The organism is Rhodoblastus sphagnicola (assembly GCF_002937075.1).
GTDB classification, from domain to species: Bacteria; Pseudomonadota; Alphaproteobacteria; order Rhizobiales; family Beijerinckiaceae; genus Rhodoblastus; species Rhodoblastus sphagnicola.
This window is the reverse complement of the sequence record NZ_NHSJ01000018.1, coordinates 1-56509: the sequence shown is the minus strand read 5'-3', so window position 1 is coordinate 56509 and position 56509 is coordinate 1. Positions and strand designations below refer to the sequence as shown.

Sequence of the window (56509 nt, the reverse complement as noted above, 5' to 3'; positions counted from 1 at the left end):
ATTGGGGCGTGAAGCCGCAGCGGCTGGCGACGTTGACGACCAGAATAACTTTGCCGGCGTAATCGCGCAGGGTGCGAGTTTCGCCATCGATGGCGCGCAGGGGAATGTCGAGAAGATCGGTCATGACGCCATTATGCCAGAAGCCGCGGCGAAAATCACGCAGCGCCTTCCGTTAATTCGGAGTAATCGGGGGACCGACAAGCATGGCGGCGAAGCGCCCGAGCGCGGCCCAGGGATGGCGGCCCACGGATCGTGTCCCAGCCGCGCTTCGTTGGGCGTCAGGTGTTCGTCGCCGCGATCCATTTTGTCGCCTGGGGCGCCTCGTAGGCCCGCAACGCGGTCAACAATGGACTCACCTCCGGTTCGACGATCAACATGTTCCGGTGAACGGGCTTCAGAAAAGCTTCGTCGGCGATGTGGTCGAGGAATGACGCCAGGCCGTCATAGAAGCCGTTGACGTTCAACAGCGCGCATGGCTTGCCGTGATACCCGAGTTGCGCCCAGGTCCATATTTCAAAAAGTTCTTCGAGCGTGCCGATGCCGCCGGGCAATGCGATGAAGCCGTCCGACAATTCGGCCATCAGGGCCTTGCGTTGGTGCATCGTGTCGACGATTCGGAGATCGGCGAGCTGGGTATGCGCGACCTCCTTTTCGACGAGCGCGCGCGGGATGACGCCGATGACTTCGCCCCCGCGGGACTGCACGGCGTTTGCGATGATCCCCATCAAGCCGACCGAAGCGCCTCCGTAAACGACACCGATCCCGGCCTCGACAAGCGCATGGCCGAGCCGCTCCGCCGCCTCGGCGTAAACCGGAAGCCTTCCCGAACTGGAGCCGGAGAATATGCAGTATCTCAAAGTCATTGCTCCTCGATCAGTGAGCGAATTTGTTTGTCATCGTGATTGGATCTCCCTGGGGCGCCGGGGCGCATCCGGCGACTGACCATCCTCGCCTCTTGTCAGAGTGAACGCGACAAGCAGCGGAATATCTGGCCCTCGCTTGAAGAGCTTTTCTGGCGGAGCCCCCTGAAAATCGCGAGGACGCCACTCGCGGCATGCGGCGATCGCCAGACCGGCCTGCGCCGCCGCATTGATGTAGTCGGAGAAGCGATGCGGAAAGGTCGGCATCCGCACGATGGCGTCGCCGTCGCGGAAATGGGCGCTGACATCGCCAAGCGACAGGAAGGGATGGATTTCGATCACCGCGATCGCTCCAGTCGCCTTGATAAGACGCCGCGCCTCCCGCAGAGGGGAAACCAACTCGGCGACGTGTTCGAGAGACAGCGAAAAAAGCGCCAGATCGGCGACGCCATCGGCAAGCGGCAATGGCTGCGTCATATCCTGCTGAAACAGGATGAATGCGGGATCGCGCGCGCGCGCCTTCTCCAGCATGCCCGGCGAAACATCGCATCCGATCAGCCTTTCGGCGCCATCCTGCTTCAGTCTGGCGAGATTCCGGCCGGTGCCGCAGCCGAATTCCACGACGACCTTGGCCTCGATCGCCTTGGACAAAAACCCGACCAACTGACTGGCGCCGAAGACCATCGGATTGTCATAGGAATCATAGAAGGGCGCCCAACGGTCATAAGCTTCCGCGACCGGGAGATGGATGTGTCCGTCATTCATTTCGCATCGTCTCCGGATGGGCGCCGTTATCCGAGAGACGCGGGCGCCGCGTCTTTCGGCGGGCCTTGCGCGCCGCCAGACAAAATGCGGGCGCGATGACGGAAGGGCGCGAGCGGCGCATGGCCTCGGGAAATGCCGGGAAAATCGACAGCAGGGAGCCGGGATTGCTTTGCCTGGGCCATCGTGGCGCAGCGGCTATGAAATTGAGCGCTCTTCGATCGGACACACCACACCCCCCGCGACAAACCGTTTCGCTTTCGGGGCAAGTAGTTTTCCGGACACGCCGTTCAGCTCCGCCAGAGCGGCTTTTTTTTAGCATTCGCGCGATTGTCCCGTCAACGCGAGCGATGAACGGGCTTGTCGATCCGACGCGCGTCGGCGGGGGGGGCGAGCCCCCGCCGCCGCGCGTCAGGAAACCTTCCCCGATCAGGAAATTTTGGCGGAAATGATCGTGTCGGGGTCGCGCACCGGCTCGCCGCGCTTGATCTTGTCGACATTCTCCATGCCTTCGATCACTTCGCCCCAGACGGTATATTGCTTGTCGAGGAAGCGGGCGTTGTCGAAGCAGATGAAGAACTGCGAATTGGCCGAATCCGGCGACTGGGCGCGGGCCATCGAGGCCGTGCCGCGCACATGCGGCGCCGCGTTGAATTCCTGCTTCAGGTTGGGATATTTCGAGCCGCCCGTGCCCGTGCCATGCGGGCAGCCGGTTTGGGCCATGAAGCCGTCGATCACGCGGTGAAACACGACGCCGTCATAAAAACCCTCGCCCACCAGCTTCTTGATGTGGGCGACATGGTTCGGCGCCAGATCGGGGCGCATGCGGATCACCACCACGCCCTTGGAGGTTTCGAGCGTCATCAGATTGCCTTCGTCGGACATATGTTTTCCTTTTCTAGAGTAGCCCCTCACCCTGAGGAGGCCGCGACAGCGGCCGTCTCGAAGGGCGAGGGCGGTTCACGGATTTGACGTCTGGTGTCACTTCACGTCAGCGGCGACCTTCAAGCTGACGATTTTGTCCGGATTGGCCGGCGGCTCGCCGCGCTTGATCTTGTCGACGAATTCCATGCCGGAAATCACCTCGCCCCATACGGTATACTGGCCGTTGAGGAAGGATGCCGGCGCAAAGCAGATGAAGAACTGCGAATTCGCTGAGTTCGGCGAGGCCGAGCGCGCCATGCCCAGCGTGCCCCGCTTGAACGGCTCCGACGAGAATTCGGCGGCGATGTTCGGCAGGTCGGACCCGCCCGCGCCCGTGCCGGTGGGATCGCCGGTCTGGGCCATGAAGCCCTCGATCACGCGATGGAACACGATGCCGTCGTAAAAACCGCGCCGCGCCAGGGTCTTGATCTGCTCGACGTGTTTGGGCGCGAGATCCGGGCGCAGCCGGATCACCACGCGGCCGTCCTTGAGTTGCAGATAGAGCAGGTTTTCCGGGTCGTCCGCCGCGCGGGCCGGGCCGACGGCGGCGAACGCGCCGGCCAGCAGGGCGAGACCGCGCGAAAAGCGGCGGCGATCGACTGAATCCTTCATTTCTCTTCCTTTCCAGGGAGTTACGCGCGGGCCTTGCGGCGCAGGGCCTCCACCACCGGCGCCGGCGCGAAGGCGGTGACATCCCCGCCCATCAACGCCACCTGACGCACCAAAGTGGCGGTGATGTGACGCACGTTCAAGCCGGCCGGGAGGAACACGGTCTGAATCGCCGGCGCCATCACGCCGTTCATGCCGGCCATGGACATTTCATAATCGAGATCGGTGCCGTCGCGCAGGCCGCGAATGATGACGCTGGCGCCATGTTCGCGCGCCGCTTCGACGGCGAGGCCGGCGAAGGTGGACACCGCCAGCTCGCAATTTTTCGCCAGCGCATCCTCGGCGCAGACTTGCCTGAGCAGGTCGGCGCGCTCCTCGACGGTGAAGAGGGGCGACTTGCCCGGATGCGTGCCGATGGCGACGACCAGCCGGTCGCACAGGCCCATGGCCGCGCGAATGACGTCGATATGTCCGTTGGTGACGGGGTCGAACGAACCCGAATAGAGCGCGACGCGGATCATGTCGCATGGTTAGCGGAGGCGGCGCGTCCGCGCAATGCCGGCGCGCGAGTTTCGCGCGCCGTTTACCTGTCGTCAGTGGTTTCTGTCGTCGCCCCGGCGATAGACATCGCCGACCACCAGGCCCGAATAAAGGCTTGGCGCGCCATCGTCGCCCAACAAAGCGGCGATTATCTTCCTGAGTATGTTCATTTCAACCCTCCCGAATTCAAACGAACAGATCAGGATAAGTCGAATTGTCGGGATTAACAATCAGCGCCTTGGCCAATCACCAAAAGTTGCATCGCCAGGACATCCCGCCGCGCCAGGACCTTCCGCCGCGCCAGGACATCCCGCCGCGTCAGGACATCTCGCCGCGTCAGGACATCTCGCCGCGTCAGGACATCTCGCTGCGTCAGGACATCTCGCTGCGTCAGGACATCTCGCCGCGTCAGGACCTTCCGCCGCGCCAGGACATCCCGCTGCGCCAGGACATCCCGCCGCCCCTCAATCGTCGCTCGCCGGCTTTCCGCTCACTTGCACCACGCGTAGATTGTTGGTCGTTCCCGCTTGCCCGAAGGGGATGCCGAACACGACGACAATGAAGTCTCCCGGCTCCGCGAATTGCTCGTCGCGCGCCGTCTTGGTCGCATGCGCGATCATTTCGTCGTAGCCATGCACCGCTTGCGAGTGGAAGCCCCGCACGCCCCACAGCAACCTCAGGCGCCGGGAAATCGCGATATTCGGCGTGATCGCCAGGATCGGCAGCACCGGCCGTTTGCGCGCGATGCGCGCGGCGGTGGTCCCCGAGGAGGTGAAGGCGACGATCACCGGCGCCCCGATGGCTTCGGCGAGATCGGCGGCGGCGGCGGCGACGGCGTGGGGCGGCGTCTCCTCCGTGGCCGGCTGGGTCGCATGCACGATCGAATGGTAGAGCTTGTGGCCCTCGGTGGCGCGGATGATGCTGTCCATCATTCTCACGGTCTCCACGGGATAATCGCCGGCCGCCGATTCCGCCGACAGCATCACCGCGTCGGCGCCGTCATAGATCGCCGTCGCCACGTCGGAAGCTTCGGCGCGGGTGGGCGCGGGCGAGGACACCATGGAATCGAGCATTTGCGTGGCGACGATCACCGGCTTCACCGCCAGCCGCGCGGCGCGCACCAGTTCCTTCTGGCGCCCCGGCACGTCCTGGTGCGGGATTTCGACGCCGAGATCGCCGCGCGCCACCATGATGGCGTCGGAAATGCGCAGGATGTCGTCGATATGATCGAGCGCCTGGGGCTTCTCGATCTTGGCGATGAGGCCCGCCCGGTCGCCGATCAGGGCCTTGGCCTCGATCACGTCGGACGGTTTCTGCACGAAGGAGAGCGCGACCCAGTCCACTCCGAGCGCGAGGCCGAAGGCGAGATCGGCGCGATCCTTCGGCGTCAGCGGCGACAAGGTGAGCAGGGTGTCGGGAAGATTGACGCCCTTGCGGTTGGAAATGATCCCGCCATAAATCACCTCGGCGTCGATGGCGTCGTGGTCGATGCGCGTGACGCGCACGCGCACGCGGCCATCGTCGATCAGCAAATCCTGTCCGGGCAGGACGGCGGCGAAAATCTCCGGATGGTGCAGCGGGATCGACATGGCATCGCCGGCATGGCCTTCGGGCACGAACCGGATCTTTTCGCCGGCGGCGACGCTGATCTTGCCATCCCTGATCGTTCCAACCCGGATTTTCGGTCCCTGAAGATCCTGGAGAATGCCGATCGGCGCCCCCAGTTCGACCTCCAGCGCGCGGATGGCGGCATGAACCTTGGCGTGGTCCTCATGCGACCCATGGCTGAAATTGAGCCGGAATGTATCGACCCCGGCGACGAACAATTTTTTCAACATGTCGGGCGATGAACTCGCGGGACCGACGGTGGCGACAATCTTGGCTCGGCGGTGACGACGCATCATGTTTCCTTTTTCTTGCTTACGCAGAATCGACTCTAGACGATCGCTGTGACGCGGATGTGGTCATGAGCCGACAGGAAGGCCAGGGCGTCAAGTCGCGTCGCGCGCGACGGCGGCCCCGATCTCAACGCCGGCGCGCGTTGACGAAACTGTTCGCGGCCGCCTCGCTTGCCGCGTTCTGGCGCTGGCGCCGCGTCGATTTCGCGGCGTCGCCCAAGTCGGGCGTCTCCGGCGGAACGCCAAAATGGTTAAGCATTTGTTAACTCAAGTATATTATTGTGATAAGCGTGACAGGATTGGAACCTCGATGCTTTCGAACGAGCGAAGCCTGCGGATTGTCCATGTCTTCAGGGCGCCGGTCGGCGGCCTGTTTCGGCATGTGATGGATTTGGCGGGCGAACAAGCGTCTCGTGGCCACGAGGTCGGCCTGATCGTCGATTCCCTTGCCGGCGGCGAAAAAGCGGAGAGACAGTTGGCGGCGATCGCGCCGCGCATGAAGCTTGGCGTCGTTCGGTTGCCCATGCATCGTGAGCCGCGTCTCGGCGATGTGTTCATCTTCGCGCGAATTTATGCGCGGATTCGGCGCCTGCGTCCGGACATCGTGCATGCGCACGGCGCAAAAGGCGGCCTTTATGCGCGGCTGACCGGCTTCCTGCCCCTGCCGAAGCGCCCGGCGCGCATCTATACCCCGCATGGCGGCAGCTTTCATCAGGTCGCCGGACATCGGATGTACATGCTGGCCGAGCGCCTGCTCGAACGCACGACCGATCTTTTGCAGTTCGAAAGCGAATATATGGCGAAAAAATACGCCAGCGAGATCGGGCCGGGCGCGGCGCTCGTGAACGTGGCCAGGAACGGCATCGGCCCCAGGGATTTTGTCAGGGTGACGCCGTCGCCCGACGCGGCCGAATTTGTCTATGTGGGCGAGTTGGCGGTTCGCAAGGGCGTCGATACCTTGATCGAAGCGCTCGCCATCATCCATTCGGGCGGGCGGTTTGCGCCGCGACTGGTCATTGTCGGGGCCGGCCCGGAACGCGACGTCCTCGCAGCCATCGTCGACAAATCCGGCATGGCTGGCTCTATCACCCTGGCCGGACCGCGCCCCGCGCAGGAAGCCTTCGCGCTGGGCCGCATTGTCGTGTCGCCGAGCCGCGTCGAATCCCTTCCCTATATCATCCTCGAGGCGATCGCTTGCGGCAGGCCCCTCATCGCCACCGCCGTGGGCGGCGCGGGTGAAATTTTCGGCCCTTACCGCGACAGGCTGATTGCGCCCGCCGACCCGGCGGTTCTGGCCGCCGCCATGGTGGCCGCCTTGCAAGAGAACGATACGGTCCAACAAGAAGTCTGTTCGGCGCTGACGCAGCATGTCAAAGAGAATTTTCAAATCGCGTCCATGGTCGATTCGATCATGGCGGGATATTATCGCGCGCTGGCGCGCAGCGAACCGCAAGCTTTGCAAATGGCGCCGCGCGCGCCATGACCGACAATGTTTTCAACGCGCGGCAGCCCAAAGCGGGGAGAATTGTCTCTTTCCCTCGGCTGGATGAAAGCCTTTTCTGGTTGACGGTCGCCAGCGGGTCGGTGGTTTTCATCGAACCCGCGCCCTATGACGTGCTCATCCTCATCACGATTTTTGCTTGGGCTTTACGCGGATTTTCAATTCATCGGACCGTCCTGCCGCTGGTCGTCTTGGTGTCGGCATGGACGTTGGGCGGGTTCATCGCGCTCATCCCCTATTGGAACGAACCCGATCCCGTCGGGTATATGTTCAGCACCCTATATCTTGCAACGACCTGTCTTTTTTTCGCGATCTTCTTGTGCGAGCGCACGACCCGACGCCTTGAACTGCTGTTCAACGCCTATGTCGTCAGTTGCGTTTTCGCCGGCGCCGTCGCCGTCCTGGCCTGGATCGCCAATTTTGGCGGGGGAGACCTCGATAGCGCCGAGCGCGCCACGGCGTTCTTCAAGGATCCGAACGTTCTCGGCTCCTACATGGTCATTGGTTTCCTCGTTCTCACGCAGCGACTGCTGCTTGGCCGCGCGAAACGTTTGTGGATCGAACTGCCAAGCCTCGGACTCGTCGCGGCGGGCTTGTTCCTGTCCTTCTCGCGCGGGTCCTGGGGCGCCGCGGCTTTCGCTCTGGCGATGATGGTCGGCTTCCTGATCGTGACGGCCGACAGCAAGCGCATGCGTTTTCGCGTCGCCGCAAGTGCGGCTGGCGTGCTGCTGATGGTGATCGTCGGCGTCGGCGCCGCCCTGTCCGTCGATAGCTTGCGGACGTCTTTTTCCGAGCGGGTTTCCCTGGGACACGATTACGACGAAGGCCCGGACGGTCGCTTCGGCCGCCAGATCCGCGCCATTCCCATGCTGCTGGACCGGCCGAACGGCTTCGGTCCGCTGCGCTTTCGCCTGACATTCGGTCTCGAACCGCATAATTCCTATGTCAATTCCTTCGCTTCCAACGGATGGCTGGGGGGCTTCAGTTTCATCGCGCTTGCGCTGACCACCGGGTTCGTCGGCTTCCGCCTCTGCGGGCGTTCCCATCCGTATCAGCGACAGGCCCAGGTGCTGTTTCCAGCGACGTTTGTCTATTTCCTTCAAGCCATGCAGATCGATATCGACCACTGGCGCATGTTCTATCTGTCGGTTGGCTCTGTTTGGGGGCTCGAGGCGGCGCGATTGCGCTGGCTCGCAACGGCCCGCCCGAACGCGCGCGCCGAGCCCCTTGCAACGCATTCCGCCGAAACGTCTGGAAATGTGGACGACCGCGATTGACCGGCTTGTCGATCGGCGCGGCCACAAATCCGGGCGCGGCGCACGCATGAGGGCGCCGATATCGGCGCGATTGTTGCGCTGCGTCGCGTCGTTACAGGAACCACGTCCATGCCCGCTCCGTCGTCCTCCGTCGTGATTTTCGGCTCGGCCCGACCCGTCACCTGCGCGGTGATGGACGCTTCGCACCGGCTTCGCGACGCGATCAACGCAAACAGGCCGGGCTTCGCCGCCATTCAACTCATCGAGCCCGAGCATCCGCTTGCTTTCGTCGGCGCGATCGTCAAGGTCTTGCGCGAGGGTCGGATCGCGCATTTTCAACTGCCGATAGAAGGCTGGGGCAACAGCCTCGCGCCAGGATGGGCGCTGATGGCGGCGCGGTTGGCGACGCCAAAGGGGCGCATCGCCATCACCTTGCATGAATGGACCTCGCTCAATCCGTTGCGCTACCTGTCGATCATCCCGGACATACTGGCGTCGGACGGATTCATCTTCGTCTCGCGGCAACAGCGCGAAGCCTTTCTGGGCGCGCCGCTGGTCGGAACCGCGAAGAAACAGGCCGCGCCCGTCATCCCGATCGGGCCGAACATCATGCCCGTCGGCCTCGACCCGGACCGCGTCGCGCAAGAACGCGTCAAGACACATGGCGACGGAGCCGCGCGGGCGGAAATCGTCATCGGATTTTTCGGCGTTCTCTACGCCAGCAAGCGGCCGGATCTGCTGTTGCGGGTCGTCGCGGTCCTCCAGCAACGCGGCGTCAAAGCGCGATTGCTGGTTTGCGGCGATTTTCTCTGGGACAAGCCAAAGGACCGGGAGGCCTTCTTCGTCTTGGCGCGCCAGCTCAAAGTCGCGGAATGGCTCGATTTCCGGGGTCGGATCGACGACGAGGCCGAACTGATGGCGACGCTTTCCGCCGCGGACGTGATTCTGTTGCCTTTCACCGATGGCGTCAGCGCCCGCCGAGGCAGCTTTCAAGCCGTCAGCCAACTTGCCGTTCCGCTCGTCTCGACCCATCCCGAGCGTCAGGACGAATTCGATTTTTCGCCATCCCTCAAGTCGAAGATCGACAATCCGGCGACCGTGCTCTGTCCAATCGACGCGGCGCCTGACGTTTTCGCCGATGCGGTTCTAACCGCTTTCGCCCATCGGGAGGACGCGGTCGGCGTCTCCCTCGCCAAATCATGGGACGAAGCGGCGCGCGCGCATCTCGATTTCTATGACAGGCTCGGCGCCGGGAAAGTTTGAGATCGCAAGCGCGTCAAAGGCGTGCGCGCATGTTGCGGCGGTCGCGGGTTTCAACGGCCTTTGGAGCGTGCAGCTCACGCTTTGGTTACGCTTGCGATCTACAATTTGGCGGCGCGAGGATGCGGCCATCACAGGGATGGGACCGGCAAGACTGCTCGATCGTGACCTGAAAAGCGGATCGGTTCAACTTCATGACAATGAGCCACGGCTATAAAGCGCGCTTGGCCAATACACTTTTGCGTATGCTGCCCTTGGCGGCGAAGCTGTTGCTTACGCTGTACATGGGAAAATATTTGTCTCTTGCCGAGATGGGCGTGTACGGCCTGGTGTTCGGCGCGGTCTCCGTCCTCAGGGTCGTGCTTTGCCAGGGCTTCGACTATGTTGTGACGCGCGACATTGTCGGCGCGACGCCACTGACGGCTCTGCACAAGATGCGCGATCAGGCTGTGCTGTATTCGCTCAACTACGGCGTCTTGATTGTCTTGGCGATTATCTGCATCAGCACGGGCGCGATCCCGGTGTCGCCCAAGCTCATCGTGCTCACGGTTCTGCTGACAATCCTGGAGGGCTATGCGAGCGCGTTGTATGACAACGCAAATTCCATGAACCAGCAACTCACGGCCAATTTCATACTTTTTATTCGCACGGGCCTGTGGGTGTTTCCTGTCGTGCTTCTCGGCTGGATCGATCAATCCTGGCGCACAGCGGAGGTTGTGCTGTGCGCCTGGTTGATTGGCGCAACGGGATCCTTGGCACTGAACCTCCTGCTGTGGCGGGCGATGCCGTGGGGGCAGGCCTTGCGGATGCCCGTGGACTGGGACTGGATTCGGCGCGAACTCAAGAAATGCTTGCCGATCTGGCTGGGCGGGATGGGCGCCACGGCCGGCTTGTTTGTCGATCGTTTCCTGGTTGAACGTTTCCTCACGCTCGACGACGTCGGCGTTCTGACCTTCTTCTTTTCTTTCTCCAATGCGCTGGGAAACCTGATGCAGAGCGGCGTTCTTTCCTTCGCCTATCCGCGTCTGATCGCCATTCATCGCGAAGGCGACAATGAAATGTTTCGGCGTGAGGCGCGGCAGGCGATCCAGCAAATGGCCTTGGGTGGCGGGGGCATGGCGCTGCTTTTCGCCATCGCGGTTCCGATCCTTGGCGTCTATACCGGGCGGCCCGCGATCATGGAAAGCGCCGCGACCCTTTGGCTGATGCTGCTTGGCGTATGGATTCGCTTGAACTCGGAAACGCTCAATTTCGTGCTTTACGCGCGGCGTCGGGACCGCGCGATCTGGCAGGGCAATCTGTTGTTCCTGATCCCGGCGATCGGGGGCAATGCGGCGCTCATCCCGCTGCTCGGCTTGCCTGGCGTGGGCTGGGCGTCCGTTCTCGCCGCCGTCTTTATTTTCATCTGGCGCTGGTGGCGCATCCATGAAGACCAGCAGCAAAGAATTTTCTTCCATGCCGGCTAGAGCGTTTTCAAGCGAAGTGGAGTCCAGGCTGCTCCCGCCACAAATTCAAAGCCTTGAACGATCCACCGCGAACCCGCGCTCAAGTCTTGCTTCCCGTATGAGTTGGAAACAGAAAACGCCCGCCAGTGCATCCGTGGCGAGCGTTGAGTTTGCTTTGGGCTTGGGAGGAAACGAGAGCCCAGCGCCAGGATAAACGGACCAGGCTTGCGCGGGCCTCGCGCGCCAGACGCCCTCCCGCTCAGGCGATGGCGGCGCGCGATGCGCGACGCGGCGCGGCGGCCCCGGCCGGCTTGTGCCTGTCGATGCGGCCCCGGCTCAGCGCCGCCGCCTTGAAATGGTCGAAGGCCTCGCGGATGCCGCCGACCGCCAGGTCGAGATCGTCGAGCGCGCGTTCGCGATTTTTGAGGTCAGAGGCTTCGGCGAGCCGCAGCCGGTCGAAGGCCACCGCCAGAGAATTGGTCGCCGCCGCCAGTTGCGGGCCAAGCGCGGGGAAATACAGGCCGACCAGAATGTTCAATTCGGACACGTTCTCGTTGAGCGCCGCCATTTCATCGTTGGCGCGCGGGAAAGTCTTGTTCTGGGTCATGTCGTAGCGCGTGCGAAAGAACGACAGTCCATCGACATAGGTCTTTTCCGCCCGCCGGTAGAGTTCCTCCGACTTCTGGCTGCGCAGCCACAATCTTTCACGCGAAATCGAAATCAGATAGGTGACGATCGCCGAACTGCCGACGACGCTCAAGATCAGCAGTCCATACAGATACGCGTTCATGACAGGTCTCCGCTCACGCTCTTGGACATGCTGGCGTTACCTCAGATAATTAAATCTTAATTACACAATTAATGCGGGATTATGGGTAGTAAAAAATATGTTAATCAAGTCATAATAGGCATGACTTTCGTAAGAGGATGTTTCGATCCGGCACGAAAGCCCGCCTGTCCGGGCATCGCGGAAAAAAACGTGGTAAATGCGCGGGTTGCGCAATCTTTGGTTGCGCTCTGTTTGCGGCCCCCGTCTAGAAGAAAGCCGGCGTCGAATCCGGCGACGAGGCAATGGCGGGGATGGCTCTGGCGCCGCTCGCGGCGGGACTCGCCCTTGCGCGGGACGCCGGAGGCCTATATCGCCGTCGCCGGCCTCGCGGCGCTTGCCCTGGCGTTCCATCAGATTTCCCGGCGCAACCAGCGCGTCAAGCAGGCCGAGGCCGAGGGCGAGACGCGGCTGGTTTCGGCGCTCAACGGCGTCAGCCAATGTTTTGGCCTGTTCGGGCAGGGGCAGATCTGCCTGTCCGGCAATTCCGGGTTCCTGAGACTGTTCAAGCTCACGCCCGAAAAGGCGCGCGGTCGCTTGCTGTCGGACCTGATGTCGAACACGCTCGCCCTGCCGCTCAAGGACCGGGACGAGATCGCGAAACGGCTGGGCCTGACGACGGCCGCGCGGAAGAAGAAGGCGCGTCAAAACCTCTGCGTCGAACTCGCCGGCGGCTGCCTGATGGAATTCGTGTTCGCGCCGACGCCCGATGGCTTTTCTTTTCGGGCCGAGGACGCCACCAAACGCCGCGCCGAGGAACTCCAGGTCGAGCGCATGGCGCGCACCGACGACGTCACCGGCATGGCCAATCGCGCCGCCTTTCGCGAATTGCTGGAACGGGCGAGCGCGTCGGCGTCGGAAAGTCCCTTCGCCATTTTCATGATCGACCTCGACCGCTTCAAGCAGGTCAACGACACCATGGGCCACGCCGCCGGCGACAAACTGCTCGGGCGCATGGCGAAGCGCCTCGCCGACCTTGTCGGCGAAGGCGAGGAAGTGGCGCGCCGCGGCGGTGACGAATTCGTCGTGCTCATCCGCACGAATCGCGCCGCCGCCGCCCTGTTCGCCGCCCGCATCGTCGAGGCCCTGTGGGCGAGCCTTATCAGATCGAGGGCGCCAAGCTGGTGGTCGGCGCCTCGGTGGGCGTGGCGTTGGCGCCGGAAGAGTCCGGCGACGCCTCGCACCTGATGCGGGCCGCCGACATGGCGCTCTACGCCGCCAAGGACGACGGGCGCGGCGGCGGGCGTTTCTTCTCGAGCGAAATGTCGGAGCACGCCAGCCGGCGCCAGCAGATCGAGCAGGACCTGCGCGTCGGCATCTCCCGCGACGAGCTTGAAGTCTACTATCAGCCGATCATCAGCTTTTCCAAGTGGCGCATCTGCTGCTGCGAGGCGCTGGTGCGCTGGCGCCATCCCACCCGGCTCGAGGCCGAAATTACCGAATCCGCGCTGATGAGCGACGCCGACGACGTGCTGAGCAGGCTCGACGAATTGCGCAAGATGGGCGTGCGGGTGGCGCTGGATGAATTCGGCGCCGGCTATTCGTCGCTCGCCTATCTCAGCCGATTCCGGCCCGACAAGGTCAAGATCGACCAGTCCTTTGTCCGCGACATGGGCAAGAACGGGGTCGCGCTGGCGATCATCAAGGCGGTGCGCGCGCTCGCCCGCGAGCTGAATATCGACATGCTGGTGGAGGGCGTCGAAACCCAGGAGCAGTTGGAGATCCTCCGCGCCAACGGAGCGGATGAGGCGCAGGCATTTTTGTTCAGTAAGCCGCGTCCGGCCAAAGAGATCGTCCGCATTGTCTCCGACCCCGCGCAATTGCCGCGCGCGCGAAAACTCAACAATCTGGCCGACGCGGCGTGGACGCTGCCGTTCGAGCGGGTCGATCCCAATGTCGCGCCGAACACGGAGGCGCTCAACTGAGAAAGGCCAAGACCTCGCGCTCGAAATCCTCGGGCGCTTCGAGGTGCGGCACATGGCCGACGCCGGCGAATTCGACATGGCGCAGCGCGGGATGCGCCTTCGCCATGTCGCGCGCCGCCTGGAACAGCGGCGGGATTTTCTTCCTGGCGTCGGGCGTGGCGTAGCCGATCAGCGGCGTCGATTGGTCCTGATCGCCCGCCATCAGCAGGGTTTTGGGCTTGAGCGTCGCAAAAAGCCTTCGCGCCGGCTCGTTGTAGATCATCAGATAGGTGAGGGCGACGACGCGAAGATAGCGCGGGTAGTCGCCCGACAGAGCGAGGCGCAGCCGCGCGGTGACGAAGGGCTCGTAGCGCGCCGCCGGCAACTTTACGAAATAGCGCGCGACAAAGGCGCGATAGCCGGCCTCGTCCGTGGCGGCCTCGGCCTGTTCCAGCGTCGCGACCGTCTGCGGCGCAATGTGGTCGCGATAATCGACCATGCCGATCGGGTCTTCCAGGATCAGCTTGTTGACCCGCGCCGGATGCTTGGCGGCGAGGTGAACGGCGAGCATGCCGCCGGTCGAATGGCCGATGAGGTCAAACGTCCGCAAGCCCAGAAAATCCGCCAGCGCCAGCGTGTTGGCGACGAGATCGGCGAAGGAATAGGTGCGGATCGGCTTGGAAGACTTGTTGAAGCCGATCTGGTCGGGAACGATCACGCGAAAGCCGGCGCGGCGCAGAAAGGCGATGGTTTCGGTCCAATAGGAGCTGTCGAAATTCTTGCCGTGCAGCAGCAGGACCGCGCGGTTTTTCGCGAAACCCACGGCGGCGGGGAAATCCATATAGGCCATGCGCGTGGGTTCGCCGTGGTCGAGCGCCAGGAACTTGACCGGGCCGGGGTAGGGCCAGCCCTCAAAACATATGCCGAGCGGTTCGAGCGTCTTTTCCTTTTCTGACGCGGTCTCGGATGCGGCGCGGACGGGCGCGGCGGCGAGCAGGGGCGTGGCGGCGGCGCCCGCGAGAAACGCGCGGCGCGAGGCGTGGGAGGGTGCGTTTTGTTGCATCGGTCAGGCCACTTTGGGTTTCATGAACAAAGTGACGCCGTGGACGCCTTCCGTCTCCCCTTGCGGGAGAAGGTGGCGCGAAGCGTCGGATGAGGGGGCGCCTGCGGCAACACGCGTCTGAATCCTGGCCCGACAACCCCTCGTCCGTCTCGCGGCTTCGCCGCGAGCGGCCTTCTCCCGCACGGGGAGAAGGGAACAGCGGCGCATTCGGCGACGCTAGAACGGCGTTTCGTCGCTGTCCTCGATCTTTTTCTTCGCCGCCGGCTTTTTGGCCGCGGCCTTTTTCGTCGCGGGCTTCTTTTCGTCCGCGTCCGTCTCCGCCGCGTCCGCCGCTTTCTTGGCGGCGGGCTTCTTGGCGGCCGGCTTTTTGGCCGCCGCTTTTTTCGCCGGTTTTTTCGGAGCCTTGGCGCCGCCGCTGGCGATGCGGTCCTCGATCAGCCGGATCGCCTCTTCCAGCGAAACCGTTTCCAGCGTCATCGACTTGGACAGGGTGGCGTTGACCTTGTTCCACGACACATAGGCGCCGAACCGGCCCGGACGCACCGCGATCGGGCCGCCATCAGGATGTTCGCCCAGCACGCGCCCGTCGGAGGGCGCGCCGGCCGCCCTGGCGTCCACGATTTTTATCGCCTCTTCCAGCGTCAGGCTTTGCAGGTCGGTCCCCTTGGGCAGGGTGGCGTTGACCTTGCCCCAGGCCAGATATGGCCCGAACCGGCCGGCCTTGAGCGAAATGGCGCCGCCTTGCGGGTGATCGCCAAACGACTTCATCTCGCCGCCGCCGGAACCGCCGCGTCCGCCGCCGGCTTCCTTGGTCATGATCAGGTCGATGGCGCGATTGCCGCCGATCTCCAGGATATCCTCGTCCTTGGCCAGATTGGCGTAGGTCTTCTTGTGCTGGACATAGGAGCCGTAGCGGCCGATGCCGGCGAGAATCGGCTCGCCGCTCTCGGGATGCCTCGCCACCTCGCGCGGCAGCGACAGCAGCGCCAGCGCCTTTTCCAGCGTGACGTCATCGGCTTTCAAAGTCGCGGGCAGGGAGGAGCGCTTCGGCTTGTCCTCCTTGCTCGCGGGTTCGCCTTCCTGGATATAGGCGCCGAACCGGCCGGCGCGCAGAGTGATCTCCACGCCGGTCTCCGGGTTCTCGCCCAAAACGGTCACGCCGGGGCGCGAACCCTCGGCCTGCTCGCCGCGATCCGACAGGGTGCGGGTGAACTTGCATTCGGGATAGTTGGAGCAGCCGATGAAGGCGCCGAACTTGCCCAGTTTCAGCGACAATTGCCCGGCGGCGCAGGCGGGACAGCCGCGCGGATTGCCGCCGTCCTCCTTGGCCGGAAAGATGTGCGGTCCCAGCAGATCGTTGAGGTTATCCAGAATCTCGGTGGTGCGAAGCTCCATCGCGCCGCCGATGGCGATGGAAAAATCGCCCCAGAAGTCGCGTAAAACCTGCTTCCAGTCGGCTTCCGCGTTGGAAATACGGTCGAGCTGGCCTTCGAGATCGGCGGTGAAGTCATAGCCGACATAGCGGCCGAAGAAGCCTTCCAGGAAAGCCGTGACCAGCCGGCCCTTGTCCTCGGCGATCAGCCGCTTCTTTTCGAGGCGCACGTAATCGCGCTCGCGCAACACGGCCAGCGTCGAGGCATAGGTCGAGGGGCGGCCGATGCTGAGTTCTTCCATGCGCTTGACCAGGGTCGCCTCGGTATAGCGCGGCGGCGGCTCGGTGAAATGCTGGGTGGCGTCGATCTTGTCCCTGGCGCAGACCTCGCCCTGGTTCATTGGCGGCAGGCGGCCGGACTCCTCGTCGTCCTCGTCGTCCTTGCCTTCCTGATAAAGTTTTAGAAATCCGTCGAACCGCACCACCTGCCCGGTGGCGCGCAAATCCAACGTGCGCTCGCCAGGATTCTTGGCCGCGACGCCCTCGCTTCCGCTTCGGACTATGCCCTCGATATCGACGGTGGTGCGTTCGAGTTGCGCCGATTCCATCTGGCTGGCGATCATGCGCGTCCAGATCAACTCGTAGAGCTTGGCCTGATCGGGCTGCAAATGATGCGCGACATGCTTGGGCAGGCGCGACAGGTCGGTCGGGCGGATCGCCTCATGGGCCTCCTGCGCGTTCTTGGCCTTGACCGTATATTTGCGCGGAGCTTCCGGAACGTAACGGTCGCCGAATTCCTTGGCGATCACGCTGCGCGCGGAGATGACGGCTTCCGGCGCGACATCGACGCCGTCCGTTCGCATGTAAGTGATGAGGCCGACGGTCTCGCCGCCGATATCGATGCCCTCATAAAGCTTTTGCGCCGTCCGCATGGTCGATTCCGGGGCCATGCCGAGCTTGCGCGACGCCTCCTGCTGCAAGGTGGAGGTGGTGAACGGCGCGGACGGATTGCGCCGGGCCGGCTTGGCCTCGACCGATTTCACCGTGAACGACGCCGTCTCCAGCGCGGCCTTGAAGGCCTCGGCCTCCGCGCCCGCGCCAATGTCGAGCCGGGCGATCTTCTTGCCATCGGCGCCGACCAGACGCGCGATGAACGGCGCGTCCTGCGCCGTGCGCAGATGGGCGATCAGCGACCAATATTCGCGCGCGACGAATTTCTCGATTTCCAGCTCGCGGTCGCAGACGAGGCGCAGGGCGACGGATTGCACGCGGCCCGCGCTTTTCGCGCCCGGAAGTTTTCGCCACAACACCGGGGACAGATTGAAGCCGACCAGATAATCCAGCGCGCGGCGGGCGAGATAGGCGTCAACCAGGGCCGCGTCGATCTCGCGCGGATGCTTCATCGCTTCGAGGATCGAATCCTTGGTGATGGCGTTGAACACCACCCGCTGGACGACCTTGTCCTTCAAAACCTTCTTGTTGCGCAGAATCTCCAGCACGTGCCAGGAAATGGCCTCGCCCTCGCGATCCGGATCGGTTGCGAGCACGACGCGGTCGGCGTTTTTCACCAGCGCGGCTATGTCGGACAGGCGTTTTGACGCCTTGGCGTCGGTCTCCCACAGCATCTTGAAATCGTTGTCGGGATCGACCGAGCCGTCCTTGGCCGGCAGGTCGCGGACATGGCCGAACGAGGCGACGACCTCGAAATTGTTGCCGAGATATTTGTTGATCGTCTTGGCCTTGGCCGGCGATTCGACGATGACGACGTCCATGTGTGTTCCGGTTTTCGGGGTTTTTGCGCGGCGTGAACAGCGGCGGAACATGGGGGAGAGCCGCGGAACTGTCAAATGGGCATTAACCCCTAGCCCAAAATTTGCTCAGGCCTGTCGTGCGCTTTGCGTTGCGGCCCCGCCGCGCTTGCGCAGTTTCCGCCTCTCCACTACACCCTAGCCTCATGAGTCCGGCCACCACATTTTCGCAACGTCACCTTCTCGGCATCGAGGGCCTCAACCGGCTCGAAATCCTCCATCTGCTCGATCTGGCGGAGGAGGCGGTCGCGGTGTCGCGGCAGGTGGAGAAGCGCAAGTCGGTCTTGAAGGGCCGCACGCTGATCAACCTGTTCTTCGAGAATTCGACCCGCACGCAAAGCTCGTTCGAACTGGCGGGCAAGCGCCTGGGCGCCGATGTGATGAACATGTCGGTGGCGACCTCTTCCGTGAACAAGGGCGAAACCCTGATCGACACGGCGATGACGCTCAACGCCATGCACCCCGACATTATCGTGGTGCGCCATGCCCAGGCCGGCGCGGCGCATCTGCTGGCGCGCAAGGTCGATTGCTCCGTGGTCAACGCCGGCGACGGGGCGCATGAGCATCCCACGCAAGCCCTGCTCGACGCCCTCACCATCCGCCGCAACAAGGGCCGCATCGAGAATCTGAACGTGGCGATCTGCGGCGACGTGCTGCATTCGCGCGTCGCCCGCTCCAACATCATCCTGCTGTCGGCGCTCGGCGCCCGCGTGCGCGTGGTCGGGCCGTCCACCCTGATGCCGACCGGCATCGCCAATCTCGGCGTCGAGGTTTTCACCACCATGCGCGAGGGTTTGCGCGACGCGGACATTGTGATGATGCTGCGCCTGCAACGCGAGCGCATGTCCGGCGCCTTCATCCCGTCCACCCGCGAATATTTCCACTTCTTCGGGCTGGACGCCGAAAAGCTCGCCTATGCCAGGCCGGATGCGCTGGTGATGCACCCCGGCCCGATGAATCGCGGCGTGGAGATCGATTCCTCGGTCGCCGACGGCGACCAGAGCCTGATTCGCGAACAGGTCGAAATGGGCGTGGCTGTCCGCATGGCCGTGCTGGAGGCTTTGGCGCGGAGCTTGCCGAACGGGTGAGGCGATTAAGGCGACGCTACGAAATAAACGCGCCAGTTCATACGCCACAATCTTTGCTCGAAGGGGCCACGGCTCTCCGGGGCGTCTTCCTTCTCCCCTTGCGGGAGAAGGTGGCCCCGAAGGGGCCGGATGAGGGGTTCGTCTCAAAATTACAAGATGTTGGCCGGTGATGGGCGCCCCCTCATCCGTCTCGCCGCCTGGCGGCGGCGATCCACCTTCTCCCGCAAGGGGAGAAGGCAGACAACCGTTCGGGGCCAGAGTCGCGAAGACGTTGATTCAGTTATTTCGCCGCCTCGCCTAAGGCGCGATGAACGCGCCGAACGCGCGCGGGCTGGCCGCCACGGGAATTTTCGCCGTGACCGCAAGCGTGCGCGCGTCGATTCGCGCGAGCACATCGTCCATCCAGCAGGCGACATAAATGTCGCCGTCCGGCGCGGCCCGCGCGCCCTCGGGATAGCCGCAGGCGTCGATCGTTTTCAACTCCGCATAGGTCGCGCCGTCGAACACGGTCACGCTGTCGTCGTGCTGGTTGGTGACGAAAATCTTTCCGCCGTCGCGCGTCACGGCGACCGAATAGGGAAAGCTGCGCGCCTTCAGCCGCCGCGTCTCGCGCCGCGCCGTCGGATCGATCACCGAGACATCGCCCGATTGCACATTGGCGACCAGCACGCGCGGGCCGTTGGCGTCGTAGGTCACGCCAAACGGCGCCTTGCCGACGGCAAGGGTGGCGACGGTCTTGAGCGTGGCGAGATCGACCACGCAGACCGAATCGCTTTCGCGATTGGCGACATAGAGAAATTTGCCCTGTGGGTCGCTCGCCATGCCCGCCGGCGACTGGCCGACTGTTATGGCGCCGGTCTGCTTCAGCGTCTTGGCGTCGAACACATGGACCTGATCGCCATACCAATCGGCCACGAAAATCCTTTCGCCCGCCGGGTCGAGCGCGAGTCCGAGCGGGCCGGCGCCGGCCAAAACCTCCGCCACCACGCGATGCCCGCCTTGCGCGTCGCGTTCGATCACGGAAAAGGAATGGCCTTCGGGATTGGTGGCGTAAATGCGCAAGCCGCCGGGCGCGACGGCGACCCCGGCGGGCTTTTTGCCGACCTTCACCGTCTCGACCACGCGCGCCAAAGCCAGATCGACGACCGCAATCGCGTCGGCGCCCTGAGCGGTGATGTAGGCGAGCGGTTCGGCGCAAGCGGAGGCAGCAACGAGCAACCCGCCACAGAGCGCGCCAAGGATAGCCCCGTGGGCCGCCATCGCCCTTCGAGACGCCCGCTGGCGCGGGCTCCTCAGGGTGAGGGCGAATGCCGAAAACCAAAGAGTAGCCCTCACCCTGAGGAGGCGCGAAAGCGCCGTCTCGAAGGGCGAGGGCGGCCCCATCACGGCGCCGTTTCGACCACCTTCTTCAAATTGTCCAGCCCGGCGCGATAAACCCCGCGCACCGCCTTCACCGAGTTTTCGTCGTTGAGGTCTTCCGGCGGATCGTTGAGCATGTAGCCGCGATAGAACGCCCCCTTCCATTCCACCGTCGAACCGCCCTTGCCATTGTCGGATACGCTGAGCGTCGAGGTGTAATTGTTCACCGGCAGAACTTTGGGATCGACCTTGGGAATCTCGTATTTGTAGCTGTGGGCGCCCGCGTCATACTTGTCGAGCACCTCGTCGAAACTTGGATCGCCCGGCGCCTTCAGCACCAGATGCCGTGTCGAGCCGATGTCATTGCCCTTGTCGGCGACGCTGGACGCGATCACGGGATGCCATTTCGACAGCGCGTCGAAATTCCCGATCACAGCCCAGACTTTTTCCACGGGCTTGTCGATCTCCACGCTCTCGACGAGTTTCTGGCGCGTCGGTCCGTGGGCCGTCGCCGCTCCCGACGCCATCGCCACAACGGCCGCAGCCAAAGCCAAAGCACGCATGCATTCCTCCCTTGCTTATGATTGGAGAGGATCATGTCAGAGGCGGCGCCGCGCGGAAAGCGGGCTATGGCATTTCTAAGACTGGATCTCTTTCATGTTTCTTAGAAACATGAAAGAGATCCAGAGTCTTGTTTTAACGCATTTTCTTAACGCGAACCGGTGTCCGCTTCGCTTGAAAATGCTCTACCGCGCGGGCGCCGGTTCGGCGGGCGCGGGCGGGGTGGGTTGCGGCGCCGGCTGCTGAAGTTTTTGCGCGCGCTCCGCCTGCCTGCGCTGTTCGTCTTCCTTGCGCTGCCGCTCGACCTCGGCTTTGCGCTGCCGGTCCTGCTCGCGCTGTTGGGCGATGCGCGCCTGTTCGCGCTCCAGCGCCTTCATCGCTGCGGCATTGACGAAACCGGAGGCGTCGAGCTTGCGCTCCGGCGCCGACCACGGTCCGGACCACGTCAGTTCGGCGCGCCGGCCGGGCAGGGCGGAGGTGAGCGCGAAGCTCAAATCCTTCAAGTCGTAGCTGAAAGTGACGGAATCGCGCGTCGCGTTCAATTCGCCCTTGCCAAGCCGCAGCGGCGTCTCGCCGTCGCCGACACGCAGATCGCCCTTGGCCAGAGCCTGATCCAGATCGCGGGATGTGTCCCTGGCGCTAAAACTGGCTTCATTGGCGGCCTGGGCGGCCAGAACCTGATCCGGCGCGTCCGGCGCGGCGCCGGCGACGGTCAGATCGGTGATTTTCGCCGATCCCGTCCCGGACAGCGCGCTCACCAGCGCGGCCATGCTGGCGCCGGAGCCGGCGAATTTGAGCCGCCCGCCGACTTTCGCCGAAAAAGCGGGATTTTTCAGCGCGACGCCGTCGCCGAACATTTCGCCCGACAGCGTCGCCTGTCCGGCCTGCCGGCGCAGATCGAAGCCGCCGCGCAGGACGCCGCCGAACGCGGGCGCCTCGATTTTCGCGACGCTGAGCGCATTGGGGGCGAGGCTCAGGTCGAATTTCGCGGGGCCGCCGAACGGCGCGACCTCGGCCGCGTGGATGGTGAGTTTTACGCGGGGCGGGTCGATCATGACCGGCGCGAATGACAGGCTCGGCCAGATCTCGTCTCTTTTGGCGGGCGCGAGGTCGCCGAGCGTCAAGGCGAGGAAGGCGGGCGCTGAGAATTTGTCGATGTCGAGTTCGCCGCTCACCCCTTGCGCCGAAAGCGTCAGAGCGCCGCTGAAACGGGCGTCGCCGCGCTCGCCGACGATTTTGCGCAACAGAATCTGGCTGTCGCGCGTCTCGATCCGGCCCTCGATCTTGCCGACGCCGGTCGGGCCGCCGATCAGGTTGGCGGGATCGCCCGAAAGCGAAAACGTCCCTTCCAGCGCGCCCGCGCGCGGCAGCGTTCCGTTCAACGCCCCATTGATCTTGCCGAGAGTGGCCTTGCCCGTGATGTCGCGGCGCGCGCCCCCTTGCGTCTTCAGCGAAATCTGTCCGGGGCCGAGCTTTTGCGGCGACAACACCGATGGCGCGCCCAATTGCGTCAGCAGGTCGAAAGCCTCGGGCGCGGAAATGTCCAGCGCGATGCCGCTCTTGTCGTCCAGCGCGACGGAAAATTTCGTCGCGGCGGCCTGACCCTCGAAGGCATAGCCGCCATCCGCCCTGGCGACAAAATTCGCCGGCGAGAGCAGTCGGGCGCGCGAGGCCAGCAGCCGCGTGGCGTCGCCGGGCGCCAGCCGCGCCAGCAGGGCGGCGAGATCGGCGAGATCATTGGCCTTCACCCGCGCCTCGCCCTTGGGCGCCACAAAGGCGTGCAAAGGACTGTCCTGCCATTCGCCGGAGGCGGAGACATCGGCGCCGGCGAGATTTTTCGCTTCGAATTGTTCGAGATGCGCCAAACCGTTTTCGCGCAGCAGGCGCAGGTTCAGTCTGCCGTCGGCCTTGCCAATGGTCTGCGCGTCCACCGTGAGGTCGAGATCGGACTCCAGTCCGAGCGTGGCGAAAAAATCCGGCGCCGTGGCGGGGTCCAGAGCGGTTCCCGCCAGTTTCGCCGTCAGTTTTCCGCGCGCCTCCTTGCTGGGCGCGGTCCAGGCGAGATCGCCGGTGAATTTGGCGCGGTCGAGCGCGATATGTCCGTTGGAGAGAGCAAGCGTCCCTTGGGAAACGCTGAACGTCCCGCCCGCTGCGACCTGCCGGAACGGCAGGACCGGCGCGCCGGCGCTGGCGGCGAAAGTGGCGTAATCGCCGGTGGAGACCTCGCTACTGCCGCGCCAGACATTCTTGGCGTCAAGCGCGGCGGCGAGGTCGAGGCGCGAACCGCCGGCGCCCTCCGCGGAAATCTTCAGGGGACCGCCGGCATCGCGGGCGAGTTTGACGCCGGTCCAGTCGCCGCGCCAGCTCGCGGCGTCGATTTGCAGGCGCAACGCGGTCGGCGCGGGCCTCTCCACGGCGCGCAGCACCGCGCCCGCGAAAACATCCCCCCAGGGGCCGGCGAGCAGCGGCGTCGAGCCATTGACAGAGACGGCGCCCGAGGCGACGCCATATTCGGCGGAGCCGGCGAATTTCGCGCCCTCCGGCCCTTCGCCCAGATGCAGCGTCGCCTTGTCGAGCTTCACGATTTCGGGACGCGCCGCGACATCGCCCTCCGCGCGCCAGCCGGCCTTCGCCAGCGCGCCCTCCGCCACGGCCTTGCCGGCGAAGGATGGCGCGCCTGAGAGGTCGAGCGCGCCATCAAGCGACAAATGGCCGAGGTCGTCGTTCAGCTTGAGTTTCAAAGGCAGGCGATCGCCGTTGAAAACGTCGCTGCTCAGCGAATAGCCGATCGTCCGCCCCTGTGCGCGAAACGTTCCGCGCCCGTCATAGGGGCCGTCGAGATTTGAGATCCGGCCGGCGAGATCGACGTGTTCGAGCGTCAACAGCGGTTTTTGCGCGTGGAACACGCTGATGCGGCCGTCGTGCAGGGTCAGGTTTTCGAAATGGGCCGAGGCGCCCGGCCGGCGCAAGAGGTCGGCGTTAACCTCCAGCGCGAAATGGGTCAGTTCGGCGCTGGTAAAGGTCAGCAGGCCTTGCAGCAGCGCGGGCAGCGACAGCTCGAACTCGGCCTTCTCCGCCTTGAGCGTCCCCAGCGGGCCTTTCAGCGAAATGTTCCGCGCGGAAAAATAGGGGGTGGGGAGCACGCGGAAGTCGATCGGGCCGTCAAGCCTGGCCTCCGCGCCGGTGGCGCGCGATATTTCCTCGGCGAAACGCGCGCGATGCGCGTCGAAATCCACCACATAGGGCGCCCCGAGGAGCGCCGTCAGCACGAGGATCAGACCGATGCCAAGATAGGTGAGCACATCACGCATGAAATCACGAACTCTTTTGCTCCACGAAGGAGTCAAGCACCAGTTTGCGCCCAGCCTTATCAAAATCGATCGTCAATTTCGAGCCGTCTACTCCCGCAACGGAACCGGGACCGAATTTAAGGTGAAAAACGCGGTCGCCCGGCGCGAACGAACCGCCCGGCGAGGTCTTGCCCAAAACCTCGCCCTCGATGGTGAGCGGCCCGCGCCCGCCGGAGTCTTGCGCGCCTTTTGCCCCGTGCGCTTGCGCCCGCTTCCAGCCCGGCGTGTCGTAGCGCGAGCCGAACGAATCGATATTGGCGAAACGCGATTGCGCATAGGCGCCATAGCCCGAGCCGCTGCCCCGGCTTTCCGTCACCAGCACATGGTCGGCGGGCAGGTCGTCGAGAAAGCGCGAGGGGGTGGTGGTCTGCCACAGGCCGTGGATGCGGCGATTTGTCGCGAAATAGATTTTCGCCCGACGCCTTGCCCGCGTCACGCCGACATAGGCGAGGCGGCGCTCCTCCTCCAGCCCGGCGCGGCCGTTCTCGTCGAGGCTGCGCTGGTGGGGAAACAGGCCTTCCTCCCAGCCGGGCAGGAACACGCTCTCGAATTCCAGCCCCTTGGCGCCGTGCAGCGTCATGATCGACACGCGTTCGCCGCCGTCGGCGTTGTCCACGTCCATCACCAGCGAGACATGTTCGAGGAAGGAGCCGAGATCGGGGAATTCCTCCATGGAGCGGACGAGTTCCTTCAAATTCTCCAGCCGGCCCTCGGCTTCCACGCTCTTTTCCTGCTTCCAGAAGTCGGTATAGCCGGATTCCTCCAGAATCTGCTCGGCCAGTTCATGATGCGGTTTCTGGCCGATCTCGCCGGCCCAGCGCTCGAAATCCTTCAAAAGCGCGCGCAACGTCGAACGTTGCTTGGGTTTCACTTCCTCGGTCTCGACCAGAATGCGCGCGGCCTGCATCAGCGGAATGTGCTGGAGGCGGGCGAAATCGTGCAGGATTTGCAGGCTGGCGTCGCCGAGGCCGCGCTTGGGCGTGTTGACGATGCGCTCGAAGGCGAGATCGTCGGCCGGTTGCGCCGTGCAGCGCAGATAAGCCAGCGCATCGCGGATTTCCAGCCGCTCGTAAAAGCGCGGGCCGCCAATCACCTTGTAGGGCAGGCCCAAAGTGATGAAGCGTTCTTCAAACTCGCGCATCTGGAACGAGGCGCGCACCAGAATGGCCACTTCATCCAGCGAATGGCCCTTGTGCTGCAATTGCTCGATCTCTTCGCCGACGACGCGGGCCTCCTCCTCGGAATCCCACACGCCGGAGACTTCGGGCTTTTCGCCGTCCTCGCCATCGGTGAACAGGGTTTTGCCGAGCCGGTCGCGGTTGTGGGCGATGAGATGGGCGGCCGTCGCGAGAATATGGCCGGTCGAGCGGTAGTTGCGCTCCAGCCGGACCACTTTGGCGCCGGGAAAATCCTTCTCGAACCGCAGGATGTTATCCACATCGGCGCCGCGCCAGCCATAGATAGACTGGTCGTCGTCGCCCACGCAGCACAGATTGGGCTTTATCGCCGGATCGGTTCGTTGCGCCAGCAATCTCAACCAGAGATATTGAACCGCATTGGTGTCCTGATATTCGTCCACGAGAATATATTTGAAGCGCTGCTGGTATTCGCGCAGCACATCGGGATTTTCGCGCAGCACGCGCAAAGCTTCCAGCAGCAGATCGCCGAAATCAGCGGCGTTGAGGATTTTCAGCCGCTCCTGATAGAGCGCGTAGAGTTCTCCGCCCCGGCCGTTGGCGAAGGCGGCGGCCTCGCCGGCGGGAACGTTTTTCGGCGCGAGTCCCCGGTTCTTCCAATTGTCGATCAGATAGGCGAGCGTGCGCGCCGTCCAGCGCTTTTCGTCGATATTTTCCGCCTTGATGACCTGTTTGAGCAGGCGCATCTGGTCGTCGGTGTCCAGAATGGTGAAATTGCTCTTCAAACCGGCGAGTTCGGCGTGCCGGCGCAGGATTTTGGTCGATATGGCGTGAAACGTGCCGAGCCAACCCATGCCTTCGCCGTCGCCGATCAAGGCGGCGATGCGCGCCTTCATTTCGCGCGCCGCCTTGTTGGTGAAGGTGACGGCGAGAATTTGGTGGGGGCGGGCCAGCCCCTGCGCGAGGATATGGGCGATGCGCGCGGTGAGAACGCGGGTCTTGCCGGTGCCGGCGCCGGCCAGCACCAGAACGGGGCCTTCGGTGGTTTCGACCGCCGCGCGCTGCTCGGGATTGAGCGCGGAGAGGAAATCCGGCGCGCCATGCACTTGCGCGAGGGCGCGCGCGGCTATGCCGCCAGCGCGGGGCGCGGCGGGTTCGTAACCGGGAAAATCGTCGAAAGGATCGGACAAGGCGGCCTGATGTTAACGAATCGTGAGGGCAATGTGGGGGTTCGCGCGCCGCTTGTCGAATCGGGTTCGCGCGGCGGGTTGCAACAACGCCTCCCTCCGCCCGCATTGTGGGCATAGGGCAGGGACCCACATGCGCTAGGTTAAGTGCTGGCTGGCTGCGGAAAAAGCCGTGGACCGCCCTCGTGCTTCGAGACGGCTCCTTCGGAGCCTCCTCAGCATGAGGGCTACTCGATTGATTCTATTGATCCCCTCATGCTGAGGAGGCGAGCAAAGCTCGCCGTCTCGAAGCACGAGGGGATCAACCCACGAAGTTCTCAGCAGCCACCAAGCTTAACCTAGCGCATATGGGGCAGGGGCCTTGGCCCCGACGCGTCAGGAAAGCAGATTGAGGAGAGCCGCGCCGGGTTCAACAATCCCGCCGAAACCGCTATGCAGGCTGACCCGCGCGCCGCGCCGCCGAACCGGGAGAGCGCCCCCTCATGTCCGAACCCCGCGAAACCCTGTCGAAAAACTTCCTCCCCGCCGAGGGATCGCCGCCGGTGGACTGGATCGTGTCGGACGGTCTGACGGACTACGCTTTCGCGTTGAAACGCATGGAGGATTGGGCCGCCGCCATCGCCGACGGGGCGACGGAAAAAGTCTGGCTGCTGGAGCATCCGCCGCTCTACACGGCGGGAACCTCGGCCAAGCCGCAAGACCTGCTGACGAAAAACCTGCCGGTGTTCGAGGCCGGGCGCGGCGGGCAATACACGTACCATGGCCCCGGTCAGCGCGTGGCCTATGTGCTGCTGGATCTGTCGCGGCGCCGGCGCGATGTGCGCGCTTTCGTCGGCGCGCTGGAGTCCTGGCTGATCGCCGCGCTCGCCCAGTTCAACGTGCAAGGCGAGACGCGCGAAGACCGCGTCGGCGTGTGGACGCGTCGCCCCGACAAACCGGCCGGGCCGAACGGCGAACCGGCGGAGGACAAGATCGCCGCCATCGGGGTGCGGTTGCGGCGCTGGGTGTCGTTCCACGGCGTGTCGCTCAACGTCGAGCCGGATCTGGGCGCTTTCGCCGGCATCGTTCCCTGCGGCATAGGCGCGCGCCATCTGGGCGTCACCAGTCTGGTCGATCTCGGCCTGCCCGTGACCCTGACGGACGTGGACATCGCGCTGCGTCAAGCTTTTCAGCCGATTTTTGGCGCGACCCGCGCGGCATCCGCCATTTTTTAACCATTCTTGTTCAGGCTACGACGCGATCCCGCAGGACGAAATCATGCTCCGCCGCGCCGCCGCTGTCGCCATTGTTCTGACCAGTCCCGCCGCCGCAGACGAGTGGCGGTTTTGCGTCGGCGTGGCGCCGGCGAACCATGAGTCGGTGATCTCAGACGTTTTCACCAGCGGCGCCGACAGCGCGCGGCTGGAGAGCCGCTTGCAGGGCTGGTATCGCGCGCATCACGGCAGAACCCTGACCTTCCAGTGCCCGCATGGCGGCGACCGGGTGGCGGCGCTCAACGGCCAGACGGCGGCGCTGCAATTCAACCGCACCCTTGGCTATGCGGTGAACGGCCTTCCGGTGAACGAAGTGACGATGGCGTTGGGCGAAGATCTGTTCTGACGAATTTCACAAAAATGCCAAAAGCGATTCCTAGGGACTGGACAGGGCGGATCGGCTTTGCTACATCCCCCTTCGTTCGGCGGCGGCGCAGCCTGTCCGCTGAATTTTTGTCTCGGAACAGCTTGTTCGGTGACATTTTCGATGGGGCGCTTAGCTCAGTTGGTAGAGCAGCTGACTCTTAATCAGCGGGTCGTAGGTTCGAGCCCTACAGCGCCCACCATCGAAATTAAAGACTTGGACGCAAAAAGCCCGGCCATCGCGCCGGGCTTTTGCTTTTCGGGTAATTCGTGGGGTAACGATTAGCCCAGATTTTTTGGCGCGCCCCTGAGGTTTGCTCCATGGCGGGGCAAACGGATTTGGGGCCTTCCCTCAGTTTTCAGGAAAAGCGTGGGCCTCGCGCGTGGGTGGGGCGTCAGGCTGGCGCCTCGGCTTTGCCCTCCCTTATGCCGTGAGATTGGATTCGGCCGTGGCGCTCCCGTTGTCATAGGGATACATGGCGCGCTCGTTGATGCGCTTCTCTGGATTCCCGCCGCGGTCTGCGGCAAGTCGCGCGGGCAAGGGCGCGTGGCGCGACAATGTCTTCGTCGAGCGCATCTGGAAATCGGTGAAATACGAGGAGGTTTATCTGCGCTTATGACAGCGTCGGCGAGACGCGCGCGTCGATCGGCCGGTATCTGAATTTTACAATCGCCGGCGCCCGCATTCGTCTTTTGGCCGCGCTCCTCGTCCCTGCGTTGGTCATCATTCTCGGCAAAGAATGCCGTGGTTACGCGGCCTTCGACTGTTCCGGTTCTGACGATTCCATGGCCCTGAGATACACATCGAGCAGCGTCTCATGCTCGTCGCGCTCGTCCTTGTCCTGTTTGCGCAGGCGGATGATCTCCTTGATGACCTTGACGTCGTAGCCTTCGCCCTTGGCTTCCTGAAAAATTTCCTTCTTGCCCTCGTTCAGGGCCTTGATCTCTTCCTCGATGTGTTCGATGCGCTCGACGATGGTGCGAATGCGCTCACCTGCAACATCCAAACTGTCCGACACGGATGGCCTCCCTGATTGATTCATGCAGGGGAGGCTATGGTCGTGAAGGTCACCAAGATGTTAACGCGTTGGTTTGAGCTGTGGAGAATTCCGGCGTCGCGGGGCGCTTCCAAGGTGTCTTTTTTCATCCATCGGCATCGCGGGATGTCGCTTCGGCAGACGGACGGAAGACGAGCTTCTGATAGACGAGGCCGATGCCAATCAAGACGGCGCCAAGGCAGATGAAGGAGAAGGCGCGCGCGGCGCCTTCGAGAGCGCCGAGGTCGTAGCAGAACACTTTTAACACCGCGAGCAGGACCACGCCGGCGGAGGCGACGCGGGATTCCAGCGAGCCGCGCAGCAGGCCGAAGCCGAGCAGCGCCACACCGAGCGCCAGCCAGACCGCTGAATAGGCGTAGATCTCGACCGATCCGGCGCCGGCTTGCCAGCCGATCATCGCGCCCTGGAAGAGGCGGCGCGTCTCCAGCGTGACATAGGCGAAGGTCAGCGCCAAGGCGGTCAGGCGCGTCATGCGCAGGAACCAGGAGGGCCGCGTCTCGATCGTGTTGGCGAGCAGGGCCGCCGCGGCTGCGGGAAGGGGATAGCCGAGCAGCAGCGCGTTCAGGAACGCGCCGCCCTCGACCGGAACCGCGTCGAGATATGGGTTCTTCGCCACCAGCAGGCCGAACGCCGAACCGGCGCTCGCGCCGATGGCGAAGGCGCGCGAGAAGGCGCCGAACACGGGCCGCGTCCCGTTCGCATCGAGCCGCAGCAGCGCATGGGAGAAGCCGAAGCTCGCGATGGCGTAGAGGCCGAATTCGGACAGGCTCGCGCGCAGGCCGGTCATGTCGCCGCCGGTCATGGCGTGGCGGATTTCGAAGTAGACGAGCAGCGCCGAAAAGACCACGGCCAGCGTCTGCGCGATCCGCGTCGCGCCATCTTGTTTGGCGCGTCCCAACAGGCGAGCGGCGAAGCCGAACGAGCCCGCCGGAACGCCATATCCGAACAGCAGCCAGTTCAGGATGGGCGTCGCGCCGAGGTCGTCGCCCACGATCCGCGGATCCCATGCGAGACGCGCGGCGATGACAAGCCCCATCGCCGCGACGGCCTTGCGCAGCGCGGATATGTCCAGACGGCTTTCGACCAAGGCCGCGCCGAGCGCGGACAGCGCCAGCGCGACGGTGAGCGCGCCGCTTTCGAGGGCGAAGTCGAGGCCGAGCGCCAGAGCGGCAAAGCCGGCGGAAGCCATCAGTCCGAGCGACAGGCGGTCGCTGGGCGCCGGCGGCTGGCGCCGGCGCAACGCCCATGCGAAGGCCGAATATCCGGAAGCGACCATGAGCGCGGCGCCGGTCCACAGCGCCTTTGTGAACGGCGTTTCGATTGCCCCATAGTCGAGCGACAGCTCGCGCGTCACCCAGAGCGCCAGCAAGGGAGTCAGGGCCGCCGCGCTGGCGAGCAAGGTCGCGGCGCGGCGCGAAAGGTCTTCCGTCCGCCACAGCGCGCGGCCGGACAGCGCCGCGACCGCGCCGGAGCCAATCACCGCGAAGGCATGGAACCAGCCTGGACGCGAGAGGCCGTCTGCGCCCCCGGCGCCCCACACGCGCGGCCACAGGATCAGCAATTCGACGACGACGGCGCCCGCTGCGAGCAGCAGTCCCGGCGCGAAGGTGGGGCGACTGGCGCCGGCGAAGGCGAGGGCGCCGATGATGATCGCGACGCAAAGACTCCAGAATGCGTCAATCCCACCACGGGCGGCGAAATCGCCGAATTGCAGGGCGGCGAACAGGGCGAACAGCGCCGGAACGAGATTGGCGATTTTCCTGCACAGATCGAAATTGGCGAACAGGGCGCGGCGGTCGAGCGCGTAGAGCCAGGCGGCGAGCGCGGTGTGGAAGGCGAAGTGCAATTGCGCCGCCGCGTGGACCTGCGGATACCCGATGCCCATCACGCCGCCCCACAGGGCCGCGCCCACGGTCGCGGAGATTGCGAGCCAACCCCATTGCCGCAACCGCGCCAGCGCGTAGGCGGCGCCGACGACAATGGCGAGGTAGATCGCCAGCGGCCACGGGTTCGGATGAGACGAATGAACCAGCAGAGGCGCGCCGAGGGCGCCGATCAGGCCGAGGCCGGCGATGGCCGGCCCATGCAGCAGGGCCGCGAGCAGGGCCGCAAGCGCCGTGGCGCCGAGCGCGACGAGGGCGAAGGCCGGTCCGATGAAGCCATAAAGCGCATGGGCGGCATAGATAACGCCGAAGGCCGTGGTCGTGCCGGCGGCGGTGAGGACGGCGGGCGTCGGCGTCGCGTCGCCCGTGGCGGCATCGCGCCGACGCAATTTCTCGCCGAAAACGATCAGCGCGACCGCGAGCGCGAGTCCGGTAGCGATCCGCATGGCGGGGCCGAAAAAGCCCTGTTCGATGGCGAAGCGGGCGAGCAGCAGGCCGCCGAGCGCAAGCGCGAGGCCGCCGACATAGACCACCCAGCGCGTGCCGATCCGTTCTTCGAGCGAGGTCGGCTGTGCCGGAGCGGTCGCGGCGATGGAAACGGGTTGGCTGACCGGTTCAGCCGCAGGTGGTCCTGGCGGTGGAGGCGGCGGTACATCTGCGCGTTCAGGCGCGATCGATTCCCTGTCGGGGTGCGGCGCGGTTTCGACGGTCGAAGCGGATGGAGGCGTCGTCCCGGTCGCGGGCGGGGCGACGCCCGCCATGATGGCTTCGCGCAGGATGCGCTGCGATCGTTCGAGATCCTGCACCATCCATTCAAGGCGTTGCAGGCGCTCACGGGCGTTGATCGCGATGAAGAAGCCGACGACGCCCAGCGCCGTCAGGAGGAAAGGCGCCGCCGAAAACAACGTCAGAACGTCGGGAAACATGCGGTAGCCCCTCTGATGCAAGACGGTCAAGCCAACGAGCGGGAAACTCGCCCTTCGAGCCCGTGACGGCGCCAAGATATCATATTTTGAACAGTGTTCAATTTGCAGGCGAAACAAATCCGCTCGTTGGTTAGCCGCGAGCTTGCAATGCCGGTTTCAGCTTATAAGCCCGCCGATCCCCAAGCCGTGATCCGGTCCGAAAAACCGAACTTCTGGTCACGCTGTCACGAACGAGGGGGCACATTCGCCCGCGCTGCCGGTCACAGGCCGTTGCGCCGCGCAGGTGCGCGACGATCAGGCTCCGACAAGGAGGAGGCGCCGATTACATGCGGATTTGATCGCGGCGGAGCGTCAATTCGCGTTCACGGTGACCGACGCGAAGGCGCTTCTGCGACGGACGACCACGAAACTGGCCACGGGGCGGTTCGATTTGTAGAGGCCGACCAGCGTGAAGGCTTGCGGATCCGCCAAATTCGCGGGACCGGGTTTCGCCGCGCCGATGCGAAGCAGATCGGCGTCCGGTTCTCCGGCGATGTTGAAGAAATTCTCTTCAACATCGTAGCCCGGGGCTTGCGGCGCGATCTTCGACACGCCGCCAAACAGCGGAAGCGTCGCGCGATCGCCGTTCTCGAATTTCGGCGCCGCCGCCGGGCTGAAGGCTGGATCGTGCAGTTCGGCCGAGCCCATCCGCCACGACCGCGCCCAAACGGCGGCCTTGGCGCCCAGTTGGCATAATTCCGGCTTCTCACAAAAGGATTCGGCGGCGGCGAATTCCATTTGGTAGCGGACGGTGATCGAGCAGACCATGGCCAGAGCGTCGAGCTGCTGCGGGATTATCCTGAAGTGTTCGGTCTCGCCGGCGCCATGGTCCGTCTCAACGAAATAAGCGTCTCCTTCGACTTCCGTCAGAGCCAAAGCGTTGCTGCCGCACCGATCCAGGGGATCGTTGGGCGCTGGGGCCTCCAGGGCCCTTTTTTCGCCGGATGCGAGACTGAACAGATGGGGGCTGTGGCATTGCCCCGCGCCGGACACGCCGTCGATCAGAACCAGCCCCTTGTCGCCGCCGGCGCGGGCGATTCGCACCACCGAATTGCTCAATTGCTTGCGGTCCGCGTCCGCGAGCGGAAATTCAGCGAGCGTCTCCGCGCTCGCGGGCGCCCCGAAATCCATTTTCACGGGGGATCCCGCGAAGGCGGCGGCGATGGAAAGTCCGGGGCTGCCCGGTTGTGGCGCTTTCGTGGAAAGCACGCGCAATTTTTCCGAGACCTTTCGGGCGATCGCATTGCACATGAGCGGCGACGATTCGGCGACGGCCGTCGTGATCAACAAAGCGAAACAACTTGCTAGCATGCGTCGCATCGGTCATCTCCATTGAAGACATCGCTCCAGCTTCCAGTCGTACTTTCCTAAACGAAGAAAATCGAGTCCTCAGGGAGCGTCGCCATGTTGCTTTGCTTGAGCTTGCTTCTGTCAGGCGCGCGCCGCGGACGGCGTGATCGGCGCCAGCGTGGCAGGCGTGTCGTGGGACGATGTTGAAGCGGTCGCCGCCGATTTGCCAGAGCGGCATGGCGACGGCGCGTATCCCGAAGCGGAGCGAATCGATCCGTCCGACGATGGGGCGGGCTTCACGACTCCGAGCCTCATATCATTCGTCAGTCTCGGCATTTAAATTCTCAAACGGAATCATGGAGCTGCCGGCCCTTACGCCTGTGCCGTCGGCGTCAGTCAGCATCCGAGCGATCGTTTGCGAAATCTGGCGCGCTTGCGCCTCTGTGAACAGCCGCATGGCTTGGCGCCGGGTCGGTTCGTCCTCGAAATAGATATGGCAGACAGCCCGGTCAGCGGCATCCAGGATGCTGAAAGCCTCGGCGGATCGGCAAAGCTTAAGCGGCAAGTCAATGGGAATCGGCGCCGGAGTTTCGCCTGTATCGTCCTGGCGCGTCGATTTGCGCCCGAAGGTCGTCCGCCCGAATTTATCACGATGCGCCAATGTTTTCGGTCCTTTGGGTCTGGCGCGGATTTATCCGCCCCGTTCGCAGATAGCCAATCAGTCTTTCTTCGTCGTCTTCATGGCAAAACAATGCGTCGAAGCTTCCCGCCTCTTCCAGAGCCTCGATTGGGCCGATCCATGCGATCTGACCTTCTTCGATGGTGACGACCTCGCCGGGGGTTCCGTGGGTCGAAGCAGTGATTTGGGCGCGTGTCATGGTGTTGAGCCTTCCAGTTGCATTGGAGCGGTGTAGATCACATCACGATGGCTTTCTTAAGCCTCACGCCCGCCCAGCCGCCATTCTCAGTGTCCGTCCGAAAAGAATTTGAATCTGCGGAATCGTCTGTGATTCAAAGGGGTAGTCCTGATTCTGGAGGGCCTCCGGATGTGGCCCGCCAAGAACCGCGCGAAATATGCTCGCGACAAGTTGCGCTATCCCAGCGATGGCGCCGACGCCGCACGGGCGTTTATTGCGCCGCTGATCCCGCCCCGCCAGGCGCGCCCTCCGCGCCAATCACCGTGAGACAAAGACCTGCCGGGAGTTTAGTGAAGCGAACTGACGTTGACTTAAAAAAATCCGTCCCCATCGCCAACCTCAGCTGACTCTGAGTCAGCGGGGCGCAGGTTCGCGCCCACGGCGCCGGCAAGTCTCGTCAGAAGAGCTTGAGTTGCTCGGCGGCCTCGACCGGCGCGGGCGGCGCGCGGCCAGACGCAACCAGAAATTCGCCGTCCGGGTCGTGTTCGCGATGGCGTTGACGCGCCAGCGCCCGTCGCCGCACCGCGTAGCAATACGCGCAACCGTGCGGACATGTGTCGTAGTCGCCGATGTCGATCGACTGGGCGCAGTCGCATCCAGGCCGGTTCCCGCTCTCGCGACCCCGCACGATTCTGCCTCGCAGGTCGGAGAGGCGATCCAGGTCCACGCAACGCGCCGCCTTGGCGCCTGGCGGAATCAGGGCGGGCTGCGCGCACACGGTCAGGCGGATGTGTTCGGACCGCGCGATGTCGGACAGTTGGCTCAGGACCGCCAGCTTCTCGCCGTCCGGCGGGTGGCTATAGCGGAAGCCGTTGGTTCTGGCCGATGCGTCGAGGTTGCGCGTCGTCTTTTGGTAAAAATGGGCGAACGAGACCACCACCTCATCGACGCCGCCGCGCAACGACGAAGCCAGGGACGCAAAATTTTCCACATGCCAGTCGACCGGCGTGAGGTCGGTGATCAGGATCGGGTCATAGCGCCAGACGACGCTTCGGGGCCCGAACCGCTCAGAGACGAGCTTGATGTGACCAATCGCCTTTTCCGCGCCGATGACCGACAGTTCGAGTTCGCGCGGATATCCGGTCACGCTGTACTGCACGCAGAAGACGTGTCCCATCTGAACGATGGCTGGCAGCTTGTCCATCATGGGACCCAAATTTTTGGTCCACAGCACGATGCCGTCAACGTCATGGGGCGCGAGCGAAACGCGGCGCACATTTGAATTGTATGGGTTGACGACGCCGCAGAACCCCGCCTTCAGCCGACTCAGGAGCCAGTCGCTGTAGAAGGCGGGAATGTCCGTTCGGTAGCTCGCGGAAATGATCACCCGATGTCCATTGGCCGTGGGACCGGCGGCGGCGATGCCCGGCCCGAGTGGGGATAATCGGCGCTGGGCCCGGAGAATTCAATGATCGAGCCAGCCGGAAATCGGCCCCGGCGGCTTGAAGCGTGATTTATGGAAGATTCTGGGATGGGCCGGTTGACGCGCGGATTTATAATTCTAATATAGCCGATAGACTTAGTTCACTAATGGCCTGATTTGCGCGGTACGCCCCAAAGGGACGCGTTGCGCTGAATAGGAGCCCCCTTCAATGACCATCAATCCTCGCACGCGGCAGGCCGAGGCCCGCGAACGGCGGCTCGGCGCGATCACCCGGTGGGAGGGCGGAGCGCTGAAACGCGCTCGCGAGTCCGCCTTCACTGATCTCGCGCCGGACGGTCGCTGCGCCCACGACTGGAGTTCCAGGCGGTCGCGCATCGGCGAATCTCCGATCCCGTTCAGCTCGACCTGGGAAGGCGCGCCTGCGCGCTCTTGCGCCGGCTCTCGCGGTCCGTTGCGCTTGCGCGAGCGCGTCTCGACCGCCGTCGTGCGTCAATCGACGGATGAAGACCTGGGAACGTTGGCGTCATGACCGGGCGCATCGACGTCGCGCGTGTCGCCATAGGCACGCATTCGGGCGTGCGTGTTTCCGAACATTTCGGTCAGGCGACGCGCTTCGAGATCTGGGAGGTGCGATCGGAGGGCTCGCGCCTCGTCGAGACGCGCGTCAACCGGCCGGCCTGCGGTTCGGGCGACGACCGGGCCGACGAGATCATGGACGCCTCCGTCGCGGCGGTCGCCGATTGTCGCGCCGTGGTCGTCGCCCGCATTGGCGAATGCGCGCTCACCCGGCTCGGCAAGCTGGGCATCCTCGCCTTCGAGACCGACGACACCGTTGACGACACCGTGCGGCAACTCGCCGGCTATGCCGGACTTTTTGAGCGGGAAAACACATGAGCGAGCCAGTTTCCAGCGCCTGCGCGGCGCACGCCATGCGCGCGGCGCGGACGACGCCGGCGTTTCCCGATCTCGAGGGCAAGCACCCCTGTTTCTCGACGACGGCGGAAGGTCACGCCAAAGCGGCGCGGCTGCATCTGCCGGTCGCGCCGGGCTGCAACATCGATTGCGCCTTTTGCCGACGCGATTTCAATCGCGTCGAACAAAGGCCGGGCGTCGCCGCAAGGCTGCTCAGCCCCGATGATGCCGTCGCGGCGACGGGCCGCGCCTTGCGCATTGTCCCCAATCTCGCGGTCGTCGGCATCGCCGGGCCGGGCGATCCGCTCGCTTCCGACCACGCGATCGAGACGTTTTCGCGCATTCATGCGCTTTGGCCCGCGTTGACGCTCTGCGTCTCGACCAACGGATTGATGCTGCCTGAACGCGTCGATGAACTCGCGGCCGCCGGAGTGACGACGCTGACCGTGACCGTCAATGCGGTCGATCCGGAAATCCAGGCGCGGGTCACGCCGAAAATCGCCTGGAAGCGCAAGCGGGTCAACGGCGTCGAAGCGGCCAGGCGGCTCATCGACAATCAACTCGCCGGAATAGCGCGCGCGGAAAAACTCGGCTTCACCATCAAGATCAACACCGTGCTGATCCCGACCGTCAACGACCATCACATCGGCGAGGTCGCCAAAACCGTGGCGGAGGCGGGCGCCCGGATGATCAACATCATTCCGCTGATCCCGGAGGGCCGACTCGCGCATCTGGGCGAGCCGGACTTCATCGCGCGCCACAAGGCGCGCGCGGCGGCGGGCAAGCATCTCACGGTCTTCACGCATTGCCAGCGCTGCCGCGCCGACGCGGTCGGCACGCCCGGCCTGACCGATTTCACTCGCGAACTCTATGGCGATGACATCCGCGCCGAACCCACCTTTTCGCACGGCTAGCAGAGGAGGTGAGCGCGCTTTAGCGGCATCGCCGAACGTTCCGGTTTTGCGATGCATTGTTCTTGTTTTATTCGACTAAGAGGACGAACAAAGCCATGGGTAAAAAAACCGCCAAACAGATCGCCATTTACGGCAAGGGAGGCATCGGCAAGTCGACCACAACCTCAAACATCAGCGCCGCCTTGGTCGAGGCGGGCTACAAGGTGATGCAGTTCGGGTGTGACCCGAAAGCGGACTCGACCAACACGCTGCGGGGCGGCGAGTACATCCCGTCCGTGCTCGATTTGCTGCGCGAGAATGCGCGGGTGGACGCTCACGACGCTGTGTTCCAAGGTTTCAAGGGCGTCTATTGCGTCGAGGCGGGCGGGCCGCAGCCGGGGGTGGGGTGCGCCGGGCGTGGCATCATCACCGCCGTCGAGCTTCTGAAGCAGCAGAACATCTTCGAGGAACTCGACCTCGACTATGTCATCTACGACGTCCTGGGCGACGTTGTGTGCGGCGGTTTCGCCGTGCCCGTGCGTGAAGGCATCGCCGAGCACGTCTTCACAATCTCATCGGCCGATTTCATGGCCATCTATGCCGCCAACAATCTGTTTCGCGGCATCAAGACCTATTCGAGCAAGGGCGGCGCCTTGCTGGGCGGCGTCATCGCCAATTCGATCAACAGCGATTTTCATCGCCACATCGTCGATGATTTCGTCGAGAGGACGCAAACCCAGGTGGTCGAGTATATTCCCCGCTCGCTCACCGTCACCCAGGCCGAACTTCAGGGCAAGACGACCATCGAAGCCGCGCCGAATTCCGAGCAGGCGGCGATCTACCGCCGGCTGGCGAACAAAATCGCCGATCACACCGAATCCAAGGTCCCTTCGCCGTTGGACGCGAAAGAACTTCGGGAATGGTCCTCCAGTTGGGCCGATCAACTGATCGAAATCGAACGCAAGACCCAGTACGTGGCCGTCGACGCCTGAAGGAGGGGTTATGCCGATCAATTTGAAAACCGCCGTCGTCGAAAGTCGCGAACAGCGCCTGGGCACGATCATCGGGTGGGATGGCAAGGCGTCCGACCTGTCGCAGGAGTCCGCCTATGCGCGGGGCGGCTGCGAAGCCAAATGCGGCCAAAAGGCGCGCCGCATCTGCGAACTCCAGGGACCGTTCACCCAGGGCTCGGTCTGCAGCGAGCAGATGGTGGAATGCCAGGCGGGCCACGTCCCCGACGCCGCGTTGATCCAGCATTCCCCGATTGGATGCGGCGCGGGCCAGGTGATCTACAATTCACTGTTTCGCAACGGGCTGGCCATGCGTGGCCTGCCGGTCCAGAACCTGCACCTGATCAGCTCGAACCTGTCCGAAAGAGACATGGTGTTCGGCGGCGTCGCCAAGCTGGAGCAATCGATCCGGGACGCCTGGGAGCGTCACCATCCCAAGGCGATCTTCATCGCCACCTCCTGCGCGACGGGCATTATCGGCGATGACGTGGAAAGCGTGGCCATCGCGCTTGAAGCCGAATTGGGCGTTCCGGTTATTCCGCTGCACTGCGAGGGCTTCAAGTCCAAGCATTGGAGCACCGGATTCGACGCCACCCAACACGGCATTCTGCGCCAGATTGTGCGCAAGAACCCTGGGAAAAAGCAGGAGGATCTGGTCAACGTGATCAGCCTGTGGGGCTCGGATGTGTTCAAGCCGATGCTGGGCGAACTGGGTCTGCGGGTGAATTACGTGGTCGATCTGGCCACGGTGGAGGATCTCGCGCAAATGTCGGAAGCGGCGGCCACCGTGGGCTTCTGCTACACCCTGTCGTCCTATCTGGCGTCCGGATTGGAGCAGGAATTCGGGGTCCCCGAAGTCAAGGCGCCGATGCCCTATGGCTTTGCTGGAACGGACGCGTGGTTGCGCGAGATCGCCCGCGTCACGCACCGCGAAGACAAGGCGGAAGCCTATATCTCCCGCGAACACGAACGGGTCAAACCGCGCCTGGAGCAACTGCGCGAGCAGTTGAAAGGTCTCAAGGGGTATATCGCGACCGGTTCGGCCTATGCCCATGGCCTGATCGGCGTGTTGCGCGAGCTTGGCGTCCAGGTCGATGGCTCGCTGGTCTTCCATCATGACCCCGTCTACGACAGCCAGGATCCGCGGGAGGATTCGCTGGGCCACCTGATCGACACCTATGGCGATGTCGAACATTTCAGCGTGGGAAACCGCCAGCAGTATCAGTTCTATGCGTTACTGCAGCGGGTCAAGCCGGACTTCATCATCATCCGCCATAACGGATTGGCGCCGCTGGCGTCGAAGCTGGGAATTCCCGCCATTCCGCTGGGAGATGAACATCATGCGGTCGGCTATCAGGGCATGATCAATCTGGGCGAATCTATTCTCGACGTCATGGCGCACAAGAAATACCATCAAGATATTGCCGCTCATGTCAGGCTTCCTTACAAAGAAAGCTGGCTTAAGCAGAAAGATCCCTTTGTCCTGGCCAGAAAGACATCTGCCGGATCGGAGAAATAACGGTCATGTCTATTGTTGATACCGAGGACAAAGTGTCGCCTGTGACGGAAACAACTTCCAAAAAGACGAATTCGATCGAGCAAGTCCGCTATGGCTGCGCGATCGGAGCCATGCAAAGCGTCGCCGCCATTCCAAGAGCCATTCCGATCACCCATTGCGGTCCCGGGTGCTCTGACAAGCAATTCATGAACCTGGCTTTCTATAATGGCTTCCAGGGCGGGGGCTATGGCGGCGGCGCCGTCGCCCCCTCGACCAACGCTTCGGAGCGCGAAGTGGTGTTTGGCGGCGCCCAACGCCTGAGCGACCTGATCGAATCCGGACTTGAGATCCTTGAAGCCGATCTGTTCGTCGTGCTGACCGGGTGTATCCCCGACCTTGTCGGCGATGACGTCGGTTCGGTGGTCACCCCCTTCCAGAAACAGGGCGTGCCCATCGCATTCGCTGAAACCGGCGGCTTCAAGGGCAACAATTTCACCGGCCACGAACTCGTGACCAGGGCGATCATCGACCAATATGTCGGAGATTACGTCGGGCCGAAGACCAAGGGTCTGGTCAACGTGTGGTCGCTGTTACCCTACCACAACACCTTTTGGCGCGGCGATCTGACGGAGATCAAACGGACCCTGGAGGGGGCCGGGTTCAAGGTGAATATCCTGTTTGGCCCGGAATCCGAGGGAGTCTCGGAATGGAAGGCGATTCCCCAGGCCGAGTTCAACATCGTGCTTGGCCCTTGGCTGGGTCTGGCCACCGCGCGCCATCTGGAACAGAAGTATGGTCAACGTTTCCTGCATGTTCCAGTGCTGCCGATCGGAGCTCATGAAACCACGAGTTTCCTCCGCACTGTCGCCGATTTCGCCGGATTAAAGACCAAATCGTCTCGGAAGAAACTCGAGTCCTTTATCCAGGACGAGGAGACGAGGTATTACAAGTACCTCGAGGATTTCACCGACTTCTATGCCGAATACTGGTGGGGCCTGCCCGCGAAATTCGCCGTGATCGGAGACAGCGCGTATAATTTGGCTCTGACCAAATTCCTGGTCAACCAGTTGGGCCTGATTCCCGGCCGGCAGATCATCACCGACAATCCGCCGGACGAATTCCGCGACGAGATTCGCTCGTATTATCGCGCCATCGCCGAGGACGTTTCGACCGAGGTCGAATTTGAGGAGGACAGCTACGCCATCCACCAAATCCTGCGGCAAACCGATTTCGGCCACAAGCCGCCCGTCATCTTCGGAACCACCTGGGAACGCGATCTGGCCAAGGAACTGAAAGGCGCCATCGTCGAAGTGGGATTCCCCACCTCCTACGAGGTGGTCCTCTCCCGCTCCTACATCGGCTACCGGGGCGCCCTGACCCTGCTCGAAAAAATCTACACGACGACCGTCAGCGCCAGCGCCTGATTTCTGAGAACTGGCTCCGCTTGCCCGGACAATTTTCCGCGAAAGATAAGTGGAGCTCTGCCGGGTTTTTTCGTCAGATGGCGCCGTGGTGTTGGGTGTGACGCAGGGAGGGGGGCGCCCGACGGTCGTCGCATCCGACACCACGTGCCGATGGTTTTCGATCACGAGGGCGACCACGCCTCGCGCTGGGCGGCGATGTCGTCGATCGCCGCCCAGATCGGCTGCTCGCCGCACACTGCGGGAGTGGGGCAGCAAGGCCGAAGTCGACAGCGGCAAGCGGATCGGCGTTCCGACGGAGGTCGCCGACCGGCTGAAGGCGCCGGAGCGCGAGAACCGCGAACTTCGGCAGGCCAATGAGATTCTGCGCAAGGCTTCGGCGTATTTTGCGCTGACCCCTTTCGGCGAACGCAGGCGTTCGCCTGTCGGGCAAGGGGAGCGCGACCGCCGACCGAAGTGATGATCGTTTCCATCGACGATCCGCCAAGCCCATCGATCGCAGCCGCACGGTGTCCAAGGCCGGCGAGATAGGCGTCATGGCTTGCAAAGGCGAGGAACGACGCTGCTCTGGCGAACCAGCATCGCCAAATCCCATCTCTCGTTTTCGGGACCGATCAGGAACGGCCCTCCAGCGCCGAGCAACATGACGCCACCGCCACTCTCGCGCAGAAAGGGAAGCGTGTGGCGTATATATCGGTCGAAGACTTCCGCGCCGCTGATCGGCGTGGTCGGCGCAAGTTCGGGATAGCTCGTGTAGTCGGCGACATCACGCAAGCGCAGGAGGTTCAGCATGATTGCGCGTCCCCCGGCGCCCCGTTGCATGAAGCGCCTGCCCGCGTCCTGTGACGGTACGACGTGGCAAATGGAGTCCAGCGCCGCCATGGCGCCTCCTTTCAGCAGTTCATTTTCAAGTGGAGCGATCCTGCGCGCCGAACGCCAGGCGCAGGACATGCGTCCGGATGTCTTCAGGCCAGTCCGAGATCCGTTGTTCAAGCCCTGGACGATCGTCTGCAAAGAGGGCGCGCGTCGCCTCTTCGTAGCCGGGCAAATCGCCAGCAATCGCCAGCATGAATTGATAAGCAGCCTCCTGGGCGGCCCGACGTTTCTGACGCTCCGCGCCGTTGCGTCTGGCGTCATCCACAAGTCGCCTGAGAACGGCGGATGCGCCGCCGGGCTGGGTGGCCAACCAATCCCATTGTCTCGGCAATAGCGTCACCTCGCGGGGGAGGACCCCCAACTTGGGGCGTCCTCGGCCTCTCGGTTCGCAAGCCTCTTCCTTTACAGACGGCGGCTCCTCGCTCGGCCGAGGCCGTCCGATTGATGTCTCTTGAGGCTGGGACAATCTCTGGGTGATTGCGGCCTCGTCGCCGCGCAGGTCGACATCGATCACGCGGCCGGTCAAATCGTCGAAAATCAGGACCGCCATTGACGAGCCATTTTCGGTCGCCGACTTGACCGCAAGCGCAACCTCGACCAGCGGGCCAGACAGGAGCAATCGGTTGCCTTCGAAGGCTGTGCAGGGTTTGGAGATGCAGTCAGACATGGGGTCGCCGTCCTAAGTTTGAAACGGATTAATACCCGGATAAAATCCTTGCGTCAATATTACCCGTATAATATTAAGCCTTATCCTTCTCGCGGGAGAGAAGGTCATGAATGGCGTTGTGACAGGTCGAAAGAGGTAGCGGGATGAAGGGCGAGGCGCGCAAAGCGGCCATAGCGGCCTATAAAGAGCGGAAAGTCGTCGGCGGCGTCTACCTTGTTCGCTGCGATGCTTCCGGTGAGGTGTGGGTCGGGCAATGGACCAACATCGAGACAATTCAAGCGCGGCTATGGTTCACGCTTCGGCACGGCGCGAGCCCGAAAAAAGATTTGCTCGAAGCGTGGCGCCGCCATGGAGAATCGCATTTCAGCTTCGAAATTCTTGAAAAAGTTGACGAGGAAACTTCTTCTCACTTTCTTGCCGCGATTTTGAAGGAACGCGCTTCCTATTGGCGAGCGAAATTAGGCGCTAATTCCATTTAGAGCATTCCCCGGCTCACATGATCCATATCCATCATGTCTGGCTGAATATATGCGGCGCTCGCAAGGCGCCGGCGATGACGGTATGATCCAGCGGTTCAGCCTCGTTCTGGCCGGACCAGGCGCCTGTGTGGAAGCATGTCGATCGCTACCCCGATAGCGAAGCCCGCAAAACGGCATGGGGCGCTTTCGATCGGCTCGACCCAATCACGCCGGCCTCTGTCGGCGCTGAAGTGGACGACTTTGGCGGGCTCCCGTTCTTGCGTTTCGAGGACGCCGCCCAGGAGGCGTTCGACGAGTGGCGCAAAGAATTGGAAATGCGGCTTCGCGGCGGCGATCTTTCGCCAGCGCTGGAAAGCCACCTCGCGAAGTTCCGCAAGCTGGTTCCGGCCCTCGCGCTGACCAGTCATCTCGCGGATGGAGGGCGTGGCCCGGTTTCGGAAAGAGCCGTGATTCGGGCGCTGGCGATCGCGGCATATGCCGAGGCCCATGCGCGGCGCTGCTACAGCGCCGGCGCCATGGCGGACGTGGCTGCGGCCAAGGCGATCGTTTCCCACATCCGCCATGGCGACTTGAAGGAAGGCTTTTCGCTCCGCGACGCGATGAGAAATGACTGGTCGCACCTCACCGACCGCGATCAAGTCAGCGCGGGGCTCGACCTCCTTGTCGATCTTGACTGGCTTGCCGCGAAGACAATCCGCACCGGTGGGCGCCCCAGCACGATCTTTTCGATAAACCCGAAGGCTTTCCCGTGAACAAATACCTTGCTCGCCTCAAAGCCCTCAATTCTGACAATCCCCCACGTCGCGGGCCGTCAAAGCCGTCAAAAGAGGCTTTTGTCGGGTTTGACGGTGACACGGGTGAGAGGTTTCAGAAAACTCACCGGCCTTTTGACGGTTTTGACGGCCCCAAGGGTGGCAGACTTTCAGAGATCCTCCAGGCCATGGAGAGCGGCGCTGAAATTCTGAAAGCGCCTCAAGGGACCACTGTCAAAACCGACGAAAACTCTTGAAATTTCAGACGATCGTTTGGCGGCGGCAAGAGGGACTCCCCGCGTGGGCGGGGGCGACTTCTCCCAGGTCACGACCGACTTGACTTCGTAGGGTCCATCCCCGCGTGGGCGGGGGCGACTCTGGAGCTTAAGCTACTGATGCGATTTACAATGTCAAACAGCGGCTGTTTTTGACTTCTTGAGAACCGGACTCATCTCGACAAATGATATCCCTACCAGACTGAAACGAGAACGCCGTCGAGATCGGTCAATTGTCGGGGTGGCGCGCCCAGGGTCGCGACGCCCAGGCCGCCCGGCGCCTTGTCGTCGCGCCAGATCATGACAATGGAGCCCTCATGAGTCGCGCCGTACCAATCCTGCATCACAGTCCAAATGCGCTCACGCACGCCCTTCGACACTTCGCCGGAGGTGTAGACGCCCGGCGCCGGCTCGGGCATGACCGAGGCTAGAAATCCACGGGTGCGTTGCGGGACATCGCGCGTCACGATCACCGTCATGGGCATTCGTCAGCCTCCGGTTCCGCTCCCGAATCCGCTGGCGGTCTTGGACGGACGCGCACGGGAAGGGCGGCGGATTCTTCGCTGGTCGCGTCGGCCAGCACGGTTTTGATGCGATCAATCAGATGCGCGATGAGTTGGTCGCGGCGCATTTGTTCGCCGGTCATGCGGCGCGCAAGGCGTTCAATGTTTTCCGCCGGACGTTTTGCCACGAGGGCGGCGGCTCGGAACGCGCAGGGAATGGTGACGGTGTCGCGCACGAGGTCGGCGACGTCCAGAACGAAACTCTGCCCGGAGTCTTCGTGGATGAAGCCCAGTTGCGGTATGGTGGCCGTCGCCGCCACGGCGATGGCCGCCGCGCCTTCGACCGCGCTGGCGGCATGGTTCAACGCCTGGTTGGGCAGGTCGGCCGCGCTCGGGTTCTGGCGGTCGTAATGTCTTCCATTCCAGCGGATGCCGGCGCGCTCGGCGGCGATGCGATAGCTTTCCTTCATGCGCGCGCCTTCGATGCCGCGCAAAACCGCGATGTCGCGATGTGGCGGCACTTCGCCCAGCCGCAGCGCATACATGCGCCGCGCCACCATAAGGCGGCCTTTGCCCGCGTCCGCCCAGAACATGGCCTGCGCGCGCGCCAGATTCGAGAAGTCCGGCAGAAGCGGGGGCGCCGTGTAGAACCGGACGCCATCGGCGCCGACGGCCGCCAGCCCGACATTGTGTCGGGCCAGCAGACGCAAGGCGTCGTGGCTGATGGTCGAGCCCGGACCCAGCAGCATCAGCGACACCGACTGATGCGGCAGGCCATAGCGTCCGGCGGGGGTCGCGCCGCCGCCGGCGCATTCGAAAGTCAGGCAGCCGTCCTCCACTGTGAGCCGGCCACGGTCGAGAAAGATCAGGCCGTGACGGTCGGCATGCGGCAGGCGCGCGGTTTCCAGCCCGAGGCGTCCTGGAAGCATTCAGGTCTCCGGCGGTGTGAGGAGCAACATGCCGAAGCCGAAAGCGCGGTGTCGTCCGACGCCGTGGGCGATGGAATCGGCAAACCGCGTTGCATCGACGACGCGCAATCCGCCGACGAGGGCCAGGGCGTGACCAGAGATCGCCTTGAGCGGACGCCCATGTTCGCCCGACACACCGCGACGCGCGACTTTCACGCTCTCCAGTCCATCGATCCTCAAAGCTTCGACTTCGGCGCCGGCGGCGGTCAGGCGTTGGCGCGCCCAATCGAGATAGACCGTCGCGCGGTCCCTGGCGTCGCCGTTGTCACGGGCGTGGACATAGGCGTCGATTTCCCGGCTTCTGGCGCGATCGCCCTCGCGATCCGTCCGCACCACCGGGCGCAGAAACAGCGAAAAGCCCAGGCGCCGACCAGACGAAAACGCCGGCATGGGCTTGCTGGCCAATTCATCGACGCCAAGAGCGCGAAAAACCTTGGGATCGGCGAAGGCGTTGGCGCGCGCGATCAATTCGGCGGCGTTCAGCGGCGCATAGGCCAGCAATTGCGCCGGGCGACCGCGCCGGGCGACGATACGGAAGGGTTTGGGCGCATGGTCCTTGCCGAAGGCGGCGCAGAGCAGCGCGTGCCAGCCATAGCCCTCGTCGGTCTGTCCGTTCGCGGCAAGACCTTCGGCGGCCATCCATTGATTGGCGAGCCGCAGGTCGGGGTCGAAACGCAGCAGATGTGTGGTCATGTCGTCGGCCCCTCGCCCAAAGCGTTGAAACGCGAGGCGCGGGCGCGCAGGAAAACCCGCTCGCCCGCATGAACGCTGGCGATCCAGTTGCGCTGGTCGGTGACGTGAAGCGGCTCGAAGCCCAACGGCGTTTCGGTTTCGCCGGGCTGGCGGCGGATAACGATCCACGGGTCAGATTCGGCGTCGTCGAGCGCCGGCGCCGCCCGCACCGCCGCGAGCGCGTCCTCCGCCTCGACAAAGCCGGAAAACAGCGGCCGCGACGGCAGGCAGGGTTTTCGCCCGAGAAACAGCGGGCGCGCCGGCGTTTCCAGCGCGGCGCCGATGGTTTCCAGCGTCGGCGCGGTTTCGGGCTGGCGCAGCGCCAGAGCCACGGTCACCGCGCTGTCGGCGAAATAGTCGCGTTCACGGATGTGGGGGCTGTGGTAAGTGCCATCGCCGCCGGCGCGGCCTTCGGGCGCGCCGCGCGTGGTCCAGCCGGCGTCGGCCCTGGACAGTTGCGCGGTCTGGAAATCGCGCAACCGCACGCCGGGCCGGTCGATGCGCACGGCGAAATCGAGCCGCGCCTGCAACGCCGCCAGTTCGGCGCCCATGGCGCGCGTAAAACCGAGCGCATTGGCGATGAGGCCGGTGAGCAGCGAGGCGCCCGGCCAGTCGCGCACGGGACCGCGCGCATCGACCATTTCCGCGCCATAGGCGGCGAGCGGCCCTTCAAGGGTCAGGATCAGGTGCGTGGCCATGTCAACCCCGCGCGACCTCGGCGGCGAGCGCCTCCGCAAGCGCGTCGAGGTTTTGGCGAATCGGCTCACCCGGCAAGACCGGATTGGGGTCCAATGCGGCGAGGCGACGCGTCTCCTTGGCGCCATACATGGCGTCGAGGCGGGCCAGATGATCGGCCAGACGTTCCGTCGCGGCGGCGACGCTCGCCTTGCTGGCGTCGCGAAAGGCGTTGGCCAGGGAGCGCGGCTGGCGGGTTCCGGTCTCTGCAAGAAGCAGATCGGCATAGGCGTAAGGGGCGGTCGAGCCTTTCTTGGCGCCGGGCGAGACCGTGGCGATGAGGTGGGTCAGATGTTCCACGACTTTGCCCGCCAGCGCGGCGTCGCCGCCGAGATTGGCGATCAGCGCGGGAACGTCGATCACCACATAAAGATAGAACAATCCGGCGGTGATTTCGGTGTCGAAAATGCCGCCGGCGCCCGAGCCGGTTTCGAGATCGTCGACGACCGTGAAATAGTCCGTCTCGGCTTCCTCCTTGTGAACGGTGAAGGCATGGGCGACATGAATCGCCGCGTCGGTGTTGGCGTCGGGGTCGGAGGTCACCATGCGCCCGAACAGCGCCGCCTCAAGGCCGGCATGAAGCGCGCCCTTGGCTTCCAGCATGGCCGAAAGATTGGCCTTTTCCTCCTTCTTGAAGAGCTTTTCGATAGCCGCCGTCGCCGACTTGGCGTCGGCCTCGGCGGCGGCGGCCTTCGCCTTTTCCACCAGATAGGCGATTTCGGGCTCACCGATCAGCAGCGCCTGTCGAGAGGAGGGGTCTTTGACCGCCGATTTGCTGTAGAGCGCCACGGCGATGGCGTCCGTCGCCGCTTTTCGCGTCTCTGCCGTGCCGACACTGGCTGTTTCCAGCGCGGGAAGGATGCGCTCCTCGGGAATCTTGCGCGAGCGCACGGCCATTTCCGGCCCGATGGCGGACAGCGCCCACTCGTCCTGCGCCTTGCGCCAATGACGTTTCAAACATTGCGAGGAAATGCGTGTGCGGGACGTTCCGCCAAAAGGCAGTCGCTTGGCGAAGCCTGAATCGTCGCGGTTCAGCAAGGCGGCGGAATAGGACACCAGGGCGTGCAACTGGATGAAACGGGGCGCGGTCATAGAAAACTCCGGAAATATCAGACGGGAATCAGGATTGAGATTGTTGACGATCCAGCGCGCGCCAGTAGTCGCGAGCGATCATCATGCGTTTGCGTTCGACCTTGTCTTCATCGGTCGTCAGCAGCAGGTCACGAAAGCCGCTCCACGGCACATTGCCGGCATTGGCGAGGCGGCGGGCGATCAGGCGCAATTGGTCGTGCAAGCTTTCGCCGCGCGCGGTCAGCATGCGCTGCACCCGGCTTTCGGAAAGGCCGGCGGCGGCCATGACGGCCCCCAACCGGTCATTGCTGAGGGCGTCCGGGTTGAGCGCCAATATGCGCAGATAATGCGCGTAGCGGCGCATCGACTCGACGCCGGCCTCGGGCGCCACGCGCGCCAGAATGCGAAAGAAGGCGGGGGCTTGGGGTTGATCAGGATCGAGGCGGCGCAATTCCGCGAGGTCGCCGCGCCGCTCGGCGTTCAGCAAGCCGCGCACTTCATTGACCAGGGCGAAGCCAATCCCGCGTTCTTCTTCGGGCGAAGCCGTCTGCTCCGGGGCGTCAAGCTGCGTCATGATGCTCGTCCTTGGGGAAATAGGGGGCGCGGAACGATTTGTAGAAGGAATTGTCGAAGGCGCTTTCAGCGCGCACGATGGCGCGGTGGCGGCGGATGGAGGAGGATGGTGAGCCGGCTTCGGCGGTTCGAAGCAGGTCAAGCGCGCGCAGGCGCAGGTCTGTTAGCCAATGCGCGCGGATTTCGAGCTTGGCCCCATCTTGGGCTTCCACCTCGGCGAACAGCCTTTCGAAGAAATCACTATCGATATCGGCTTCGAAGCGATCGAGGAAAGGATCGGCGCGTTTACTGGAATTGGGGTCGCGCGGCTGGAACGAGTCGGGACCGTTCTGGAACAGCATCATCAGCCCGAAGCGCAGCGCCTTGCGCACCAGACCTGCCTGTTCGACGCGATGGCTGGCGGGGATGGCGAGGTCTTGGATTTGACCGTCAGCGAGCAGCTTGACGATCCTGCGCTGCATGACGATGCGACGCTCATGCAGGCCTTCGGTCTTGCCCTGGCCGCGCGCCAGAGCGCGCGCCACCAGCACCATGGCGCGCACCTCATCCTTGCGCGACATTTGCTGCAAGGGCGCCTGTTTGAAACCCTTTTCGAACAAGATTTCCGACATGCGCCGATAGGAAAAGCCGCGCGCATCGACGGTCAGCGCCTTGGGGTCGCCATTGTCGAACTCAACCGGCGTCCAGGGGTCGCCGGTGAGGCCTTTGGCCTCCTTGCCGAAAACGATCCGAGCCGCCTTGCTGCCGGCGGCGAAAGCTTGCAGCCGACCGTCCTGTTGCACGAGCCGGATGCGGCGGCAGATTTCAATGTAATAGGGGTCGAGATGCTTCGGTTGCAGGGAAGCCGCGCCATCCCAGGGTTCGAGCCAAACCAGCGCCAACCCCTCGTCGTCGAAAACCTCCGGCGTTTTCTCGCGCAACGCGATCAAACCTTCGATGTCGCGCCGGATGTGGGCGCCAAGCCCTCCGGGCGGCGCGAGTGAAAAGCCGGGACGATTGGAAAACCCGCCATTCATGCGCGACACGCCGTAATTTCCGGCCCCGAGGAACCCCTCCATCGTTTGCAGGCTGACGAGCGCGAACAACCAATCGTCGGGCAGAGCGTTGAGCAATCGCGCGCCTTTGACATCGTGGTTCTTGGCGGTCACGAGCATGTCGAGTTCATCGGGCGTCGAGAGCGGACGGAAACAATCGACCGGGCCGACGACCGGTTGCAAGAAGGCGGGTTGGTCCAGAGGCGAGACCAGCCGCCACGGCGCGTCGTCGGGGAAATAGGCGGTCAGGTCTTTGAGCGCCGCGCGCCAATCGTTGGCGTCGGCGGGCGGTTTGGCGAGATCGGCGCGCAAACAGGCGACTGCGCCGATTTGGCAGAGCAGGGCGTGCCAGGCGTGACGCTGATGCGGGCGCAAGGCCGAAAAACTTTCGACCGAATCGACCATCAGCGCTGCATAAAGCTCCGGGAGAGCAAGCGGCGTTTCACTTGCATCCGTGACGAGAGTGCGGATGACCGGATCGTGCAATAAATTGAACAATATTTGTGTCTCCATGCGAAAAGTTGCTTAGAGTTTTTCGAGTCCGAAACGCGAATAGCGGAACACAGTCTCCTGCAAACTGAAAGTGAACCCGTCGTCGCATGCGGCAATATCCACCGCCTTCGCTTCCATGCTTCCTCCGCGCATCAGATGCGATGGGATCAACAGGCGGCTGATCGCTTCGGAATTGAGAAAAGGACCAAGCTGCGGCGTTTCAAACTCGATTTCAGTGTCGCCGAGGCCCAGGCGCGTACCGATTTTCTCATCTGCGAGGCGGAAATCGATCACCGGCGTATGCCAGTCGATCGACGCCATTTGCGCTGCAGCGTTTCTGGCCAACGTCCCTCCGGCGTGGTTCATACTGGCGCGGCTCCAGCGCGCATCCGTGAGACTGAGGCGCGCCTCCAGTTCCTCAAGCGCCACAGGATGGGTGGCGGCTTCGACCAGCGCGCGATTCATTTGCGGAATCGTCCAGTGGGCGCCACAGCCAATCGCTTCGCGCGTCGCCGCCAACGCCAAAAGATTCTCGTAGACGCCACCCAAACCATGCGGGCCGCGAAAGTCGCGCGCACGCAACACAGGTTCGAAATCTTCAGGCGTCAGCACCAAAGCGCGCGCCGCTTCAAAACCGGGCGGGCGGCGGCGATCATGTCGATGCAACCGTCCGACCCGTTGCAGCAGCACGTCCATCGGCGCGAGATCGGTGATCAGCAAATCGGCGTCTATGTCCAGGCTCTGCTCCAGAGTCTGGGTGCCGACCAGCACCAGCGGGCGCGCCTCGGCGGTCTTGCCGATGCGCTGCTCGACCTCGGCGTCGAGCCGCCAGCGGTCGCCGCGCGCGAATCGGCCATGATGCAGCGTGACAATCTGGTCAAGTCTGAACAGAGCCGGATGATCGGGCGCAACCGCTTCGAGCACGCGCGCCGTGGCGACAGCATCGCGGACGGTATTGCGCACCACCAGCACCCGCGCGCCGCTTTCCGCCGCCGCCAGGGCGCGTTGGGCGATGGCGCCGGGATCGGCGATGATCTTGAGCGGTTCGATGCTCACATCCTTGACGCGCCCTCGACTGGCTTTGCCTACAAGACGAAGCTCGCCATTTTCTCTCCAGGCCAGCGAGGGATAGGCGAGCGCCGCCGCTTCCGTCGGCGCGGGAATCGCCTCGCGCGCTCGCCGCGCGCCGAGGATCAGTCTCGCGCGCGCCGCCGCGCCCAATGTGGCTGACAGCAACAGCGCCTCTCCGCCAAACCGGGCGTGCTGTTCAAGAAGAACGACCAGCAATTTTTCCATATAGGCGTCGCTGGCATGGACCTCATCAACCACCAGAAGCGATCGTGACAAGCAGAAGCCGCGCATCTGCGCATGCTTCAGGCAGACGGCGCCGAGCAAGGCCTGATCGATGGTTCCAACGGCGATTGTCGCCGCCAAAAAACGCTTGGGTTGTTCCGCCGCCCAGCGCGAACGCCTTATGGCTTCGTCCGGATCATCGTTCCATTGCATCGCGAAGCCCGGCAAGCGACGGCCTGAAGCGTCATCCATGCGCACATCGCCGGGCAGCGCGCGCAAGACCTCGGGGGCCTCCGATCCAAACAGCCGCTTTGCAGCCTCCTGCACGCGTCCATGGATTTGGCTCGCCGCCACGCGCGTCGGCAAAGCAAAATAAAGGCTGTCAACTTTTCCCTCGGCGAACAGGCGGGCGAATCGCCAAAGCGCGGCCTCGGTCTTGCCCGCTCCCGTTTCGGCTTCGAGCACGACCACCGGGCCGGGCGCGTCGGCCGCCGCAAGTTGGATTTCACTCGGGGGATGCGCGCTTATGCGCGAAAATTCCAGATAATCAGGCAGAGCCTTGTGCTGCGGGGTGGAGTTGAAGCCGATACGGTCGATCAAATCCGTTGCGCGTCGCCGCGCGAAGGCGAGGCGGGAGCCATCTTCCTTTGTGCTGAATGGGAATGCGTCGGGGGCCTCGTCCGAACCAAGCCAGTCCGCCAATTGCAGCAGGCCGAGATAACCATGCCAGAATGGCGAATTTGCTTCCGGCAAGGGCGCGCCGCCCATGACAAAGGCCTCGGGCCAGACGTTCTGGGCCACATTGACCAGAGCCCTGACATCGCCAACGGGGTCGCGCGACTCATCCTTGCTCCAGGCGCGATCGCATTGCGGGAGTCTGTCGAAATCTGGAGGAGCCCCGTGATGGGCGAGCGCGACGGCGAGCAAGGCCTGTATGTCGCCCGGAAGCCAACTCTCCAGCAAATTCAACCCTGCGGCCTGACGCAACTTGGCGTTCGAGGCGACAAAGGCCGCCTCCGCGATATGGCCGCCCTTGAGGCTTTGGAAATCGCGATTGGCTTTGCCAAAGTCATGCAGGAAGGCAAGCGCTGCGAGGCGCGCGCCCCAGATGTCGAGAAATTCCTGTTCGCCCGCCAAGGCGGCCAGGCGCAACCGGATCATGGGACGAGAAAGCAGCGCCTCCGCGCAAGCGGCGACGTCCATGCAATGGTCGGCCAATGGGTGCCAAAATTTTGTTTCAGCGTCACGCGGGCTAAGCTTGGCCCAGTTTGATCCCTTGGGAACGGGACACAGCATGGAAGCCCCAATTCAAGAAAGTGAGCATTCGTTGCTCAAAATAGTATTATGATATGAACTTGTCAGCGCATGGAAAAGCTGCATTTTCCAGACGAATTCGATAAAATCTGAGATTGTTTGATGGGCGGGATCGGTTCTGGAAGGCCAAGGCGCGGCGGTCGTCGCAGGGCGGAGAACCACCCCGTCCTCGACGTGAATGTTCTGCGTCGCGAGGGCCGACTTCGTCCAGGCCTTTCGACGGTCGTCACCTTGTCGCCAAGCCAAGAAAATGTTGGCATGCTCGCTGGCCAGGAGAGTCTGCGCCTCGCTCGCCGGGTGGCTTTAAGTGAAGGGGCTGTCACTTCTTATCAAACGGTCGGACTCGTTCGCCGCCCTTGCAACCTCGGTGGCGAGCGGACCTACTTCATCTGTTCCGGTACTGGCAGCGGTCATGCCTGCGGGCGGCGCGCAGGCAAACTCTATGCGGCGCGCCAATATTTCTTGTGCCGTCATTGCCTCGGCCTCGCCTACGTCTGCCAAAATGAAGACGCTCTTGGTCGCGCACGGTTGCTCGCGTCGAAAAAAAGAAGACGAATTACCTGTAACCCTGACATTCAAGCGCCGTTGCCAATCATGAAGCCGAAGCACATGCATTGGCGCACATTCAGCCGCCTTCACGCGGAAGCGGCAAGCGCGAAGACGAAAGCAGACGCCATTCTCATCGCGCGACTTCAGAAAGAGATGGCTATGTACGGAATGGCCGAGGCCTACTGATCGGAATTGTGGACCATTTTGTGGACCGCACAACAGCGCCTTATTCTATCTGTTTGATTTTAAAAACTTTTTCAAAAAGAAATGGTGCCGCAAGACGGATTCGACCCCCCGACCCCCTCATTACGAATGAGGGGCTCTTGGCAGAAGTGGCCAGACGGCCCGAGACAGGTGATGCCGGAAATGCTCTAGAGAACGTTGCATTCTTGCCGCGAGTCTCGGACAGGATCGGACGTGAACAGACGGGGTGATGTCGTTACCCCGACGTTACCCGGCGACATGGGGTAACGTGAAATGGCCAAAGACCTCACCATCAAGGCGCTCGAGAACTTCAAGCCGGGATCAGCAAGGCGGGAAATTCCTGACGGGCACACGCGCGGGCTCTTTTTCGTTATCCAGCCAAGCGGTTTAGGCAACTGGGCGTTACGATACCGCATCGGCGGCAAGCCCAAAAAGCTGACCATTGGGCCTTTCCCTGCAATAGACTTGCCGACTGCGCGCAAGTTGGCTGCGCAAAGCATCCAGGCTATTGCCTGTGGCGAAGATCCCGCGAAAACCAAGAAGGCGGCGAAGGAAGCTGCTCGCGCGCCGGTCGCGCCAGTGCAGGACATATTTGAAGACGTCGTCGACAAGTTCATCGCGCGCCATGCGAAAGCGAAAAACCGCAAGTCCACGGCGGACGAGGCTGAGCGAACCTTGAAGAGGGAGTTCGTCAGCGTTTGGAAGGGACGCAGGCTGTCTTCGATCACAAGGGCTGAAGTGCGCGATGTGCTTGATGCGATGGTCGACCGTGGCTCGCCTGGCACGGCCACCCGCAACAATCCCGGCGTGGCCAATGAAAACGGCAGCATCGAGGCCGCCAACGGCCACATCAAGGTCCGTCTCGACCAGAGGCTGCCTCGCCGGGAAAGCCGGGATTTCGACAGTCTGGAAGCTTACCGCGCTTTTGTCGACCGCGTCTGCGACCGGCACAACGCCCGCCGCGCCAAGGCGGTCGCCGCCGAGCGCGAGACGCTCAAAAAGCTGCCAAGGCGCAGGACTACCGATTTTTCGACGGTGACGCCAAAGGTGACGCGCAACAGCACCATCAATGTCGATCGGGTGCTTTATTCCGTCCCGTCCCGGCTGATCGGCCACAAGCTCGAAGTGCGCCTGTTCGATGACCGACTGGAATGTTTCCTCGGGCCCGACCTGGTCATGCGCCTGACCCGCGTGCGCACCGACGGCGCGCGCGGCCACGCCATCGATTATCATCATCTGATCGGCACGCTGCGGCGCAAGCCGCAAGCCCTGCGCTACCTCGTCTACCGCGAAGCCCTCTTCCCGCGCGCCGCCTACGCCCGCGCCTGGGCGGCGCTGGACGCCGCCGTGCCGCCCCGGGACGCCTGCCGGGCGATGGTCGGATTGCTGGTTCTGGCCTCGACCCGCGAAGCCGTCGAGATCGCTTTGGCCGATCGTCTCGACGCCATCCTGGACGCCGGCAAACTGCCTGACCTCGCCAAACTCGAAGAGGAGTTTGCCAGCAAACCGAGCCCGTCAAGCGAGGTCGCCATCCCCGAGCCCAACCTCCAAGTCTATAATCGCCTTCTGTCTTCCGCTTGCGAGGTTCAGCTATGACCGATGCGACCTTCCTCGCCTCTTTGCTGACGGAGCTCCGCCTGCCCAGCATCGCGCGCAACTGGCGGCGCATCGCAGAAACCGTCGATCGCGTCGGCTGGCCGGCTCAGAAAACCATCGCCGCGCTGATGGAGATCGAAGTCGCCGAGCGCGCGTCCCGCCGCATCCAGCGGCATCGCGATCAATCCGAGGCGCCCGCCGGAAGGACCGTCGCCAGCTTCGATTTCGACGCCGCGCCGGGCGTGCGAAAACAGCATCTCCTGGCGCTCGGCGCCGGCGGAGACTGGATCAGGAACGGCGACAATCTCCTGCTGTTCGGGAAAAGCGGCACGGGAAAAAGCCACGCCATGGCGGCCATCTGCCATGCGCTCATTGATGCCGGACGGCGGGTGTTGTTCACGCGCACCATCGACATCGTTCAACGGCTTCAGGCCGCGCGGCGCGATCTTGCCCTGATCGGCGCTCTCGACAAGCTCGACAAATTCGATCTCATCGTGCTCGACGATCTCTCCTATGTCCGCAAGGATCAAGCCGAAACCAGCGTCTTGTTCGAACTCATCGCGCACCGATACGAACGCCACAGCATCGCCATCACCGCCAACCAAGCATTTTCAGCCTGGGCGACGGTTTTTCCGGACGCCGCCATGACAGCCGCGGCGGTGGACCGCTTGGTTCATCACGCGACGATCATCGAGATGAATGGCGAAAGCTACCGCAGGGCTGTTCAGTTCTCAATACAGTCGAGGCATAGCGAGGATTAGATTGAGATCGAGTGCGGCGCGCCAGCGGGCGTTTTTGATGTTGTCGCACCCAGCGGCCCTGAGCAGGTTGTACGCGAAA

51 protein-coding genes, 1 tRNA gene and 5 pseudogenes (1 of these 57 cut by a window edge) are annotated in these 56509 nt (G+C 63.5%); 26 read left to right on the top strand and 31 right to left on the bottom strand.

Features of this window, described 5'->3' with window-relative positions; translation table 11 throughout:
- The 8 genes from CCR94_RS01480 to CCR94_RS26290 form a co-directional block, all read right to left on the bottom strand.
- A protein-coding gene (locus CCR94_RS01480; RefSeq protein ID WP_104506112.1) for a glutathione peroxidase crosses the window boundary here: on the bottom strand, nucleotides 1–124 show its beginning. The gene continues 371 nt to the left of window position 1, outside the view; 124 of the gene's 495 nt are visible here — the first part of the coding sequence; it begins with the start codon at nucleotides 122–124; its stop codon lies off the left edge, out of view.
- A gap of 154 nt (nucleotides 125–278) precedes the next feature.
- Entirely contained in the window at nucleotides 279–863 is a 585-nt protein-coding gene (locus CCR94_RS01475; RefSeq protein ID WP_246781432.1) for an LOG family protein, read from the bottom strand.
- Between the two features lie 30 nt (nucleotides 864–893).
- Nucleotides 894–1625 carry a class I SAM-dependent methyltransferase gene (locus tag CCR94_RS01470; protein ID WP_104506111.1) on the bottom strand — a complete coding sequence of 244 codons (732 nt, stop codon included), beginning with the start codon at nucleotides 1623–1625 and terminating at the stop codon, nucleotides 894–896.
- A gap of 426 nt (nucleotides 1626–2051) precedes the next feature.
- The gene (locus CCR94_RS01460; protein WP_104506109.1) at nucleotides 2052–2507 is read right to left on the bottom strand and encodes a peptidylprolyl isomerase; all 456 of its coding nucleotides are present in this window, start codon (nucleotides 2505–2507) and stop codon (nucleotides 2052–2054) included.
- Nucleotides 2508–2603: 96 nt separating this feature from the next.
- Nucleotides 2604–3158 (bottom strand): peptidylprolyl isomerase, encoded by a 555-nt coding sequence (locus tag CCR94_RS01455; RefSeq protein ID WP_104506108.1) that lies wholly within the window; start codon nucleotides 3156–3158, stop codon nucleotides 2604–2606.
- Nucleotides 3159–3178: 20 nt separating this feature from the next.
- Entirely contained in the window at nucleotides 3179–3676 is a 498-nt protein-coding gene (coaD, locus tag CCR94_RS01450; protein WP_104506107.1) for a pantetheine-phosphate adenylyltransferase, read from the bottom strand.
- A 483-nt stretch (nucleotides 3677–4159) separates the two neighbouring features.
- Complete coding sequence (gene pyk, locus CCR94_RS01445) at nucleotides 4160–5596, bottom strand: pyruvate kinase (protein WP_104506143.1); 1437 nt, start codon at nucleotides 5594–5596, stop codon at nucleotides 4160–4162.
- A 124-nt stretch (nucleotides 5597–5720) separates the two neighbouring features.
- Nucleotides 5721–5852, bottom strand: coding sequence for a hypothetical protein (locus CCR94_RS26290; RefSeq protein WP_275112797.1), 132 nt, complete (start codon nucleotides 5850–5852; stop codon nucleotides 5721–5723).
- Nucleotides 5853–5903: 51 nt separating this feature from the next.
- Between CCR94_RS26290 and CCR94_RS01440 the strand changes: the two genes are divergently transcribed.
- From CCR94_RS01440 to CCR94_RS01425, 4 genes are all read left to right on the top strand, one after another.
- Entirely contained in the window at nucleotides 5904–7076 is a 1173-nt protein-coding gene (locus CCR94_RS01440) for a glycosyltransferase (RefSeq protein WP_104506106.1), read from the top strand.
- Complete coding sequence (locus tag CCR94_RS01435) at nucleotides 7073–8371, top strand: O-antigen ligase family protein (protein ID WP_184421660.1); 1299 nt, start codon at nucleotides 7073–7075, stop codon at nucleotides 8369–8371. The genes CCR94_RS01440 and CCR94_RS01435 overlap by 4 nt, the downstream gene beginning before the upstream one ends.
- A gap of 108 nt (nucleotides 8372–8479) precedes the next feature.
- Complete coding sequence (locus CCR94_RS01430; RefSeq protein WP_104506105.1) at nucleotides 8480–9613, top strand: glycosyltransferase; 1134 nt, start codon at nucleotides 8480–8482, stop codon at nucleotides 9611–9613.
- 293 nt (nucleotides 9614–9906) lie between these two features.
- The gene (locus CCR94_RS01425; protein ID WP_146089800.1) at nucleotides 9907–11076 is read left to right on the top strand and encodes a lipopolysaccharide biosynthesis protein; all 1170 of its coding nucleotides are present in this window, start codon (nucleotides 9907–9909) and stop codon (nucleotides 11074–11076) included.
- Between the two features lie 238 nt (nucleotides 11077–11314).
- Here CCR94_RS01425 and CCR94_RS01420 read toward each other — a convergent pair whose 3' ends face one another.
- Complete coding sequence (locus CCR94_RS01420) at nucleotides 11315–11845, bottom strand: hypothetical protein (protein WP_104506103.1); 531 nt, start codon at nucleotides 11843–11845, stop codon at nucleotides 11315–11317.
- A gap of 81 nt (nucleotides 11846–11926) precedes the next feature.
- Here CCR94_RS01420 and CCR94_RS01415 point away from each other — a divergent pair.
- A pseudogene (locus tag CCR94_RS01415) lies at nucleotides 11927–13056 on the top strand (diguanylate cyclase domain-containing protein); the annotation flags it as partial.
- A 12-nt stretch (nucleotides 13057–13068) separates the two neighbouring features.
- On the top strand, nucleotides 13069–13806 hold the full coding sequence (locus CCR94_RS01410) for an EAL domain-containing protein (protein WP_425332302.1): 738 nt from the start codon (nucleotides 13069–13071) through the stop codon (nucleotides 13804–13806).
- Here CCR94_RS01410 and CCR94_RS01405 read toward each other — a convergent pair.
- The gene (locus CCR94_RS01405; RefSeq protein ID WP_104506100.1) at nucleotides 13799–14848 is read right to left on the bottom strand and encodes an alpha/beta fold hydrolase; all 1050 of its coding nucleotides are present in this window, start codon (nucleotides 14846–14848) and stop codon (nucleotides 13799–13801) included. The two genes, CCR94_RS01410 and CCR94_RS01405, sit on opposite strands and share 8 nt — an antisense overlap.
- 216 nt (nucleotides 14849–15064) lie before the next feature.
- Entirely contained in the window at nucleotides 15065–17992 is a 2928-nt protein-coding gene (topA, locus tag CCR94_RS01400) for a type I DNA topoisomerase (RefSeq protein ID WP_104506099.1), read from the bottom strand.
- Between the two features lie 182 nt (nucleotides 17993–18174).
- Here topA and CCR94_RS01395 point away from each other — a divergent pair, with 182 nt between their 5' ends.
- A complete protein-coding gene (locus CCR94_RS01395) occupies nucleotides 18175–19116 on the top strand; it encodes an aspartate carbamoyltransferase catalytic subunit (protein ID WP_104506098.1) in 942 nt (313 codons plus the stop codon).
- A 297-nt stretch (nucleotides 19117–19413) separates the two neighbouring features.
- Here CCR94_RS01395 and CCR94_RS01390 read toward each other — a convergent pair whose 3' ends face one another.
- The 4 genes from CCR94_RS01390 to CCR94_RS01375 form a co-directional block, all read right to left on the bottom strand.
- Nucleotides 19414–20376 (bottom strand): YncE family protein, encoded by a 963-nt coding sequence (locus CCR94_RS01390; RefSeq protein ID WP_158254566.1) that lies wholly within the window; start codon nucleotides 20374–20376, stop codon nucleotides 19414–19416.
- Nucleotides 20377–20498: 122 nt separating this feature from the next.
- The gene (locus CCR94_RS01385) at nucleotides 20499–21038 is read right to left on the bottom strand and encodes an SRPBCC family protein (protein WP_104506096.1); all 540 of its coding nucleotides are present in this window, start codon (nucleotides 21036–21038) and stop codon (nucleotides 20499–20501) included.
- A gap of 183 nt (nucleotides 21039–21221) precedes the next feature.
- The gene (locus tag CCR94_RS01380; RefSeq protein WP_104506095.1) at nucleotides 21222–24347 is read right to left on the bottom strand and encodes a hypothetical protein; all 3126 of its coding nucleotides are present in this window, start codon (nucleotides 24345–24347) and stop codon (nucleotides 21222–21224) included.
- Nucleotides 24348–24351: 4 nt separating this feature from the next.
- Nucleotides 24352–26712, bottom strand: coding sequence for an ATP-dependent helicase (locus tag CCR94_RS01375; protein WP_104506094.1), 2361 nt, complete (start codon nucleotides 26710–26712; stop codon nucleotides 24352–24354).
- Nucleotides 26713–27191: 479 nt separating this feature from the next.
- Between CCR94_RS01375 and lipB the strand changes: the two genes are divergently transcribed.
- The 4 genes and pseudogenes from lipB to CCR94_RS25815 all read left to right on the top strand — a co-directional run.
- Complete coding sequence (gene lipB, locus CCR94_RS01370) at nucleotides 27192–27923, top strand: lipoyl(octanoyl) transferase LipB (protein ID WP_104506093.1); 732 nt, start codon at nucleotides 27192–27194, stop codon at nucleotides 27921–27923.
- Between the two features lie 43 nt (nucleotides 27924–27966).
- A complete protein-coding gene (locus CCR94_RS01365) occupies nucleotides 27967–28308 on the top strand; it encodes a hypothetical protein (protein WP_104506092.1) in 342 nt (113 codons plus the stop codon).
- A 144-nt stretch (nucleotides 28309–28452) separates the two neighbouring features.
- Nucleotides 28453–28528, top strand: a tRNA-Lys gene (locus CCR94_RS01360).
- A 318-nt stretch (nucleotides 28529–28846) separates the two neighbouring features.
- Nucleotides 28847–29104 (top strand): annotated as a pseudogene (locus CCR94_RS25815) (integrase core domain-containing protein); the annotation flags it as partial.
- Here CCR94_RS25815 and CCR94_RS01350 read toward each other — a convergent pair.
- From CCR94_RS01350 to CCR94_RS01340, 3 genes are all read right to left on the bottom strand, one after another.
- Nucleotides 29075–29368 (bottom strand): DUF2312 domain-containing protein, encoded by a 294-nt coding sequence (locus CCR94_RS01350; protein ID WP_104506091.1) that lies wholly within the window; start codon nucleotides 29366–29368, stop codon nucleotides 29075–29077. The pseudogene CCR94_RS25815 and the gene CCR94_RS01350 sit on opposite strands and share 30 nt — an antisense overlap.
- A 100-nt stretch (nucleotides 29369–29468) precedes the next feature.
- The gene (locus tag CCR94_RS01345; protein WP_146089799.1) at nucleotides 29469–32192 is read right to left on the bottom strand and encodes a DUF2339 domain-containing protein; all 2724 of its coding nucleotides are present in this window, start codon (nucleotides 32190–32192) and stop codon (nucleotides 29469–29471) included.
- A 351-nt stretch (nucleotides 32193–32543) separates the two neighbouring features.
- The gene (locus CCR94_RS01340; protein WP_146089798.1) at nucleotides 32544–33440 is read right to left on the bottom strand and encodes a hypothetical protein; all 897 of its coding nucleotides are present in this window, start codon (nucleotides 33438–33440) and stop codon (nucleotides 32544–32546) included.
- A gap of 244 nt (nucleotides 33441–33684) precedes the next feature.
- On the opposite strand from CCR94_RS01340, the gene CCR94_RS24890 reads away from it, so the two are divergent.
- Nucleotides 33685–33861 (top strand): hypothetical protein, encoded by a 177-nt coding sequence (locus CCR94_RS24890; protein WP_158254565.1) that lies wholly within the window; start codon nucleotides 33685–33687, stop codon nucleotides 33859–33861.
- Here CCR94_RS24890 and CCR94_RS01335 read toward each other — a convergent pair.
- The 3 genes from CCR94_RS01335 to CCR94_RS01325 all read right to left on the bottom strand — a co-directional run bounded on the left by CCR94_RS01335 (nucleotide 33838) and on the right by CCR94_RS01325 (nucleotide 35765).
- A complete protein-coding gene (locus CCR94_RS01335; protein WP_104506088.1) occupies nucleotides 33838–34182 on the bottom strand; it encodes a hypothetical protein in 345 nt (114 codons plus the stop codon). The genes CCR94_RS24890 and CCR94_RS01335 overlap by 24 nt on opposite strands.
- A complete protein-coding gene (locus CCR94_RS01330) occupies nucleotides 34169–34399 on the bottom strand; it encodes a hypothetical protein (protein ID WP_104506087.1) in 231 nt (76 codons plus the stop codon). Before CCR94_RS01330 ends, CCR94_RS01335 begins: the two co-directional genes overlap by 14 nt.
- A 436-nt stretch (nucleotides 34400–34835) precedes the next feature.
- Complete coding sequence (locus CCR94_RS01325; protein WP_104506086.1) at nucleotides 34836–35765, bottom strand: DUF1848 domain-containing protein; 930 nt, start codon at nucleotides 35763–35765, stop codon at nucleotides 34836–34838.
- Between the two features lie 265 nt (nucleotides 35766–36030).
- Between CCR94_RS01325 and CCR94_RS01320 the strand changes: the two genes are divergently transcribed.
- The 7 genes and pseudogenes from CCR94_RS01320 to CCR94_RS01290 all read left to right on the top strand — a co-directional run.
- Complete coding sequence (locus tag CCR94_RS01320; protein ID WP_104506085.1) at nucleotides 36031–36351, top strand: hypothetical protein; 321 nt, start codon at nucleotides 36031–36033, stop codon at nucleotides 36349–36351.
- Entirely contained in the window at nucleotides 36348–36716 is a 369-nt protein-coding gene (locus CCR94_RS01315; protein WP_104506084.1) for a NifB/NifX family molybdenum-iron cluster-binding protein, read from the top strand. The genes CCR94_RS01320 and CCR94_RS01315 overlap by 4 nt, the downstream gene beginning before the upstream one ends.
- Nucleotides 36713–37648, top strand: a complete 936-nt coding sequence (locus tag CCR94_RS01310; protein ID WP_244593890.1) for a radical SAM protein — start codon at nucleotides 36713–36715, stop codon at nucleotides 37646–37648. Before CCR94_RS01315 ends, CCR94_RS01310 begins: the two co-directional genes overlap by 4 nt.
- A gap of 95 nt (nucleotides 37649–37743) precedes the next feature.
- The gene (gene nifH, locus CCR94_RS01305) at nucleotides 37744–38619 is read left to right on the top strand and encodes a nitrogenase iron protein (protein ID WP_104506083.1); all 876 of its coding nucleotides are present in this window, start codon (nucleotides 37744–37746) and stop codon (nucleotides 38617–38619) included.
- Nucleotides 38620–38629: 10 nt separating this feature from the next.
- Nucleotides 38630–40156: a nitrogenase component 1 gene (locus CCR94_RS01300; protein WP_104506082.1), complete on the top strand. Its 1527-nt coding sequence runs from the start codon at nucleotides 38630–38632 to the stop codon at nucleotides 40154–40156.
- 5 nt (nucleotides 40157–40161) lie between these two features.
- Nucleotides 40162–41559, top strand: coding sequence for a nitrogenase component 1 (locus CCR94_RS01295; RefSeq protein ID WP_104506081.1), 1398 nt, complete (start codon nucleotides 40162–40164; stop codon nucleotides 41557–41559).
- Between the two features lie 150 nt (nucleotides 41560–41709).
- Nucleotides 41710–42036, top strand: a pseudogene (locus CCR94_RS01290) (transposase); the annotation flags it as partial.
- Between the two features lie 54 nt (nucleotides 42037–42090).
- Here the strand turns inward: CCR94_RS01290 and CCR94_RS01285 are convergent.
- Both CCR94_RS01285 and CCR94_RS01280 read right to left on the bottom strand, forming a co-directional pair.
- Complete coding sequence (locus CCR94_RS01285) at nucleotides 42091–42438, bottom strand: DUF1330 domain-containing protein (protein WP_206605750.1); 348 nt, start codon at nucleotides 42436–42438, stop codon at nucleotides 42091–42093.
- Between the two features lie 25 nt (nucleotides 42439–42463).
- Complete coding sequence (locus tag CCR94_RS01280) at nucleotides 42464–43099, bottom strand: DUF2239 family protein (protein WP_104506080.1); 636 nt, start codon at nucleotides 43097–43099, stop codon at nucleotides 42464–42466.
- A 143-nt stretch (nucleotides 43100–43242) separates the two neighbouring features.
- Between CCR94_RS01280 and CCR94_RS01275 the strand changes: the two genes are divergently transcribed.
- The 3 genes and pseudogenes from CCR94_RS01275 (at nucleotide 43243) to CCR94_RS24330 (ending at nucleotide 44587) form a co-directional block, all read left to right on the top strand.
- Complete coding sequence (locus CCR94_RS01275) at nucleotides 43243–43578, top strand: GIY-YIG nuclease family protein (protein WP_104506079.1); 336 nt, start codon at nucleotides 43243–43245, stop codon at nucleotides 43576–43578.
- Between the two features lie 119 nt (nucleotides 43579–43697).
- Nucleotides 43698–44330 (top strand): annotated as a pseudogene (locus CCR94_RS01270) (DUF3987 domain-containing protein); the annotation flags it as partial.
- Complete coding sequence (locus CCR94_RS24330; RefSeq protein WP_146089797.1) at nucleotides 44327–44587, top strand: hypothetical protein; 261 nt, start codon at nucleotides 44327–44329, stop codon at nucleotides 44585–44587. The pseudogene CCR94_RS01270 and the gene CCR94_RS24330, both read left to right, overlap by 4 nt.
- A 212-nt stretch (nucleotides 44588–44799) precedes the next feature.
- Here the strand turns inward: CCR94_RS24330 and cas2e are convergent, their stop codons facing one another.
- From cas2e to CCR94_RS01230, 8 genes are read right to left on the bottom strand one after another with little or no spacing between them, the layout of a single operon-like run.
- On the bottom strand, nucleotides 44800–45090 hold the full coding sequence (gene cas2e, locus CCR94_RS01265) for a type I-E CRISPR-associated endoribonuclease Cas2e (protein WP_104506077.1): 291 nt from the start codon (nucleotides 45088–45090) through the stop codon (nucleotides 44800–44802).
- Nucleotides 45081–46037 carry a type I-E CRISPR-associated endonuclease Cas1e gene (cas1e, locus tag CCR94_RS01260; RefSeq protein ID WP_104506076.1) on the bottom strand — a complete coding sequence of 319 codons (957 nt, stop codon included), beginning with the start codon at nucleotides 46035–46037 and terminating at the stop codon, nucleotides 45081–45083. The genes cas2e and cas1e overlap by 10 nt, the downstream gene beginning before the upstream one ends.
- Nucleotides 46038–46769, bottom strand: a complete 732-nt coding sequence (locus CCR94_RS01255; RefSeq protein ID WP_104506075.1) for a type I-E CRISPR-associated protein Cas6/Cse3/CasE — start codon at nucleotides 46767–46769, stop codon at nucleotides 46038–46040. It lies immediately after the preceding gene.
- Entirely contained in the window at nucleotides 46766–47506 is a 741-nt protein-coding gene (gene cas5e, locus CCR94_RS01250) for a type I-E CRISPR-associated protein Cas5/CasD (protein ID WP_104506074.1), read from the bottom strand. The genes CCR94_RS01255 and cas5e overlap by 4 nt, the downstream gene beginning before the upstream one ends.
- A gap of 1 nt (nucleotide 47507) precedes the next feature.
- Entirely contained in the window at nucleotides 47508–48635 is a 1128-nt protein-coding gene (gene cas7e, locus CCR94_RS01245; RefSeq protein WP_104506073.1) for a type I-E CRISPR-associated protein Cas7/Cse4/CasC, read from the bottom strand.
- Nucleotides 48636–48663: 28 nt separating this feature from the next.
- Nucleotides 48664–49188, bottom strand: a complete 525-nt coding sequence (locus CCR94_RS01240; RefSeq protein WP_104506072.1) for a type I-E CRISPR-associated protein Cse2/CasB — start codon at nucleotides 49186–49188, stop codon at nucleotides 48664–48666.
- Nucleotides 49175–50719, bottom strand: coding sequence for a type I-E CRISPR-associated protein Cse1/CasA (gene casA / locus CCR94_RS01235; RefSeq protein ID WP_158254564.1), 1545 nt, complete (start codon nucleotides 50717–50719; stop codon nucleotides 49175–49177). Before casA ends, CCR94_RS01240 begins: the two co-directional genes overlap by 14 nt.
- Nucleotides 50720–50746: 27 nt before the next feature.
- Nucleotides 50747–53302, bottom strand: coding sequence for a CRISPR-associated helicase/endonuclease Cas3 (locus CCR94_RS01230; RefSeq protein ID WP_104506070.1), 2556 nt, complete (start codon nucleotides 53300–53302; stop codon nucleotides 50747–50749).
- Between the two features lie 276 nt (nucleotides 53303–53578).
- Here CCR94_RS01230 and CCR94_RS24325 point away from each other — a divergent pair, with 276 nt between their 5' ends.
- The 4 genes and pseudogenes from CCR94_RS24325 to istB all read left to right on the top strand — a co-directional run bounded on the left by CCR94_RS24325 (nucleotide 53579) and on the right by istB (nucleotide 56430).
- Entirely contained in the window at nucleotides 53579–54055 is a 477-nt protein-coding gene (locus CCR94_RS24325) for a hypothetical protein (protein WP_146089796.1), read from the top strand.
- A 291-nt stretch (nucleotides 54056–54346) separates the two neighbouring features.
- Nucleotides 54347–54808: pseudogene (locus CCR94_RS26500) on the top strand (Arm DNA-binding domain-containing protein); the annotation flags it as partial.
- Between the two features lie 3 nt (nucleotides 54809–54811).
- Nucleotides 54812–55669: a Mu transposase domain-containing protein gene (locus tag CCR94_RS25800; RefSeq protein ID WP_244593888.1), complete on the top strand. Its 858-nt coding sequence runs from the start codon at nucleotides 54812–54814 to the stop codon at nucleotides 55667–55669.
- A complete protein-coding gene (istB, locus tag CCR94_RS01220; RefSeq protein ID WP_104506068.1) occupies nucleotides 55666–56430 on the top strand; it encodes an IS21-like element helper ATPase IstB in 765 nt (254 codons plus the stop codon). Before CCR94_RS25800 ends, istB begins: the two co-directional genes overlap by 4 nt.
- Nucleotides 56431–56509 lie beyond the last annotated feature (79 nt).

Bases quoted from the DNA above. Each gene is read 5' to 3' on its own strand.
- lipB (WP_104506093.1), top strand. From the start codon at position 27,192: ATGTCCGAACCCCGCGAAACCCTGTCGAAAAACTTCCTCCCCGCCGAG.
- CCR94_RS01455 (WP_104506108.1), bottom strand. From the start codon at position 3,158: ATGAAGGATTCAGTCGATCGCCGCCGCTTTTCGCGCGGTCTCGCCCTG.
- CCR94_RS01350 (WP_104506091.1), bottom strand. From the start codon at position 29,368: ATGAATCAATCAGGGAGGCCATCCGTGTCGGACAGTTTGGATGTTGCA.
- topA (WP_104506099.1), bottom strand. From the start codon at position 17,992: ATGGACGTCGTCATCGTCGAATCGCCGGCCAAGGCCAAGACGATCAAC.
- CCR94_RS01470 (WP_104506111.1), bottom strand. From the start codon at position 1,625: ATGAATGACGGACACATCCATCTCCCGGTCGCGGAAGCTTATGACCGT.
- CCR94_RS01275 (WP_104506079.1), top strand. From the start codon at position 43,243: ATGAAGGGCGAGGCGCGCAAAGCGGCCATAGCGGCCTATAAAGAGCGG.
- CCR94_RS01460 (WP_104506109.1), bottom strand. From the start codon at position 2,507: ATGTCCGACGAAGGCAATCTGATGACGCTCGAAACCTCCAAGGGCGTG.
- CCR94_RS26290 (WP_275112797.1), bottom strand. From the start codon at position 5,852: ATGCTTAACCATTTTGGCGTTCCGCCGGAGACGCCCGACTTGGGCGAC.
- CCR94_RS01430 (WP_104506105.1), top strand. From the start codon at position 8,480: ATGCCCGCTCCGTCGTCCTCCGTCGTGATTTTCGGCTCGGCCCGACCC.
- CCR94_RS01380 (WP_104506095.1), bottom strand. From the start codon at position 24,347: ATGCGTGATGTGCTCACCTATCTTGGCATCGGTCTGATCCTCGTGCTG.
- CCR94_RS01230 (WP_104506070.1), bottom strand. From the start codon at position 53,302: ATGCTGTGTCCCGTTCCCAAGGGATCAAACTGGGCCAAGCTTAGCCCG.
- CCR94_RS01440 (WP_104506106.1), top strand. From the start codon at position 5,904: ATGCTTTCGAACGAGCGAAGCCTGCGGATTGTCCATGTCTTCAGGGCG.
- CCR94_RS01240 (WP_104506072.1), bottom strand. From the start codon at position 49,188: ATGACGCAGCTTGACGCCCCGGAGCAGACGGCTTCGCCCGAAGAAGAA.
- CCR94_RS01345 (WP_146089799.1), bottom strand. From the start codon at position 32,192: ATGTTTCCCGACGTTCTGACGTTGTTTTCGGCGGCGCCTTTCCTCCTG.
- istB (WP_104506068.1), top strand. From the start codon at position 55,666: ATGACCGATGCGACCTTCCTCGCCTCTTTGCTGACGGAGCTCCGCCTG.
- nifH (WP_104506083.1), top strand. From the start codon at position 37,744: ATGGGTAAAAAAACCGCCAAACAGATCGCCATTTACGGCAAGGGAGGC.
- cas2e (WP_104506077.1), bottom strand. From the start codon at position 45,090: ATGCCCATGACGGTGATCGTGACGCGCGATGTCCCGCAACGCACCCGT.
- CCR94_RS01410 (WP_425332302.1), top strand. From the start codon at position 13,069: ATGCGGGCCGCCGACATGGCGCTCTACGCCGCCAAGGACGACGGGCGC.
- cas5e (WP_104506074.1), bottom strand. From the start codon at position 47,506: ATGGCCACGCACCTGATCCTGACCCTTGAAGGGCCGCTCGCCGCCTAT.
- CCR94_RS01280 (WP_104506080.1), bottom strand. From the start codon at position 43,099: ATGTCTGACTGCATCTCCAAACCCTGCACAGCCTTCGAAGGCAACCGA.
- cas1e (WP_104506076.1), bottom strand. From the start codon at position 46,037: ATGCTTCCAGGACGCCTCGGGCTGGAAACCGCGCGCCTGCCGCATGCC.
- CCR94_RS01390 (WP_158254566.1), bottom strand. From the start codon at position 20,376: ATGGCGGCCCACGGGGCTATCCTTGGCGCGCTCTGTGGCGGGTTGCTC.
- CCR94_RS01475 (WP_246781432.1), bottom strand. From the start codon at position 863: ATGACTTTGAGATACTGCATATTCTCCGGCTCCAGTTCGGGAAGGCTT.
- CCR94_RS01365 (WP_104506092.1), top strand. From the start codon at position 27,967: ATGCTCCGCCGCGCCGCCGCTGTCGCCATTGTTCTGACCAGTCCCGCC.
- CCR94_RS01420 (WP_104506103.1), bottom strand. From the start codon at position 11,845: ATGAACGCGTATCTGTATGGACTGCTGATCTTGAGCGTCGTCGGCAGT.
- CCR94_RS01385 (WP_104506096.1), bottom strand. From the start codon at position 21,038: ATGCGTGCTTTGGCTTTGGCTGCGGCCGTTGTGGCGATGGCGTCGGGA.
- coaD (WP_104506107.1), bottom strand. From the start codon at position 3,676: ATGATCCGCGTCGCGCTCTATTCGGGTTCGTTCGACCCCGTCACCAAC.
- CCR94_RS01285 (WP_206605750.1), bottom strand. From the start codon at position 42,438: ATGGCGGCGCTGGACTCCATTTGCCACGTCGTACCGTCACAGGACGCG.
- CCR94_RS01320 (WP_104506085.1), top strand. From the start codon at position 36,031: ATGACCATCAATCCTCGCACGCGGCAGGCCGAGGCCCGCGAACGGCGG.
- CCR94_RS01300 (WP_104506082.1), top strand. From the start codon at position 38,630: ATGCCGATCAATTTGAAAACCGCCGTCGTCGAAAGTCGCGAACAGCGC.
- CCR94_RS01310 (WP_244593890.1), top strand. From the start codon at position 36,713: ATGAGCGAGCCAGTTTCCAGCGCCTGCGCGGCGCACGCCATGCGCGCG.
- cas7e (WP_104506073.1), bottom strand. From the start codon at position 48,635: ATGACCGCGCCCCGTTTCATCCAGTTGCACGCCCTGGTGTCCTATTCC.
- CCR94_RS01295 (WP_104506081.1), top strand. From the start codon at position 40,162: ATGTCTATTGTTGATACCGAGGACAAAGTGTCGCCTGTGACGGAAACA.
- pyk (WP_104506143.1), bottom strand. From the start codon at position 5,596: ATGCGTCGTCACCGCCGAGCCAAGATTGTCGCCACCGTCGGTCCCGCG.
- CCR94_RS01435 (WP_184421660.1), top strand. From the start codon at position 7,073: ATGACCGACAATGTTTTCAACGCGCGGCAGCCCAAAGCGGGGAGAATT.
- CCR94_RS01395 (WP_104506098.1), top strand. From the start codon at position 18,175: ATGAGTCCGGCCACCACATTTTCGCAACGTCACCTTCTCGGCATCGAG.
- CCR94_RS01330 (WP_104506087.1), bottom strand. From the start codon at position 34,399: ATGACACGCGCCCAAATCACTGCTTCGACCCACGGAACCCCCGGCGAG.
- CCR94_RS24325 (WP_146089796.1), top strand. From the start codon at position 53,579: ATGCTCGCTGGCCAGGAGAGTCTGCGCCTCGCTCGCCGGGTGGCTTTA.
- CCR94_RS01255 (WP_104506075.1), bottom strand. From the start codon at position 46,769: ATGACCACACATCTGCTGCGTTTCGACCCCGACCTGCGGCTCGCCAAT.
- CCR94_RS01405 (WP_104506100.1), bottom strand. From the start codon at position 14,848: ATGCAACAAAACGCACCCTCCCACGCCTCGCGCCGCGCGTTTCTCGCG.
- CCR94_RS01315 (WP_104506084.1), top strand. From the start codon at position 36,348: ATGACCGGGCGCATCGACGTCGCGCGTGTCGCCATAGGCACGCATTCG.